At 35.0% G+C, this 57,671-nt stretch carries 47 protein-coding genes and 1 pseudogene (1 of these 48 running past the window's edge); 16 read left to right on the top strand and 32 right to left on the bottom strand.

The window, feature by feature from the left end:
• The 3 genes in view from Q0838_RS09720 to Q0838_RS09710 are tightly spaced (at most 49 nt apart) and all read right to left on the bottom strand, a layout consistent with a single transcriptional unit that may run on beyond the window.
• Window positions 1-1,258: the 5' portion of an AraC family transcriptional regulator gene (locus Q0838_RS09720; RefSeq protein ID WP_298954151.1), read on the bottom strand. It extends 461 nt beyond the left edge of the window; only the first 1,258 of its 1,719 coding nucleotides appear in the window; its start codon is at window positions 1,256-1,258; the stop codon falls past the left edge of the window.
• Window positions 1,245-2,084 (bottom strand): thiopeptide-type bacteriocin biosynthesis protein, encoded by an 840-nt coding sequence (locus tag Q0838_RS09715; RefSeq protein ID WP_298954149.1) that lies wholly within the window; start codon window positions 2,082-2,084, stop codon window positions 1,245-1,247. The genes Q0838_RS09720 and Q0838_RS09715 overlap by 14 nt, the downstream gene beginning before the upstream one ends.
• A 49-nt stretch (window positions 2,085-2,133) precedes the next feature.
• Window positions 2,134-4,362, bottom strand: a complete 2,229-nt coding sequence (locus tag Q0838_RS09710) for a lantibiotic dehydratase family protein (protein ID WP_298954147.1) — start codon at window positions 4,360-4,362, stop codon at window positions 2,134-2,136.
• Between the two features lie 512 nt (window positions 4,363-4,874).
• Between Q0838_RS09710 and Q0838_RS09705 the strand changes: the two genes are divergently transcribed.
• From Q0838_RS09705 to truB, 11 genes are all read left to right on the top strand, one after another.
• Window positions 4,875-6,311, top strand: a complete 1,437-nt coding sequence (locus Q0838_RS09705) for a hypothetical protein (RefSeq protein WP_298954145.1) — start codon at window positions 4,875-4,877, stop codon at window positions 6,309-6,311.
• Complete coding sequence (locus tag Q0838_RS09700) at window positions 6,311-6,997, top strand: hypothetical protein (RefSeq protein ID WP_298954143.1); 687 nt, start codon at window positions 6,311-6,313, stop codon at window positions 6,995-6,997. Before Q0838_RS09705 ends, Q0838_RS09700 begins: the two co-directional genes overlap by 1 nt.
• 102 nt (window positions 6,998-7,099) lie before the next feature.
• Window positions 7,100-9,292: a peptidase domain-containing ABC transporter gene (locus tag Q0838_RS09695; protein ID WP_298954141.1), complete on the top strand. Its 2,193-nt coding sequence runs from the start codon at window positions 7,100-7,102 to the stop codon at window positions 9,290-9,292.
• Window positions 9,293-9,422: 130 nt separating this feature from the next.
• Window positions 9,423-10,718 (top strand): HlyD family efflux transporter periplasmic adaptor subunit, encoded by a 1,296-nt coding sequence (locus Q0838_RS09690; protein WP_298954139.1) that lies wholly within the window; start codon window positions 9,423-9,425, stop codon window positions 10,716-10,718.
• A 64-nt stretch (window positions 10,719-10,782) separates the two neighbouring features.
• Complete coding sequence (locus Q0838_RS09685; RefSeq protein WP_298954137.1) at window positions 10,783-11,997, top strand: cysteine desulfurase; 1,215 nt, start codon at window positions 10,783-10,785, stop codon at window positions 11,995-11,997.
• Window positions 11,998-12,024: 27 nt separating this feature from the next.
• Entirely contained in the window at window positions 12,025-12,429 is a 405-nt protein-coding gene (locus Q0838_RS09680) for an META domain-containing protein (protein ID WP_298954135.1), read from the top strand.
• A complete protein-coding gene (locus tag Q0838_RS09675) occupies window positions 12,429-12,854 on the top strand; it encodes a SufE family protein (protein WP_298954133.1) in 426 nt (141 codons plus the stop codon). The genes Q0838_RS09680 and Q0838_RS09675 overlap by 1 nt, the downstream gene beginning before the upstream one ends.
• A gap of 1 nt (window position 12,855) precedes the next feature.
• Complete coding sequence (locus tag Q0838_RS09670) at window positions 12,856-13,176, top strand: iron-sulfur cluster assembly protein (RefSeq protein ID WP_104514142.1); 321 nt, start codon at window positions 12,856-12,858, stop codon at window positions 13,174-13,176.
• Between the two features lies 1 nt (window position 13,177).
• Window positions 13,178-13,687 (top strand): DUF2480 family protein, encoded by a 510-nt coding sequence (locus tag Q0838_RS09665; RefSeq protein WP_298954129.1) that lies wholly within the window; start codon window positions 13,178-13,180, stop codon window positions 13,685-13,687.
• 112 nt (window positions 13,688-13,799) lie between these two features.
• Window positions 13,800-14,516: a molecular chaperone DjiA gene (locus Q0838_RS09660; RefSeq protein ID WP_298954126.1), complete on the top strand. Its 717-nt coding sequence runs from the start codon at window positions 13,800-13,802 to the stop codon at window positions 14,514-14,516.
• A gap of 84 nt (window positions 14,517-14,600) precedes the next feature.
• Window positions 14,601-15,308: a tRNA pseudouridine(55) synthase TruB gene (truB, locus tag Q0838_RS09655; RefSeq protein WP_298954121.1), complete on the top strand. Its 708-nt coding sequence runs from the start codon at window positions 14,601-14,603 to the stop codon at window positions 15,306-15,308.
• On the opposite strand, the gene Q0838_RS09650 is transcribed toward truB, so the two are convergent.
• From Q0838_RS09650 to Q0838_RS09610, 9 genes are all read right to left on the bottom strand, one after another.
• A complete protein-coding gene (locus tag Q0838_RS09650; protein WP_298954118.1) occupies window positions 15,305-15,778 on the bottom strand; it encodes an LEA type 2 family protein in 474 nt (157 codons plus the stop codon). The genes truB and Q0838_RS09650 overlap by 4 nt on opposite strands.
• A 110-nt stretch (window positions 15,779-15,888) precedes the next feature.
• Entirely contained in the window at window positions 15,889-16,839 is a 951-nt protein-coding gene (locus Q0838_RS09645; RefSeq protein WP_298954116.1) for an ABC transporter ATP-binding protein, read from the bottom strand.
• A 134-nt stretch (window positions 16,840-16,973) separates the two neighbouring features.
• Window positions 16,974-18,512: a choice-of-anchor I family protein gene (locus Q0838_RS09640; RefSeq protein WP_298954114.1), complete on the bottom strand. Its 1,539-nt coding sequence runs from the start codon at window positions 18,510-18,512 to the stop codon at window positions 16,974-16,976.
• Between the two features lie 216 nt (window positions 18,513-18,728).
• Window positions 18,729-20,891 carry a prolyl oligopeptidase family serine peptidase gene (locus Q0838_RS09635; protein WP_298954111.1) on the bottom strand — a complete coding sequence of 721 codons (2,163 nt, stop codon included), beginning with the start codon at window positions 20,889-20,891 and terminating at the stop codon, window positions 18,729-18,731.
• A 2-nt stretch (window positions 20,892-20,893) separates the two neighbouring features.
• Entirely contained in the window at window positions 20,894-22,198 is a 1,305-nt protein-coding gene (locus Q0838_RS09630; protein ID WP_298954108.1) for a T9SS type A sorting domain-containing protein, read from the bottom strand.
• Window positions 22,199-22,266: 68 nt separating this feature from the next.
• On the bottom strand, window positions 22,267-23,256 hold the full coding sequence (locus Q0838_RS09625) for an aspartate-semialdehyde dehydrogenase (protein ID WP_298954105.1): 990 nt from the start codon (window positions 23,254-23,256) through the stop codon (window positions 22,267-22,269).
• A 185-nt stretch (window positions 23,257-23,441) separates the two neighbouring features.
• Window positions 23,442-23,852 (bottom strand): large conductance mechanosensitive channel protein MscL, encoded by a 411-nt coding sequence (mscL, locus tag Q0838_RS09620; protein WP_298954102.1) that lies wholly within the window; start codon window positions 23,850-23,852, stop codon window positions 23,442-23,444.
• Between the two features lie 126 nt (window positions 23,853-23,978).
• A complete protein-coding gene (gene alr, locus Q0838_RS09615; RefSeq protein ID WP_298954100.1) occupies window positions 23,979-25,088 on the bottom strand; it encodes an alanine racemase in 1,110 nt (369 codons plus the stop codon).
• Between the two features lie 14 nt (window positions 25,089-25,102).
• Window positions 25,103-25,729: a thymidine kinase gene (locus Q0838_RS09610; protein ID WP_298954098.1), complete on the bottom strand. Its 627-nt coding sequence runs from the start codon at window positions 25,727-25,729 to the stop codon at window positions 25,103-25,105.
• A gap of 88 nt (window positions 25,730-25,817) precedes the next feature.
• Between Q0838_RS09610 and Q0838_RS09605 the strand changes: the two genes are divergently transcribed.
• The 3 genes from Q0838_RS09605 (at window position 25,818) to Q0838_RS09595 (ending at window position 29,749) form a co-directional block, all read left to right on the top strand.
• Window positions 25,818-26,714 carry a hypothetical protein gene (locus Q0838_RS09605; protein WP_298954095.1) on the top strand — a complete coding sequence of 299 codons (897 nt, stop codon included), beginning with the start codon at window positions 25,818-25,820 and terminating at the stop codon, window positions 26,712-26,714.
• A 149-nt stretch (window positions 26,715-26,863) separates the two neighbouring features.
• The gene (locus Q0838_RS09600; protein WP_298954093.1) at window positions 26,864-28,018 is read left to right on the top strand and encodes an ATP-binding cassette domain-containing protein; all 1,155 of its coding nucleotides are present in this window, start codon (window positions 26,864-26,866) and stop codon (window positions 28,016-28,018) included.
• Window positions 28,019-28,030: 12 nt separating this feature from the next.
• Window positions 28,031-29,749: a hypothetical protein gene (locus Q0838_RS09595; RefSeq protein WP_298954092.1), complete on the top strand. Its 1,719-nt coding sequence runs from the start codon at window positions 28,031-28,033 to the stop codon at window positions 29,747-29,749.
• Between the two features lie 69 nt (window positions 29,750-29,818).
• Here Q0838_RS09595 and Q0838_RS09590 read toward each other — a convergent pair whose 3' ends face one another.
• The 16 genes and pseudogenes from Q0838_RS09590 to Q0838_RS09515 form a co-directional block, all read right to left on the bottom strand.
• Window positions 29,819-30,385 carry a hypothetical protein gene (locus Q0838_RS09590; protein ID WP_298954089.1) on the bottom strand — a complete coding sequence of 189 codons (567 nt, stop codon included), beginning with the start codon at window positions 30,383-30,385 and terminating at the stop codon, window positions 29,819-29,821.
• Entirely contained in the window at window positions 30,372-30,872 is a 501-nt protein-coding gene (locus Q0838_RS09585) for an RNA polymerase sigma factor (protein ID WP_298954087.1), read from the bottom strand. The genes Q0838_RS09590 and Q0838_RS09585 overlap by 14 nt, the downstream gene beginning before the upstream one ends.
• Window positions 30,872-31,714 (bottom strand): alpha/beta hydrolase, encoded by an 843-nt coding sequence (locus Q0838_RS09580; RefSeq protein ID WP_298954085.1) that lies wholly within the window; start codon window positions 31,712-31,714, stop codon window positions 30,872-30,874. Before Q0838_RS09580 ends, Q0838_RS09585 begins: the two co-directional genes overlap by 1 nt.
• A 177-nt stretch (window positions 31,715-31,891) precedes the next feature.
• Window positions 31,892-32,767 carry an ATP synthase F1 subunit gamma gene (gene atpG, locus Q0838_RS09575; protein ID WP_298954083.1) on the bottom strand — a complete coding sequence of 292 codons (876 nt, stop codon included), beginning with the start codon at window positions 32,765-32,767 and terminating at the stop codon, window positions 31,892-31,894.
• A gap of 43 nt (window positions 32,768-32,810) precedes the next feature.
• A pseudogene (locus Q0838_RS09570) lies at window positions 32,811-33,104 on the bottom strand (four helix bundle protein); the annotation flags it as partial.
• A 100-nt stretch (window positions 33,105-33,204) separates the two neighbouring features.
• A complete protein-coding gene (gene atpA / locus Q0838_RS09565; protein WP_298954080.1) occupies window positions 33,205-34,779 on the bottom strand; it encodes a F0F1 ATP synthase subunit alpha in 1,575 nt (524 codons plus the stop codon).
• 10 nt (window positions 34,780-34,789) lie between these two features.
• Entirely contained in the window at window positions 34,790-35,488 is a 699-nt protein-coding gene (locus Q0838_RS09560) for a hypothetical protein (RefSeq protein ID WP_298954077.1), read from the bottom strand.
• A gap of 4 nt (window positions 35,489-35,492) precedes the next feature.
• Complete coding sequence (atpH, locus tag Q0838_RS09555) at window positions 35,493-36,029, bottom strand: ATP synthase F1 subunit delta (RefSeq protein ID WP_298954074.1); 537 nt, start codon at window positions 36,027-36,029, stop codon at window positions 35,493-35,495.
• Between the two features lie 5 nt (window positions 36,030-36,034).
• Window positions 36,035-36,529: a F0F1 ATP synthase subunit B gene (locus Q0838_RS09550; protein ID WP_298954072.1), complete on the bottom strand. Its 495-nt coding sequence runs from the start codon at window positions 36,527-36,529 to the stop codon at window positions 36,035-36,037.
• Window positions 36,530-36,628: 99 nt separating this feature from the next.
• Entirely contained in the window at window positions 36,629-36,826 is a 198-nt protein-coding gene (gene atpE / locus Q0838_RS09545; RefSeq protein WP_298954070.1) for an ATP synthase F0 subunit C, read from the bottom strand.
• A 30-nt stretch (window positions 36,827-36,856) separates the two neighbouring features.
• Window positions 36,857-38,047, bottom strand: coding sequence for a F0F1 ATP synthase subunit A (gene atpB, locus Q0838_RS09540; RefSeq protein ID WP_298954068.1), 1,191 nt, complete (start codon window positions 38,045-38,047; stop codon window positions 36,857-36,859).
• A 124-nt stretch (window positions 38,048-38,171) separates the two neighbouring features.
• On the bottom strand, window positions 38,172-38,537 hold the full coding sequence (locus tag Q0838_RS09535) for a hypothetical protein (protein ID WP_298954065.1): 366 nt from the start codon (window positions 38,535-38,537) through the stop codon (window positions 38,172-38,174).
• Window positions 38,538-38,702: 165 nt separating this feature from the next.
• Window positions 38,703-39,104: a polymer-forming cytoskeletal protein gene (locus Q0838_RS09530; protein ID WP_298954063.1), complete on the bottom strand. Its 402-nt coding sequence runs from the start codon at window positions 39,102-39,104 to the stop codon at window positions 38,703-38,705.
• 12 nt (window positions 39,105-39,116) lie between these two features.
• Window positions 39,117-41,723, bottom strand: coding sequence for a hypothetical protein (locus tag Q0838_RS09525; RefSeq protein ID WP_298954060.1), 2,607 nt, complete (start codon window positions 41,721-41,723; stop codon window positions 39,117-39,119).
• Window positions 41,724-42,135: 412 nt separating this feature from the next.
• Window positions 42,136-42,870: an ABC transporter ATP-binding protein gene (locus Q0838_RS09520; protein WP_298954057.1), complete on the bottom strand. Its 735-nt coding sequence runs from the start codon at window positions 42,868-42,870 to the stop codon at window positions 42,136-42,138.
• A gap of 74 nt (window positions 42,871-42,944) precedes the next feature.
• Window positions 42,945-44,420, bottom strand: a complete 1,476-nt coding sequence (locus tag Q0838_RS09515; RefSeq protein WP_298954055.1) for a DUF5687 family protein — start codon at window positions 44,418-44,420, stop codon at window positions 42,945-42,947.
• Between the two features lie 92 nt (window positions 44,421-44,512).
• On the opposite strand from Q0838_RS09515, the gene Q0838_RS09510 reads away from it, so the two are divergent.
• Window positions 44,513-45,556, top strand: a complete 1,044-nt coding sequence (locus Q0838_RS09510; RefSeq protein WP_298954052.1) for a ferredoxin--NADP reductase — start codon at window positions 44,513-44,515, stop codon at window positions 45,554-45,556.
• A gap of 473 nt (window positions 45,557-46,029) precedes the next feature.
• On the opposite strand, the gene Q0838_RS09505 is transcribed toward Q0838_RS09510, so the two are convergent.
• The 4 genes from Q0838_RS09505 to Q0838_RS09490 all read right to left on the bottom strand — a co-directional run bounded on the left by Q0838_RS09505 (window position 46,030) and on the right by Q0838_RS09490 (window position 55,343).
• The gene (locus tag Q0838_RS09505) at window positions 46,030-46,398 is read right to left on the bottom strand and encodes a hypothetical protein (RefSeq protein ID WP_298954050.1); all 369 of its coding nucleotides are present in this window, start codon (window positions 46,396-46,398) and stop codon (window positions 46,030-46,032) included.
• Between the two features lie 54 nt (window positions 46,399-46,452).
• Window positions 46,453-51,978 (bottom strand): MG2 domain-containing protein, encoded by a 5,526-nt coding sequence (locus Q0838_RS09500; RefSeq protein ID WP_298954047.1) that lies wholly within the window; start codon window positions 51,976-51,978, stop codon window positions 46,453-46,455.
• A 397-nt stretch (window positions 51,979-52,375) separates the two neighbouring features.
• Entirely contained in the window at window positions 52,376-52,990 is a 615-nt protein-coding gene (locus Q0838_RS09495) for a hypothetical protein (RefSeq protein ID WP_298954045.1), read from the bottom strand.
• 208 nt (window positions 52,991-53,198) lie between these two features.
• Window positions 53,199-55,343 (bottom strand): TonB-dependent receptor, encoded by a 2,145-nt coding sequence (locus tag Q0838_RS09490; protein ID WP_298954042.1) that lies wholly within the window; start codon window positions 55,341-55,343, stop codon window positions 53,199-53,201.
• A gap of 278 nt (window positions 55,344-55,621) precedes the next feature.
• On the opposite strand from Q0838_RS09490, the gene Q0838_RS09485 reads away from it, so the two are divergent.
• Window positions 55,622-57,484 (top strand): M1 family metallopeptidase, encoded by a 1,863-nt coding sequence (locus Q0838_RS09485; protein WP_298954040.1) that lies wholly within the window; start codon window positions 55,622-55,624, stop codon window positions 57,482-57,484.
• Window positions 57,485-57,671: the final 187 nt, after the last annotated feature.

Raw genomic sequence — 57,671 nt, 5'->3', positions numbered from 1 at the left:
TTAGAACTTTAAGTATCTCATTAAACTTATTCCTGTATTGTTTTTTCCTTCTCAATTGTATTACCGAAAATATAATTAATACAATAAGGATGATAACAATTCCTATTATTATTAAACCATAGAAATTCTTGTTTCTATTAATTTGTTTTAAAATTGATTGTTTTTCTTCTTCTAATTTTGGTAAATCATACTTATTTGATAAATTTTTTCTAATATAAATCTCCTCATTTAATAGTTGGTTATTTAATTTGATTAATTGATCTACATATTTTAGTTCTAACTCAAGGTTATTTTTATCCCTATAATAAGTAATAAGCTCTTCATAAGGTTCACGCATTAAAGCAAAAGCTTTTTGATTTACAATAAATAAGCTGTCTACTTTCTGAAAGTACTTTATTGATTTTGCAATATTTCCTAGTTTCTTATAAGCCAAACCACAATAATGATAACTGTAAGTTAAATTATTGATATCATATTTAGATTCAAAATATGGAGAATATTTTTCTAAACTATCAATAGCTTCCTGATATCTCGATAAATGATACAAAGCAACTCCCTGACTCATAGCTGTATACTTAACTCCGAATTCATATTTATTTTCAACCGCAACCTTATGGGCGCGACGATTATAATATGAAGCCGAATCACCGTTTTTCAGATCTCCATGAATGTTAGCAATTGCGATTAAAGACCATATTAAATTACTTGAATCAGCTGCTTTTTCCAGTTTTTTCGAACTATCATATACTTGTCTGTAAAGTGGTAAGGCCTGTTGAGGTTCACCTATGATTCTCTTAATATCTGCAATATCATAAGTCGCTTTGATTAAATAATCTCGATTATTACTTTTTTTTGCATAATCTAAAACGTTAATATAACTATCTAAAGCTTTAGGATAATCGTATTTTTCAAAATAATAATTAGCTTTAATTAAAAACACTTCCATTGGATAATAGGGATGAGTTTTAAATTCTGTTAAAGCAATTACACTATCGCAATATTTTATCTTGACTAAATCATTATGAGATAAGGCTTGCATATGATAGCCATATATTAATAAATCTTCTCTTTTATTATCTTTTGATATTTTTATTAATTGTTTAGAATTTATATTTCTCGCAGAATCTGTTTTAGAATCCCTTGTTTTTATTACTATATTTAATAACTCGTCAGTAAGTTTTTTATTATCCTGCTGTCCTACAACAGTAAAACAAAACAAACAAAATAAAGCAATCAACACTCTCCTACAACTTTCCATACCGCGCCATTTTAGATTTATTCATTTTATTTAAGAAATCATAGAGCATCATCTCGTGCAATCGTTGTTGAGATTTGAAAGTGCGATTGATGGTCATGTGGATAAAACTAGCCAATAAATTTTCTTTAGAGACTTCCAGTTGCCGTTTTTCTTCTAAATGCAGTAGTTCCTGAATAATGGTGCACATTAGATCGTTTTTTGTTAACCCTCGCCTACTTTTTTTGAATAATAAAGATTCTAAACCTTTGTATTTTTGATTCAGTTGCTTGTTTGCTTCTTTCTTAATATCAAACTCTTCTTTAAACTGGATTTGCATGCGGTCTAGAAAAGCGAGCTGCTCTTCAGCGTGTAGCTCAAATTGAGAAATGAGAAAAGAAACCCAATGAAAACAATTAATAAATCGACTGGTATCGTCTACAGCATGCTGCATTATTTCTAGTACTTGCTGGCTATCGTAGAAAAATAGTTTTTCACACAATTTGATAGTATTAGGTCCATAACGTTCCAGTTCTCTATTGTATGTAGCGAGTTGCACATCCCATAATTGTCCGTTTTTTATCAACGAATTCATAGCGTCACGCGTAGAAGTCATGATGTGCTGGATGTGGTCTTCACTGGCGTATTTGAAACGCACTCTTAGATGTGGATCTGGATCTGCGTAGCGTATAAAAAACCACTGTTCTATGCAGTTCTCTCTCCATAAGTACATGGTTAATGGCTGGATTACTTGGAGCAATACATCGTCTGCAGTTTTTGTGCCGCAGTAGATTTTGTAGTACAACCAGGTGTCGCCTATGGAGAATGTTCTTTGTACTTCTTTAATCATTAATAGGTTTTAGGGTGTTTGTTTATTCCGCTTTCGCGAAAGCGGAACCTCAATTATCATTATTTATAACATCTAACTTCTCCTTATTATAAAAAGCAACTACTACCTGGTTGCAATAGGGATTACCGTCAACATCCTTTATCAAAGTCTTATCACTAAATAGAAATTCTTCTAGAATGAATTGTGACTTGTTCTTAATCGTGTGGAGCAACATATGAAGCGAGGTCGTATTAGTTAAACAAATCAATAGTTTATTATCGCCTTCTACAAGCTCCACTACATCTGGAATTTGTAAGGACGCTCGCCATTTTTGCACCTCATCAAATACATTTGAGGCTACTATAAGCTTCTTAAAATCGGCTGTTTTAATATTCCATCGTGCCTTTGAAAAAATAAGATTCCTAAAAATGACTCTCGGTAAAAAAGCCTGTCTTAAATGTAGGGTATTCCATTGAAAACCTATCCAAGAGCGTTCTCTTTGCGATTGCATTTCACATAAAAACTGATACATAGGCACTTTGCTTTGTGAATAATTATGAGCATTGCCTAATCGTGGAAGGACTTCTTTGTTGAGCTTTTTTGATCGCAGATGAATTTCTCCATGTCGCACTGAAATCATAATGTCGTCCACCGGAATCTGCTTTTCTTGATGGAGACTGGAGTATCCTATATAAGGGATTTCATATTCTCGTAAATGAGAACGTTGTAGTATGTTTCCCGTTCTTGCTTCTGGAAGATGTACGATCTCTGCCAGGATTTTATCTTTATTTATAGTGGCCTCAATGGATGCGATATTCTTGACGTGCTCTTCCAGTTGAGGATCACCATAACTGAATCTCCCTAATAAATTCATGGCACTGCTTCCTCCAGCACCTTTAATAAACAACCTATCTTGATCGTAGAGTTCTACCATGGCAGAGAGTGTATCGGGCAAATCCTTATAATCAAGTGGGAATTCTTTAAAATCTGCTTCTTGTAATTCTATGGTATAATCTTTATCAGCTATGGCACTAAGTAACTTTTCCTGTAGCACTTGATCTACATCTGTCCAGATAATGCGCTCATATCTCTTTTTACCACCGTTACTTAATGCTAGGTCTTCCAGAAGAGAGCTGGTATCTTGATTTTTTGCGCCATAACCTATTCCTGTTTCTGTATCTAAGGCAAAATGCAGTGGCACTTCAGCATCTTCAAAACGTTTTGTAAAGGCTTTTTTAAACTCCTCTTGTCGCCCATCACCAGTAGGTAAGGTCAATTTATTAAACAACACAAAAGCTTTTTGCAATTGCTGTTTTATCTCATGACTCAACGTATTTTCTGTAGCGGTAGAAAAACAGTCGGTTTGAAAAAGAAATTTGGCATCTAGCTCTGGGACAAATTCTCTTGCTCGTTCGATGATTTTTTTATAAACCTCTACATCATTTCCTATAGCATGATCTAGTTTTAATAATGCTTGTTGAAGTTGGATGAGATGATTATATAAGGCACCGCAATCTGGCCATTGTTCTAATTTATCTAATAGATTTGTAAAATAATCGTTGCCGGTAACGGTTATTTCTAATTCTGATAACAACAGCTGATTTTCAATCAATTCTTCTATAAATTCTGTCGCTTCCTCTAGGGTTATTTCATCGTCTAGGAGTAAAGTGGCTAGCTCTTTTATGCTAGCACCTTTTGCAGCACTTTTTAATATAAGATCTATAGCGTCAGACTGCATGATACCTTCTAGCGCATAACTTCTTCTTTTGTTTTCTATGCTGTATTCTATATAACGGTAGTGGTCGTTGATTTTATATAAGCTTGTATTAGTATAAAAAAGCAACTGCGTCCTGAGGTTTGCCTCTTTTACTATCACTTGCAGGAGTTGTGTTAAAAAGGTAGTATCAAATCTGGTATACCTCTTATAATCTTGCTGATGATGTAATTGAACAGCAGTTTCATCTGTAAAACTACCAGCACTACAGGTAGCAAATAATCCAAAAGGCGTACAACGTGTCGTTATTCTAGTGGCATATTTAAGAACGGCATATTGCAGTCGTTCTATTTTTTTAGGATCTTTTATAAATCCTTTTTCCCATTTTAAAATTTGAGCATATAACTCTGGAGAGGCGAGATAGATTCCTTCTCTTAATAATGAATTCTCTAGTACATTTTGAAAATCATTATTTGATAAGGCTTCTTTATTTAAAACTCTTTTATAAAAATCAAGAGATAATAATGGTGTTCTTAAAGCAAAATGATCTAGGATATCGTAAGAATTTTTATGCTTTTGAGTCAAGTTTTAGATGTTTAAGTCTACAAATGTAATAAATTCATCAAGAATCCCTTAACAAGATATAAGCATTTTATAATTAATTGTTTAAGATGTTTTAAGCTACTAGAAATTTATGAAAATAGACTCGTTTTTCATGAATCTAGACCAGTAGCGCTTGTTTTTAACTTGTAATACTTACTACTTTTACACTGTCCTTAATGGCCAACTTTTAATAGGAGTATTTAAAATGGAATTATTAAGGACTTTAATATAAATTATAGAATAAAAACCGTGACATAGATTTGAAAACATTTTAAAAAGAGAAAGCCTCTACAAGGTAAAGGCTCTCACAGGTCTCGCTAAAAACCAAAACAACCGAAGTTGTTATATCATGTAAATATAAATAAAATACTTGATATACTACTAGGCTGTTTTGAAGAGTGTGCAGCTTATACACTTTAAAAAGCCGTGGTTACCGAAAAACGTATAGAGTAGGTGTTTTATTTAAATGACTTATTATGAAAAAAATCTTATTTTTGGGGTTAAGTCTATTATTCTTGATTTCATGTGAAACCGAAGAAGTAGAAAACCCTGTTCCCGACACTTTAAATTTTAACCTCGATGCTTATTTGTTGTCTGGTAAACTTGAAAATGAACCTAAAGAACAAATGCGTAATGCTATTTTAGAGCTAACAAACCTGTCAAAGAAAGCGTTTCTAATACCAGATGTAGCCGCTGAAGTGGGATCCATCGTAAAAAGTGAATTTTATATAGATCACGTTGTGGATTTAAAAGATTTATTAAATCCAGAAACTAGTTTAGCTTATAAGTATACACCTGTAGACCCAAGCATCAAAGGATCATTTAAAGAATTTTATGATAATGAAGTTAAATCAAATAAATCTCTATATCTTAATTTGACGGCATTAGTAGAAAATGGCGAAAATTTATACCAGAAAAACTCTAGCACCGATTTTTATAGTCAAGCCTCTTTGACATACTATCTCCCTTATGATGAAAATGATAACGATATCGCATTTGATACCACTACAGTTCCAACCCTTGTGCCAGCAGTAATAGATGCTGATAATGGCCTAGGTCAATCTTATCGAGGGAATCAATGGAATGAAGTGGTATCAAACGATGAAAAAGCATCGTTGGAATACACACTTATTATCGGTCCGAATTTTGACGATTGTTCTGGTTTAGCATTCGCTCCAAATCCTAGGATAGCAGTTGTGGAGGAAATCGATTCAGGCTGTGACAATATAAATTCAGGTGGTTCTTCTGGTGGATCATCCGGCGGAAGTGGAAACACTACTCCTTCAAACATCTACACAGGAGACTGTAATTATTTGAAACCTGGAGGAACTTATATACGACAAGTATATGTAGGAAGAGCAAAAAACACAAATGGAACTCAGTTTGATAAATATGTGTCTTTCACAGGAAATGGTGGTGGATCAGAAATTAGATATTGTAGAGCAGACAGTCAGCAAGCTATTGATATTGACAGCTTAGGGAACTACACTACAACACAATGGGACACAAGAGTTTCTCAATACTGGTCTAGAAAGCAAATAAGAAAAGAAAACGTAAGGAAAGTAAGTGCATTATGGGATCAAAATTGGGAATGTGAAGGTACACATGAACAATTATTTGTAATTTACGAAGAAGATAATGAAGGAGATTTAGTAATTGATCAAGATTTATCCTTTGATTTGGCAGACGATACTTATAGTGCTGATATTGATGTAACTATCCAAAATAGGAGTAAAGACGATGCAATTATTATGAGAAAAAGAGAGCGTGTTGAGTTTTTTGCAACTAATTTATTAGATCAAGGTGGAGGATGCTTTGTAGGTAATGGATCTTTTAATGACCGCTGTTGGGGAATCTATGATGGCGGTGCAGATATGGCTTATACCATGTATCATAGATGGGTTTTTGTAGGTGATAATACTGGATTATAATGAAGAAACTGACTTTACTTTTAATGATTCTATCCTCTATTGCATTTGCGCAAAATAACAATGATAGTTTTCCTAGATATCAATTGTCTGTATCTTATGGTCCTCAATACAACAATTTTGTTGATTATGATCAAGAGCTTGTGACAGCTCAAGATTATATAATACCACTAGAAGGGTTTGCAGGTGAAGATGCCCTTTTACAGAAAAGAGAGGTTGGAACTTATTTCAATGTTTCATTCAGCATAAGGATAGGTGGTAAAAATTATTTAGAAGTAGGTCACTCAAGAACTCTAAACCAAGGTACTTATAACGGAATCGTTTTTTTTCCTAATGGTACCGAAGTAAGTATTAGAGATTTTCAATTGAGACATAGAAATCATTTTTATAAATTAGGCTTTAAACGTTATTTCAATGATAATTTTTCAGCTCATATTGGTATTGGTCAACTAAACGATCAAAGGTCTGTTATTAATATTTTTCCAGATGCTGGAACTGTTCAAATTGCAGAAAGAAATTACGAAAACAGTAATTCAGCTGAAGGTATTGCTTATTTGGGACTTGAGTACGATGTATATTCTAATGGTAATTTTACTTTTGGAGTTAAAAGTACAGCCTATGCTATTATAACGGCAGGAATAGAATTAGAAACATTTAGTTTTACGCCATCTTTAAGATTTAATTTTTAAAACAATGATTTTCTCAATAAAACTGAGGTTGCTTATTTAAGCAATCTCAGTTTATTATATTTTTGACTGTTAAGTATTTTACACTAGCAACAATATTAAATTTTGATCAACTTCCCACACTATAAACAAGCTGACTTTAAAGACTGCGGTCCAACTTGTTTAAAGATTATCGCACGGCATTACAAACAGTCCATAGATATACAGCGCTTAAGAACGCTGTCTGAAACTATAAGAACTGGCAGTAACTTACAAGGAGTAAGCAATGCGGCTGAGTCGATAGGTTTCCGTTCTTTAGGAGTGAAAATCGATGCTCAGAAACTGGAAGAAACACCATTGCCTTGCATCCTTCACTGGAACGGTAATCATTATGTAGTACTTTATAAAGTAAAAAAAAGCATTTACTATATTTCAGATCCTGCACACGGTCTTTTAAAATACAAGGAACGAGAATTTTTAGACCACTGGATAGGAAAAGAAGCCACCAAAACTACAGAAGAAGGAATTGCACTTCTTCTCGAGCCTACACCATCTTTATACGATCAAGAGAATCAAGATGAGGAGAAAAAGGAATTCGGTTTCTCGATACTGACTCGCTATATATTCAAATACAAAAAGTACTTGTGGCAACTGGTTTTAGGGCTTATAGCAGCTAGTCTTTTACAACTCATTTTTCCCTTTCTTACCCAAAGTATCGTAGATATAGGTATCAAGAATCAAGATGTGCAATTTATTTATTTGGTTCTTTTTGCGCAGCTAGGAGTCTTCTTAGGTCGTACTTCCATTCAAATCATAAGAAGTTGGATTTTATTACATCTCAGTACACGAATCAATATATCGCTAGTATCTGACTTTTTTATCAAATTGATGAAATTACCTATTGCCTTTTTTGATTCTAAAGTTACAGGAGACCTATTGCAGCGTATTAATGATCATAAAAGAATAGAACGTATTCTTACTACGTCATCATTAGATGTGTTCTTTTCAATGGTAAATCTCATCGTTTTTTCTGCGGTGTTGCTATATTATAACGTGAGTATATTTGGCGTTTTTGCTATAGGTAGTATCTTGTATTTTCTATGGATTGTTATTTTTCTAAAAAAACGAAAAGACCTCGATTATAAACGTTTTGCCCAAGTAAGCCAGGAACAAAGCAAAGTGATCGAAATTATTAATGGCATGCAGGATATTAAACTGCATAATGCTGAAAAACGCAAACGCTGGAACTGGGAATTTACACAAGCACGACTATATAAGGTAGCTGTAGAAGGTCTAGCTCTAGAACAATACCAGTCTGTAGGCTCTGGATTTATAAATGAGTTGAAGAATATTATTATTACCGTATTGTCTGCGACGCTGGTTATTTCTGGAGATATAACTTTGGGTATGATGCTAGCGATAAGCTACATCGTCGGCCAGCTTAATGCTCCAATAGGTCAGCTCATAGGTTTTATAAAAGAATGGCAAGATGCTAAAATCTCTCTAGAACGACTAGCAGAAATCCATAATAAAGAAAATGAGGAATCTGATCATACCCAAAAAATAAGCGACTATTCTATAGATGATGCCATACATATAGAGAATTTATCTTATAGATATGTGGGAAGTGAGCAATTAGTTTTAGAAGATTTGAATTTAATCATTCCAGCAAATAAAATTACAGCTGTAGTAGGTATAAGCGGTAGCGGTAAAACTACGTTGATGAAAATGCTGCTTAAATTCTACGATCCCATAGATGGAATAATTAAAGTCGGACAGCATAATTTGAAGAATATTTCACAAAGTGCCTGGCGAGGCAGTTGTGGTGTGGTCATGCAAGAAGGTTATATTTTTAATGACAGTATCGCACATAACATTGCCGTAGGCGATGACTATATAGATAAGAAAAAGCTAGCTCATGCCATTGATGTGGCAAACATCAAAGAATATATAGAATCCTTACCACTTTCCTACAATACCCAAATAGGAATGGAAGGCATAGGTTTGAGTACAGGACAGAAACAACGATTGTTAATCGCAAGAGCAGTTTATAAAAATCCAGACTTCCTATTTTTTGATGAAGCGACTAGTGCGTTAGATGCGAATAATGAAAAAGTTATTATGAATAAACTCAATACTTTTTTCAAAAACAAAACCGTCATGGTTATCGCACATCGATTAAGCACCGTAAAAAATGCAGATCAAATCGTAGTCCTTGATCAAGGTAAAATAATAGAACAAGGAAATCATGAGAGTTTGATTGACGCTCGAGGCAATTATTATAATTTGGTTAAAAATCAGTTGGAATTAGGAAACTAGTAGAATATTGAAATAATAGTTAGGACATCATAGGACTTCAGAGTTATGAAGTTGTGAGATGAATTAAAGCAAAGCCGTTATACAACGCCTTGACAAATTAAAAAAGATTTAAGTAGTTACGGAAAATATTATGTCAGATCAACTAAAAGAAATAAAATTGCGTAGTGAAGAAGTACAAGAGATTCTCACTAAAGTGCCTCATAGTATTATACGCTATGGGAATATGGCTTTTTTATTGATCATTCTCTTGCTATTATTCTTGTCATGGTTTGTAAAATATCCTGATATTATTGTGTCTCAAGGAATTATTACGACAGCGATACCACCACAAAAAGAATATTCTAAGATTACGGCTACTATTAAACATTTATTAGTGAAAAATGATCAAAAAGTACAAAAGGGAGATGTGCTAGCTGTTTTACAAAATGCTGCAAATTATGAAGATGTACTGTTATTAGAAAAAGTCCTTGATACCATCTCTTATAATAAAGAGAACTTTGTTTTTCCTGTAGATAGTTTACCCATTTTATTTTTGGGTGATTTAGAAATTCCGTTTTCTGTTTTTGAAAATGCTTACATTCAATACCAGCTCAATAAAGAATTACTTCCTTTTGATAATGAGTCTCTAGCAAACCGCTCTACACAAAAACAATTAAAAATTCAGTTGAGAAATATGCTTTTGCGAAAGCGGATACAACAAACAGAATTAGACTTTAAAAAGAAAGAATTAGACCGCAATAAAACCCTGTTTGAAAAAGGAGTGATCGCTGCACAAGAATATGAATTAAAACAGCTGGAATATGCACAAGACGAGCGTTCTTACCAAAGTATGGATGCCTCTATATCGCAACTGCGCAATCAATTAAGCAATACGTCCAGTTCTTTACAAGGAATAAAAATCAATAGATCAAAAGAAAATTTACAGCTCTATAAAACATTAATCCACTCTTTTACACAACTCAAAAAAGCAGTAAATGATTATGAGCAGCTTTATATTTTAAGAGCTACAACAAATGGTCGGTTAGGATTTACCCAATACTGGCAGGTAGAACAACAAGTGCAACAAGGAGATTTGTTATTCACTGTTTTTCCAGAAGATTATGGTTCTTATATTGCAAGCCTAAAAACACCTATATTAAATTCTGGGAAATTGAAATCTAAACAAAGAACTTTTCTAAAACTTCAGAATTTTCCAGAAGCAGAATTTGGCGTTCTTGAAGGAAAAGTGAATACTATTTCACAAGTACCAGATAAAGAAGGTTTTTATTATGTACAAATATCCTTACCAGATTCTTTAGTCACCTCCTACAAGAAAAAAATAAAATTGCAACAAGAAACTAGTGTGATCGCAGAAACTGTAACCGAAGATTTAAGACTTATCGATCGTTTCTTTTATCAGTTTAAGGAGGTGTTTTCTAGATCTTAATTCGATCTTCTAATAATTTCTTAAATCTATTAAGGTTCTAAGTCCGCATCGTACCTTTGCAAGTATGCTAGACATCAAGAAAATAAGAGCCGACTTTCCTATCCTAAACCGCAAGGTAAATGGGCATTCATTAATCTACTTTGATAATGCTGCGACTTCACAAAAACCACAACAGGTTATTGATAAAATCGTTGAGTATTATACATTATATAATGCAAATATACACCGTGGTGTACACGCATTAAGTCAGGAAGCAACAGATTTATTTGAAGAAAGCCGCGAGAAAGTAAGAGCCTTTTTTAATATCGCTCATACTAAGCAAGTCATCTTTACTTCAGGTAACACACATTCTATAAATGCTGTAGCAAACGGTGCTCATGCTTTTGTAAAGAAAGGAGATGAAGTCATCCTTAGTGCTGTAGAACATCATTCTAATATCGTCCCATGGCAAATGTTGTGTGAACGTGTAGGAGCAACTATAAAAATTATACCTGTACTAGATAATGGAGAGCTAGACATGGCAACTTACCATCAGTTACTTAATGCTAAAACAGCTTTTGTAGTTGTAAATCACATTTCTAATGCGCTAGGAGTTACTAATCCAGTTAAAGAAATTATAGATGCAGCACACCAGCATGGAGCAATGACACTTATCGATGGTGCACAATCTTGTGGCCACATGAAAATAGATGTACAAGCCCTCAATGCAGATTTCTACACCATGGCCGGTCACAAAATGTGTGGCCCTACAGGAATAGGTATTTTATACGGTAAAGAAGACGCTTTAAATGCATTGCCTCCATATCAAGGTGGTGGCGAGATGATAGACCAAGTAAGTTTTGAAAAAACTACCTATGCAGGTTTACCACATAAATTTGAAGCAGGAACACCTAACATAGCTGGTGGTATTGCTTTAGGCGCAGCTATAGATTACCTTAATGAAATAGGTATGGATGACATCGCTGCCTATGAAAATGAGTTGCTTATTTATGGAACAGAGCAAATTAAAACCATTCCTGGAGCAAAGATCTATGGAGATGTAACTGACAAAGCTGCTGTAATAAGTTTTAACGTTGCCAGCCTACATCCTTATGACATAGGTACCATAGTAGATAAACTAGGTGTTGCTGTAAGAACTGGACATCACTGTGCGCAACCAGTTATGGAACGTTATCAAGTACCTGGAACCATAAGAGCTAGTTTTGCATTTTACAATACCAAAGAAGAAATAGATGTTATGGTACAAGCTTTGCAGCGTGCTGTAAATATGTTATCTTAACTTTTAAGATACTTTAAAACAAAATATATGAAACTGACAACGGTAATACTCGTTTTAATGACATTTATGGTTACCAGCTGTAAAGATATAAATGCCATTAATGGCGATTATGATATAACAATGGTAGGTAGCAACGACTACACTGCGCACGATGTTAGCATGACTATAGAAATGGGACAAGAAAACAAGATTTCTGGTAAATCTGCTTGTAATCAATACTTCGGTACTTTTAAAAACCCTGAAGATAATCAAGTAGAAATGGGAATGATGGCAGGCACAAAAATGTACTGTAAAGAAACTGCAGCCGTAGAAAAAGATTATTTAAATCATCTATCTCTAGTAACAGCTGTAAATAAAACTAAAACTGGACTGGATCTACTTAACAAAGATGGAGAGGTAATCATAGTTGCAGTAAAAAAACAAACTAAGTAATGGCAAGTATTCAAGAAATACAAGAAGAAATCGTAGAAGACTTTTCTATGTTTGACGACTGGATGCAGCGTTATGAATATATGATCGATTTAGGAAAAAGTCTTCCATTAATAGATGAGAGTCTTAAGACTGAAGACCGTATCATTAAAGGCTGCCAGTCCAAAGTATGGGTAAACGCAGAGCTTGTAGACAGTAAAATCGCATTTACTGCAGACAGTGATGCTATTATCACAAAAGGTATTATCGCCATTCTTATAAGAGCATGGTCGGGACAGAAACCTGCAGATATTATTGATGCAAACACAGATTTCATAGATGAAATAGGACTTAAAGAACACCTTTCTCCTACACGTGCAAATGGTCTCGTGTCTATGATAAAACAATTAAAAATGTATGCGGTTGCATATCAAACTCAAGTAAATTAAGATGGAAGAAGTAAACGGACAAGAACTAGGAGAGAAAGTAGTAAAAGTACTTAAAACTATATATGATCCAGAAATACCTGTAGATATCTATGAACTAGGTTTGATCTATGACGTTATGGTAAGCAGCGATGCCGAAGTTAAAATACTCATGACTCTAACATCTCCTAACTGCCCAGTAGCCGAAACGTTACCAGTAGAAATAGAAGAAAAAGTAAAGTCACTTAAAGAGGTAACTGATGCTGAGGTAGAGATCACTTTTGATCCACCATGGAGCAAAGAATTGATGAGTGAAGAGGCAAAACTTGAATTAGGAATGCTTTAAAATGCAAGAAGAAATCATTAATCGCGTAGCAAACTCTAAGTTAAAGAACTTTGACTTAGAAGATTTCTACGCGCCAGGTTCTCGTACAGTTATTGATATTTCTCAATGGCTGTTAGAAGGTATGGTTTTAATAGAATCCCGCTTTCGCGAAAGCTTAAACACAACAGACTTTACCGTTTATAATGAACATTACGTAGCTATAAACTGTAGTACAGACGCTATTGTACCACAGTGGGCATGGATGTTAGTGCAAAGTCATTTACAGGGAATCGCAAAGAAAGTAGTTTATGGCTCACTAGAACAGTTAGAAACTGAAATTTACAGAGAGGTGATTCAAAACCTAGATGTGAGTGAATATAAGGACATACCGGTTATAGTAAAAGGTTGCTCTAATAAACCTGTTCCTGTTGCTGCCTATGGTATGATTACTGAAAAGTTACAGACCGTTGCTCGTTCTATTATGTATGGTGAGGCCTGCTCTTCTGTACCAGTTTATAAACGTAAAAAATAACTGCGATAGCCATTTTGTCACGCTATATTAGAGATTAGTTAATGGCACATTCCTTGAAAAACTTTTCCTAGAATCGTGAGTATTCTCGTAATTACAACCAGCAACCTACCCTATGCAATTTTTAAGCTATATCGCTATATTTTTTGTTCTCAGATGGCTTTACAACACCTTTTTAAGTGATGGAAACTCTTCTCAAAGAAGAACAACTTATTCCAGCAATCCATACCAAAGAAGCACTACGGTAAGTCCGCAAGATTTTGAATTGAACTTACTTTCTTTAACCTCGCTAGTCATTAAGGCAGATGGCAAGGTAACACAAACCGAGCTGGATTATGTGCGACAGTACTTTGTGAGTTCCTATGGTAAAGAAAGGGCAAATGCCATTTTTAGAGTATTTAACGATGTTGTTAAAAAACGAGAAGTAAGTGCTGCTAGAATATGTAACTACCTCAACGCAAGAACTAGATATGAGTCTAGATTACAAATTCTTCATTTCTTATTCGGTATTGCACAGGCAGACGGTCATGTAAGCGCAGACGAGATACGCGTCATACAACAAATAGCTGGTCATTTAAGACTTACAGAACGGGATTTTATTTCTATAAAAGCGATGTTTGTTCAGGATCAAGATAACGCGTACAAGATTCTAGAAATAGACAAATCTGTACCAGATCATGAGGTAAAAAAAGCCTACAGGACTATGGCAAAAAAATACCATCCAGATAAGTTAATGGACATGGATGAGGCTTACCGCAAAGGTGCTGGAGAAAAATTTAGCAAGGTACAAGACGCTTATGAAACCATACGTAAAGAGCGTGGCATGAGTTAAGTTTTAGTTTAAAATTTACTTAAATCATAAATCAAATGCCTAGTCTAATCCTTTTTCATTACAAATTTCTTTCCTTTGCAACCTATGCAAGATCTAGATAATCCATATTTAAAAGGCCAAGTATTATTAATCGATAAACCACTAGAATGGTCTTCTTTTCAGGTGGTCAACAAGTTGCGCTGGTTGATAAGAAAAGAATATAAGATTAAGAAAATAAAAGTAGGTCATGCAGGTACATTAGACCCACTAGCAAGTGGGCTTCTTATTATCTGTACAGGTAAAGAAACTAAGAACATAAACACTTACCAGGCACAAGAAAAAGAATATACCGGTACGATAACACTAGGTAGTACCAGACCTAGTTATGATATGGAAACTGAGATAGATCAAACCTTTCCAATAGATCAACTTACTGACGAGTTAATTAAAGAAACTACCGCACAATTTACTGGAGAGATTCAGCAAAAACCGCCTATTTTCTCTGCTATTAAAAAGGATGGAAAACGTCTTTATGAACTAGCACGCGCTGGAGAAACCACAGAGATAGCCTCTAGAGCTGTTACCATTCACGAATTTGAAATCACAAGAATTGATTTGCCCGAAGTAGATTTTAGAATCTCCTGTAGTAAAGGAACTTATATCAGGTCTATAGCACATGACTTTGGTGCTGCGTTAAATAATGGTGGTCATTTATCTGCCCTTAGAAGAACAGCCATAGGTAATTATCGAGTAGAAAATGCGATGACTATAGAAGGTTTTGAAGAGCTAGTTAAAACAGATGCTGCAGTCTAGAAATTAAATTTTACGGGAACACTTAAACTGTCCACCACTGGTACAGTAAAATTAACCGCTCCTTTCCCTACTTTTATACTACCATGATACTTTACGTCTACCTTTTGACTTGCAAGTATTTGTAATGCTGCTCCTAGAAATCCTTTTCCTTTCTCTCCATAAACTTCTTTAGGATTAATAGAAGTGCGTATAGGGAATTCAAATTGGGCATTTGCTGGCATGACTACATCTTCTTGCTGGTTTACAGTCGCTGTTTTCTTACCGTTTATATAAACGTCAAAGTCTGCCTCTTTAAGATTAAGACCGACACTGTTAGGATTAAAAAGCACACAAGTAGCAACTATATCTAACTGACTAGCCGTTGCTTTTTCTAACTGAGCATCTTTAATCTCTACAAAGACTATGTCTTCATAAGGATTACCACAAGAACTTAGAAATATAAAAACTAGAAGAATAAAAAGCTTTTTCATGGAGAGATATTTGTGCAAAGATAGAAAGATGTAAAGATTTTGAATTAATAATCAATCGAGATAGAACGAGCCAATCTCTGATAAATTTAGAACAAGCTAATAGTTTAAATTCAATTTCTGAGAGCCAAATTTTCTGGGAAGACATTTAAAAACAACTCCTTTTCATTTGAAATAGCTTTTTTTGATTTAAAAAACACTTGTTTTCCTTCTTTTTGAGCAAGTATAAGAAAATCTGCACCTTGAAAAAAGGACTGTTGCACCTCAACCTTGAAACCTGTTTCAGATATTTTTAATTGATGCGGATATAAAATTAAATCCTTTTCAGAATTCAACCATTCTTTAGGTAACAGGTTTACCTCGTCAAACAAAGATGCCGTATAAACACTTAATGGTTTTTCATACACTTGTGCGGTAGTCCTATAATCAATTATGGCACCTTCTTGCATGATAACCGTTTTATCACAAAATGAAAGTACATCGTCACTATCGTGAGTAGCAACGAGACAACTGATATTATTAACCGTTAAGTAATCAAACAATTTCCTACGTAGAGCGTTTTTTCTAAAATTATCAATATGTGAAAAAGGTTCATCTAATAATAATAGTTGAGGCTCTTGAGCAAGTGCTTTTGCTATCGCTACACGTTGTTTCTGTCCACCAGAGAGAGTTTTTACCTTACGATCTTTAAGGTCGCTCATATCTACTACATCGAGTAATTCTAGAATGCGACTTACTCGATCATCTTTTTGTAAAGAAAGGTGTTCTCCCACGTTCTCAAATACAGTAGTAAAAGGCATGAGGTCAAATTCTTGCGGCACGTACTTCATCATGGGATGTCCTGGGACAAGATGATGGTCTGCCCCTAATAATTCATCATCACTCCATTTTACTACACCGCTTTTTGCCTGCAATAAACCATAGGTTATGTCTAGCAAAGTACTTTTTCCACAACCGCTCTCTCCTATTACTGCAACGTGTGTTCCTTGCTCTATTTCTAGAGATATGTTTTTTAATGTTTCCGCTTTCGCGAAAGCGAAACTAATATCAATCAATTGCAACATAAAACAAAGATAACTACCGATAATAGAGATCTTGCTAATATTCTATAAAAAGAACTAGACGATTTTATGAAAACGGAAAGCATAAAAAAACCCATGTCGTGTGACATGGGTTATATTAACATTATATGGAGTAATTAATCGGTAACCATATTCTGGTATATATTAACCGTACCACTGTCTTCATTACTTACTATTAAAAGTGCTTTATCGTTACCGCTATCTTCTCGTGGTATCATTACCAGACTTTCTGGAGCCTCATCTCCCATAGCTTGTAACCATGTTAAAAACACAGGGTTGCTAGGGTTAGTTACATCATATAATAAGACACCGTCTGTGCGTTCCATAGCTACTGCCAGTATAAAACGATTAGATACAGGAGTGGTTTTTTCTACACTACTTTTAATCTCTAAGATGGCAACCGCTTCTGGCTCTGCACCCTTATCATCACTACGTCCATCTTCATCATTAAATCTAGCTGGGTTAATGGCTAGTGTATTTTCTGCAATACTATTACCGCTATCATAAACTAGATCTCCATTAGTATTCCAGAAACTGAAACTACGACCTCCATAACCATAAATTACGTCATAATCACCGTCATTATCTACATCACCATTTGCAGTAGTGATTTTTAGGCGACCTATGTTTTCATCTTCTTGTAACATTACTGCATTAGGAAAAGCAGTTGGGTCTAGAGTGATATCTTTAAGACGTTCTTCTTCAGAATAACCATCATAATCACGAGCGTCACCTTCATTTGCAGTAACGATTAATTCTAATCCATTAATATTTGCAATATCCATACCGTCTGGATGATAATAAGATAGTACCGGCCAGTTTTTTAATTCAGTAACATTATCTCTATCGCTAGCATCTAGGGAATTTAAAGGCTGGCTATAATCTTTAGTCCCATATGCTTTAATAAAATTAATTGTAGCGGTTTCTAGGTTAACACTCATAAGAGCATTGTTTTCCTGACAGGTTACAAAAGCTGTTGTGCCATCTTGAGATACTACTATATATTCTGGTTCTAGATCTTGTGCTACACTTGCTCCTGGGCCAAAAATCCTAACACCTTCTGCTTTTAAACTGGTCTCCTGACTGTTTAAAACTGAAAAATCTACTAGTTGTACGTTACCACTTACAACGTTAATAATCCCTACGGTACCTTCTGGATCCATAGTATAATCGTCATTAGGTTCTCCCTCACAAGCAACCACTATTTTAGAATTATCTGGTGTAAAAGTAACCATGTCTGGCAACGCACCTACGGGATAGGTATTTAGTAAATTTTGCGTAGCAATATCATAGGTAGCTACTGTACCATTAAGCTGTTTATTATCATTTTCTAAAGCGATTGCAATAATGCCATCTCCTACAGCTACACTGTTAGGCGTGCCAGATGTTAATGATATAGCTGGTTGTTCTAGAGGTATACTGGGATCTGTAAGGTCATAAATGCTTACTTGATTAACGTCTGCATTAATGACAAAAAGTTTTTTACTTACTTTATCATAAGCACTTATTTCTGCACTTCCTTCACCTCCTACTTGTATGGTTGCAGCTCTTTGAAAATTCACTTCGGTAGACTGACTGATTAACGTCACACTGTCGTCATCTTCTTTACAACTTAATAATGCTAACGCGCAAAACGCATAAATAACTTTTTTCATTTCTTGGTTTATTAGGTAACTACAAAGAACAACTACATTTGTAATAAAGGAGTTAACGCAGTTTTACGAGATCATTTTTGTTATGTTAATTAATTGTAACTTGGGTATGGATGGTTGTTATTCCGCTTTAGCGAAAGCGGTATGTTTACAAATATTGAGACAAAAGAAAACCCATGTCTTTCAACATGGGTTTTCTAAATTCTATACTACGTACACTTACATTTTTACTTGAGATTTTACCTCTGGTAATGTTTCATATCCCATGTTGTATAATCCAAATCCGTAAATATCGGTCCATTCCTGGATCTGTTGCTCTGTAGATTTTCCTGCGCCGTGACCAGCGTCGGTTTCTATTCTAATTAAAGTAGGAGCGTCACCAGCTTGTTTTTCTTGTAACTCTGCAGCAAACTTGAAAGAGTGTGCTGGAACAACTCTGTCATCATGGTCTCCTGTGGTAACCATAGTTGCCGGATAAGAAACACCTTCTTTAATATTATGAAGTGGAGAATATCCTTTAAGGTATTCAAACATTTCTGGATTATCCTGAGCAGTTCCATAATCGTATGCCCAACCAGCACCTGCTGTGAATTTATTATAACGCAACATATCTAGAACTCCTACTGCAGGAAAAGCAACTCCTGCTAGGTCTGGACGTTGTGTCATAGTAGCTCCTACTAACAAACCACCATTAGAACCACCTTGAATAGCAAGGTGTTTTGTGTCTGTATATTTATTTTCTTTGAGCCATTCTCCTGCGGCTATAAAATCGTCAAATACGTTTTGTTTTTGCATTTTAGTCCCTTGGTCGTGCCATTTCTTACCGTACTCTCCACCACCACGTAGGTTTGCAACGGCATAAACGCCACCCATTTCCATCCATGCGGCTCTAGTAACTGAAAAACCAGGATTAAGAGAAACATTAAAGCCGCCATAACCATATAGAATGGTTGGGTTTTTACCGTCTAAAACCATTCCTTTTTTATAAGATATGATCATAGGTATTTTTGTACCATCTTTAGATGCATAGAAAACTTGTTTACTCTCAAAGTGGTCGCTATTGAACTTAATTTCTGGCTTGCGATATAACTCTGATGTCCCTTTTTCTATGTTGTATAAATAAGTACTACCTGGAGTGGTATAGTTAGTAAAGCTATAATATAAAGTTGCGTCTTTTTCTTTTGCTCCAAAACCACCTACGTTACCTATTCCTGGTAGTTTTACTTCTCTTACTAGCGTACCATCATAACGGTATTGCTTTACTTGAGAAACTGCATCTACCATATATTCTGTAAAAATATACCCACCAGCAGTAGATGGAGATAGTACATGCTCTGTTTCTGCTATGACATCTTTCCAAGTGTCCTGAGTAGGATTTGAAAAATCTGTCATTACTATTCTTTTATTAGGTGCGTTGTAGTCGGTAACTAGCCAGAGTTTTGTCCCTTCATTATGAAGTAAGTACGTGTTAGTATCAAAGTTATCTACCACAGCAACTAGAGGAGCATTAGGTTTATTTAATTCTTGCATCCACATTTTACCACCATTTGTAGAGGTGCTACCAGAAATGACTAAGAATTTTTGATCTATTGTAACGCCACCGCCTACGTATCTGTATTTCTGGTCTGGTGTACCACCGAATATGACTATGTCTTCACTTTGTGGAGTTCCTAATTTATGATAGTATAACTTATGCTGGTCTGTCATAGCACTTAACTCACTACCATCTGGTTTATCATAACTAGAATAGAAGAAACCGTCATTTCCTTTCCATGACATACCTGAGAATTTTACATCTATGATGGTATCTCCTACTTGCTTCATGGACTTTACATCCATAACAATTACTTTTCTCCAGTCGCTACCGCCTTCACTTATAGAATAGGCAAATAAAGAACCGTCTTTTGTAAAACTCGTACCACCTAAAGAAGTGGTCCCTTTTTCACTAAATGTATTAGGATCTAGAAATACTTCAGCAGTTTCTGGATCGCTATCTTTCTTATACCTGTAAATGACATACTGATTTTGTAAACCATCATTCTTATAGAAATAAGCATAATCTCCTTCTATAAATGGAGCGCCTACTTTTTCATAATTCCACAGCTCAGTAAGTCTTTCTTTAATCTCGTCCCTATATTTAATTTGAGATAAGAATCCTTGAGTAGTTTTATTTTGATCTTTTACCCAGTTACCAGTTTCTTCACTACGGTCATCTTCTAACCATCTATAAGGGTCTGCTACTTCTGTACCGTGATATACGTCTACGGTATCCACCTTTTTAGTTTGCGGATAAGTCATTGCCATACTTTTTTGTTCTTTCTTTTCTTCTTCACAAGAGATTAACGTTGCTAGAGCCATTGCTCCATAAAGCCATTTTTTCATAACTATTGTTTTATAAATTTAGAAGTTCTTTTACCTAAATCTGTAGTGATTTGAGCTAAATAGATTCCAGACTTCAATTGATTAGTGTTTATGATAGCACTTGTAGAGGTAGTTATCAGACGACCATGTAAATCATATATATCAGTACTTAATATATTTTGATCTGTGGTGATTTCTAGCTGTTCTTGAACAGTATTATGAACTAAAATCAAGTCAAATCTATCTTCTATAGAATTTTCACTCAAGACATTTTCTGTGTAAATAAATACACCTTGACTAGTAGTTGCGTTACTAAAACTACCGCTATAACCTACTGTGGTATTAAAAAAGACATTATCCACATGTTGATCTGTATCGATATTAATCCATGTAACACCATCATCACGAGAGTAAGAACTACCAGCAAAACTCACTTCTCCTCCTGTACTTACCATACTAGTAGTATTAGGGATGTATGTAATAGCACCGCCATAAGGTGCACCGGTACCTGATAAAACTATAGTACTCCAGTTTGCTCCTGCATCTGTAGATCGATATAAATTTCCTGAATTATCTTGGATAACACCTCTAGTTGCAGTGGCAAAAGAAATATCTCCAAAAATAGTTGTCCCACCAAAATTGCTCAATGGAGATTGATACACACTCCAGCTCACACCTCTATCTGCAGAATGAACGATACGTCCTGCACTGGTGGTAAACCATATACTATTTCCTGAATAGGCAAATTGTGCTAAAAATCCTGTCTCATTACTTAATGGACTAGGTAAACTTGAAGAAGGTATCCTGGTATATGTGGCACCTCCATCATTAGAGCGATAAATCTCCCAATATCCATTTGCTGGATCTCCTATAGCAAGACCGTTATTTGCGTCAAAATAATGAACTACATTAGGAAAACTCGTAGCAGAATTAAAAGCTGCGCCAGTCTGTTGGGTCCATGTGATACCTGCGTCTATAGTTTTCCAAATACCACCTTGTTGTCTTGCCTGCCTAGGGTGAGCAGCTACAAAAGCTGTAGTACCATCTACACCACTCACATCAGAAATACCTAAACCAGTATCTCCTAGGTCAAAGGAACCTGCAGTCCAGGTACTACCAGAGTCCTCTGTTTTAGAAAACTGTTGTACATTATTTATAGTATTCACACCATCATAAGCAATAGCCCATGCTACATTTTCATCTACTACATGGAATCTATTTAAGCCAATAAGGTTATTTGTGAATCCAGAAGACTTTTCTGTCCAGAATTGTGCATGGACTACAAAACAAGAGGATACTAAAAAACCAGTGAGCATTTTTTTAAACATAACTTATAATGATTTAGACACGTAAAGTTAGATAAAAATAATCACTGGCTTGTTTAAAGAATGTCTTTTTAAACTAAATCGTTTGCTATAAGATACTCTGCGATTTGAACAGCGTTAGTCGCAGCACCTTTTCTAAGATTATCTGACACGATCCACATATTAATAGTATTTTCTTGAGAATAGTCCCTTCTTATACGGCCTACAAAGACGTCATCTTTACCATGTGCCATTAAAGGCATGGGATATACGTTTACATCTACATTATCTTGTACTGTAATCCCAGAGGTTTCAGATAATAATCTTCTTACAGCCGACTCATCAAATGCATTTCTAAATTCTACATTCACACTCTCTGAATGCCCACCTACTACAGGAATACGTACCGCAGTTGCAGTTACTGCGATGGTTCTATCATCTAGGATTTTTTGAGTTTCATTAACTAGTTTCATTTCTTCTTTTGTGTATCCGTTTTCTTCAAACACGTCACAGTGAGGAATTGCATTTTTATGAATCTGGTAAGGATAAGCCATAGGACCTTTTTTACCTTGAAATTCATTTTCTAGTTGTTCCACTGCTTTTACACCAGTACCAGTGATGGACTGGTATGTAGAGATAACTAATCTTTTTATACCGTATTGCTTATGAAGAGGAGACATAGCAGCCACCATCTGTATAGTTGAACAATTAGGATTTGCGATAATTTTATCTTCCTTAGTAAGAGAAGTAGCATTTATTTCTGGAACGATAAGTTTCCTATCTGCATCCATTCTAAAAGCACTAGAATTATCTATAACGGTTGTTCCTACTGCAGCAAACTGTGGAGCAAATTCTAAACTCACAGAACCACCGGCAGAAAACAGAGCTATGTCTGGTTTCATCTCAATAGCCTGTTGCATACTTACTACCTTATACTGTTTATTCTTAAAGGTAACCTCAGTACCAACAGATTTTTGTGAGGCAACTGGTATAAGAGTTGAAACATTTAGGTTGCGTTCTTCAAGGATACGCAGCATGACCTGGCCTACCATACCGGTAACGCCTACTACAGCTATTTTCATTATTTTAAATTTAGGGAGTAAAAGTATGTAGTCAGACCTTCTTAACCATACAATTATTCAATATTTTCAATTTTGCACAAAATGTTTAATATTTAACAAATAGGACTCAATAACCTATATATTAAGCACAAAAAAACCGCCTTATCGTACAATAAGGCGGTTTAATAGTAGGTTAAAAACCTATATTATTTTTGCGTTTTGATAGCATCACGTATCTCTGCAAGTAATTTTTCTTCAGCTGAAGGTCCTGCTGGTGCTGGAGCTTCTTTAGGTTTTCTTGCTTTATTATATGCTTTAACGATTAAGAAAAGTACAAATCCTACGATTACTAAAGAGATAATAGTGTTTATCCATGCACCATATAAAATAGCGTTTTCTGGTTTAGTGACTACACCATCTGCTCCTACTATCGCCTCAGCTAGCACTATCTTCATATCTTTGAAGTCTACTCCACCAGAGAAATGACCTATAATAGGCATCATGATTAAGTTTACAAATCCTTTTACTACCGCACTAACTGCACCTGCAAGTATAACTGCTATGGCAAGGTCCACAACATTACCTGTCATGATAAAATCTTTAAATTCTTTAAGCATCTTTTTGATTATTTAGTTAAAATTATAAGGCTAATGTAATTTATTTAATTGTCTTAACAAAAACTTAGGATAAAAAAAATAGATAGATCTAGGAAGAGAAGTCAGATATTATACACCTATCATCGATTAATTGCTTAGATAAATACGTTTTACGCGTTTCTGGATTCCGGTAAGTAATTCATATGATATGGTACCAGCATCTTCGGCCATTTGCCTAGAGGTATGCACTTCTGGATCAAAAATGATAACCTCGTCACCTACGGTTGCTTCTATACCAGTAATATCTATCATTAACATATCCATACATATAATACCTAATGTAGGTGCTGCACGTCCATTCACTTGAATTTTTAATTTTCCATAACCATAAATACGGTTAATACCGTCGCCATGACCTATCGCTACTACTGCATAAGTAGTGCGATCCTTTGCCACAAACATGCGGTTGTAACTCACCGTTTCTCCAGCTTCTATGGTTCTAATTTGTGAGATGTTAGAGATTAAAGTACCTATGGGTTTTAAATGCTTATCAAATTTTTTATCATTACCAAAACCATAAAGACCTATTCCAGAACGTACCATAGTAAAATGCGCCCTCTTAAAATTGAGTATGCCACTAGTATTTGATTCATGTTTAAGAATCTCATAACCTAGTTCATCTTGCATTCTATCTGCTAGTTTTTCAAAGAGTAAAATTTGTTTATTAGTAAACGCCTCTTCATTTAAATCTTCACTAGCTGCGAGGTGCGATTGTAGTCCTCTTATTTTTATTTCGGGAGATGACTTTATTTTATCTAGTACTTTATCTAGATCTACTGCATCTATTCCTATACGGTTCAATCCTGTATTGAATTCTATATGTATGGGATAAGCTTGTTGTTTTTTTGCTTTCGCGAAAGCGGTAAAAGTATCCAGCATCTCTACACTATAAATAACTGGTTCTAGACAGCGATCTATACATATCTCTAAATTATGTTGCTGTGCATGCAAAACTAAAATAGGTGTAACTATATTATTATTTCTTAACTCTACTGCTTCTTCTACATAAGCAGTGGCAAAATAATCTGTACCTAATTCTTGTAATTTTTGTGCCACTTCTACCATACCATGACCGTAGGCGTTTGCCTTAACGACCGATATAAATTTTGTGCCGTGGTCTAATTTGCTGCGTAAAAAGTGGAAATTATGCTCTAAGGCATTAAGATTCACTTCTAGCCTCGTGCCTTTTGGTTGCATGTTATAATAAATTTTTATTTTTTACGTGATTGATCTTCATCTTCATCATTTTGCTTCACCTTACTTTCTATCATCGCTTTATAATATGCTGCGCGACTTAAGGGTTCATACTCTTGTTTTTCACCTATCATGACCACGTCTTCGTCTGCAGTTTTGCGGTGAGAATATTGAGCAAGGTTACCGGTTTTAGTGCATACTGCGTGCACTTTAGTAACATACTCTGCTGTTGCCATAAGAGCTGGCATAGGGCCGAATGGATTCCCTTTAAAGTCCATATCTAGTCCAGCAACGATAACTCTTATACCACGATTAGCCAGTGCGTTACACACTGCTACTATCTCATCATCAAAGAATTGAGCCTCATCTATTCCTACTACCTGACAGTCGTTTGCTAGTAATGGAATATTTGCAGCTGCAGGAACTGGTGTACTTTGAATCTCGTTAGAATCGTGAGATACCACCATCTCCTCATCATAACGCACATCTATGGCAGGTTTAAAAATCTCTACTTTTTGCTGTGCAAACTGCGCTCTTTTTAAACGTCTTATAAGCTCTTCTGTCTTACCAGAGAACATGGATCCACAAATTACCTCGATCCAGCCGAATTGCTCTTCATGATTAACGGTATTTTCTAGAAACATTTTGTAATTTACATGCGTTAATAAATGAGGGCTTTTTCCTCATTCTAGAATTCAAAAATACAAATAAACGAGCGGCAATAATCCCATTATGAAAAAGAAAATAGCAGCAGATCTTACCAGCCTAGCACACCGCATCCTACAACTTAAAAATAAAGAAGATGTTAACGAATTACAGGTCATCGCAAAAGAACTGTATGAGAAGCTAACGGTTCTTTCCTTTATTGAAAAACACTTTGCTGGTATTGAACCTACCGCTGGAGATGCCGAAATAGAGCGTAGGCTTTCTCAAGCTTATGCTGAAACTAAGGGAAATGTTAACAGTATTACTAGTGAGGTAGATCATGTAATGGAACAAACCCAAGAGGATGTTGCTGAGGCTTTTAAAAATAATGACCTGAGTGATCTTTTTATGCCCGCCGTTGAGGATACAAGAGAAGAAATGGAACTACCAGGAATTTCTACCATAAGTAAAATGGTAGAAGAAATGCCAGATGAAGTTCCAGAAACTAGCGCAAAGATAGATCTAACGGGCGAGAAGACTCCTTATGCGGTTCCTACAGAGATCAAAATACCTGAGTTTGAAAAAAAGGAAACTGTAGAAGAAAAATTGCCTCCTATAGAAATTAACGATCCTAGAAAATATACCAAAAATGATCTAGAAGAAATCACTGCAGATTTTCAAACTATACCTGTTTTTGAACGTAAAATTAACGATGCCAAAGCAGACGAGAAACCACTTTCATTAAATGATAGGCTTCATAAAGGATTAAAATTTGGTATGAATGATCGTCTAGGTTTTATTAAACACCTATTTAATGGCAGCGATCAAGATTTTAATCGCGTGATATCGCAGCTCAATACCATGACTACTTTTAACGATGCCTACAGTTTTATCAATACTATGGTAAAACCAGATTACAATAATTGGGAAGGAAAAGATGCTTATGCAGACCGTTTTATGGAACTTGTGGAGAGGAATTATTAGAACTTAAATTTTATTTTAAATTTATAAAAGCAGGATTGAAGTTCTGTTTTTTTTTTGGATTCCGCTTTCGCGAAAGCGGAACAAATCTTAAAAACATTATATCATAACTTACTTAAATTGCGTTAGATATAATTAAACCTACCAGAAATATGTCATTATACCACCAAAGACTTCAAGAAGTAAAGAGCTTCTTTGATAATAAGGATACTGTTCTAGGCTATCGCAAGCTTATGGATTGTGCCATGGACACTCAAGATATGGACATCTATAAAAAGATGATTGCTCTTACCGACTGGAAGGAACATTATATAAATGATGAGACCGGATTAATCTCTAGATCTATGGAGGTTTTGAGTCTTTTACAAACTAAAAAGGTAGAACCTGCATCTACACATGGTCCTGTAATTACAGCTAGTGACATTACTAAAACCTATGGCACAAACAGTTTTCACTTAGGACCGGTTTCCATAGATATTAAAAAAGGACATATTTATGGTCTGGTAGGAGAAAATGGTAATGGTAAAACTACTTTATTGCGCATTCTAGCTAGAGAGCTTAATAATACGAGTGGTTCATTGAACTATGGGTTTAAGGAAAATATTACCTCTGACTATGACCTGCGTGCAAAATTAGTTTACATACCGCAACGCACAGCAACCTGGTACGGTAGTCTTAAGGATAATCTCAAATTTGTTCTTTCTAATTACGGTGTTGCTCCAGAGGAAAATGAGACGCGTGTTCTCATGATGATTGCTAGACTAGGTCTATGGAATTACAAACAGCTTAAATGGAGTGAACTCTCTTCTGGTTATAAAATGCGATTTGAACTGGCTAGAACGTTACTGCGCAAACCAGAGGTCATGCTATTAGATGAGCCGCTAGCAAATCTAGATGTACTAGCGCAGCAGGTAGTTCTAGAAGATTTAAAATCTATATGCAACTCGGTAGTGAATCCTATTGCTTTAATTTTAAGTTCACAGCAGTTGTATGAGGTAGAAAAAGTATCTGATAAAGTCATCTATCTTAAAAATGGTCAGTATACAGATAACGACGCAACTAGTAATGGTGCAGCTATCGATCAATTAATTATAGAAATAGATAGCACCAGCGATAGAGAAGCGATTAAAAAAGCGTTTGAAAATTTACCTATTGAAAAGCTAGTCTATAACGGTGGTGTTTACCTGGCTTATTTTACTGGAGAAACACAATTCTATCGTGTGCTCTACGCTCTAGGTGCTGCCCAAATTAATGTTACTTACCTACGTAACATCTCGAGTTCTACGAGAAGATTCTTTGTTTCTTAATACAATCAATTCATGAAAAAATTTATAACCGCAAAAAACCAAGCGCTTTTAGAAAATCATCCCTCGCTATGGAATACTAAGATAGTATGGATGCTAGCCGTTTCTCTTATTTTACACTTCTTATTCTATTTAATGGGTTGTGTGGCGCTCATGAATCCAGAGTCTCTACAAAGGTATAGCGCGATAGAAAACTTTTTTAATAATGGGGTTATTCTTATCTCTGTAATGGTAAGTATATTGCTACTCGTATTATGGCTCATTTCATTATTTAGAAATAATGCTGTTAAGAATTTCTATCCCAATAGCAGGATTAAACTATTTAAACAGTATGCCAGCTATTTTATTATTTTTATAGCTGCAACTACTTTTTACTATTCTTATACTCTAGGTATGCAAACCTATGTCACATTAACGTATAATGATGTACGCATGGAAAAGGATATAGCACTGGCTAATGCTACAGCACCTTTTTTTACTCACGATCTATCTAATTATGAATTAGACCAATTAAGAAATCCTAGTCCTTTTGATAAGTTATACTGTGTTACCGCACAAAGTAGAGTAGAAATGGACCAACCTTATTTTAACTTTAAAGATAATTATTATCAGTTCTATAGTATAAGAAAACAGACTTATCCATTTGATAAATCTGTTGACCCTAATGACGTTACTGGCAATATACTAAATGAAACTATAGAGGATAAAAAAATCTTTTATTTTAAGGATGAAGTCATAGATGTAAATCTGTATTTAAAAACTAGCGCTCCTAGTTATTATAATTACAATAAGCTTTTTTATAATAATGAAGAAGGTGAGTACAGTTCTTATGATTATAAATATAGGAATGATTATAATCCATTTACTAAGATTACAAAGAAGCAAAAAGACTTCATAGAAAACCACCAGGCTTTTATAAGTCTACAAAATAAGGAAAGCTATAATAAATTACTGGGTGATTTTATAGAACTGGCAGGTGATTATAGCCTATCGCATAATTTAACGACCGAGTCCTGGCTAGAAATCGCTTATACAGAAAGCCCTTATGAGGTTAAGAAAATAATTAATCAAAATTCCTATCCTTACACTCCTAGAATTTCTTATACAGAAGATAATGAATTTGTTCTTCATGAAAAATCTTTGAAGTCTCACACGTATTACTTGGATAGTAATTCTTTAAAGCAGTCTTTCAAAAACATAGATGAGATTAAAACGACTAACATATTTGAAGGTACCATACATATCTTTTTATGGATGGCATTTTTCTTTTCGTGTATTGTCTTTATTTTCAGAACTACTAGTTTAAAATCTTTATTAATTTCTATAGTAGCTAGTGTATTACTCATGATCTTAATAGGTCTGATAGCAGCATTTTTAGGTTTTGTAATTGATTACAGCTCGATGACACAGTATTTTGTTATGTACTTCACCCTAATATTAGGCACATTAATACTTGCAGTAGCTCTTCTAGGACTCTCTAAAGTAAATAAACTAGTAGGTTCTATTTTTATAAACATTAGCATAGTAGGGTTCGTTCCTTATGTTTTATTGATATTAGCTATCATCGATACACATCAAAACGACTGGTGTAACTATCATACTTATGATCAATGTATTACTATCATGGACTATTTAGACATTTACTGGAGTTATGCTTTATTTGCGGCTGGAGTATTATTCATATTCTTCTACTGTAAGAATATCTTAAAATGGCGTGCACAGCCAGAAGGGTAGGGAAATATTAGTTGATGGTTCCGCTTTCGCGAAAGCGGAACTATTATCAACTATACACTACATTCACACCTATGAAATGGAAGTCTCTTCATATAATTTATTAAGAATAAGATGTTCTTTTTTGATATGATATCTAATAAAGAACAGCATCCCTATCGCAATGGGAACACTAGATATGCAAGTGTAATTGAACCAAAAATGAGTTAAATTCTCTTTAAAAGTAGGTATAAGGATGACAAACCCTGTCCAATAAATAACAAGAATGATAGGAGTCCATACTTTGTGTAATACTAACCTAGAGCAGTAGTATTTCTCTATTGCGCTCTTATAATTGTAATAAGAATTATCTAGTGCTATTTTAGATAATTTTTGAGTAAAGATAATCTCGACGATCACTCGATAACCTACTGATCCTATCATTAAAAATAAACCCACATAAAAGCTCACAGGCGCTGTATAATCTACTCTAATAAGGCAAGTGACAAGAAGAGCAGCTGTAGCTATCAAAACGGCAGTAGTGATTCTATTTTTGTTTTTTAAGCGATTTACACGATTAGATATAGCTAATAAAAGAGCCTCATCTATGGGTTCTTTATTCTGTGACCACGAGTTTTGTATTTCTTCAAATGTTTTCATTGTTTACACATTTAGTTAATGTTGATTTTATACGATTTAACCGTGTCCTAAGAGCATTATGTTCTATTCCTATGATTAGGGCAATTTCTTTCTGTGGGATTCCTTCTAACTCTAGTAAAATAATCGATTGATTTTCTTTTGATAATTGATAAATACAAGAATAAAGGCTTTTAAACTGTTGTTCTTTATCTATGGACTCAGAAACAGAAGTATCTTTATCTAATATTTCTATAGAGGTTTTAATATATTTCTGGTCCGTACGTAATTGTTGTAAACAGGTATTTACTGTTATGCGATATAGCCAGGTAGATCTTTGTGAACCACCTTTAAAATTATCCCAATGCTGCCATACTTTGATAAAAACCTCTTGCAGCAAATCCTTTGCTAGATGCTCGTCGCCTTGCACATATCCCATGCATAGCCGTAGTACTTTATTATACTGCTCTCTGTAGAGTTTTTCAAAATCTATTTTAGAATATTTATTCATTAGACTAATATAAGTTGGAGTTGCTTTTGAAACCAGATAGGAGCATCTAACATTATGAAGTGCATCGCATCCTTATTAACAATTAAATTATAACTGCTTAGATTTTTATATTGATTTTTATAAGTTTGAGTAGCTCCTTCTACCCCATATAGTTTACCAGCTCCAAGAATAGTGACTGGTACAGTAATCTTGTTTAATAGAGGTCTGACATCTAGTTTTAAATAATCTGTAAAACCATATACATAAGTTTTGCGATCACAGTTGAGTATACTCTCCTTAATTTGAAGCTGGTGTAAAGAGGAGGCAACCATTCCTTGTGCCATTCCTATAGCCATTTGCTCAAAGGCAGTATCGTACATAGTCAGCATGTTTTGATTATGAGGACTGTCATAGATCATGCTCTCTGGTGCGAAATTAGGAAACATTAAAGCTCCAGTACATGACAACCCATCTACTATGATAATTTCTTTGATTTTTACATCTGACTGCGAGGCGAGCCATGTAGCTATTGTGCCGCCCATGCTGTGACCTACAATAACAAGATTAGGATTATCTAAGGTTTTTATATACGTTTTGAGGTCTTCTAAAATAGTCGTTAACCAAGGGAATTCTATAGGATCTACTTTTCCAAATCCGGCATAATCAATGACATGACATTGATTTGTTTTAGAAAATTGATTTACTGTTACGTCCCATACACTTGCATTACTTGCAAAACCTGGAAGAAACAGTACTGGATTACCACTACCAGTAACGGTAGGGCTTATACTCACTAATTGAGCACTAACTTGTTGAACAAGTAATAAAAGAGTGACTAATGATAGTTTAATTAATAATTTCATGATTAAAATTTTAATGATTATCCTTTAGATACAAAATCATCAAAATGTTACATGAAAATTTTATGAAATTTAGAACTCGAGTTATTAAGCATCAAAAAACCCTTTCAGAAATACTGAAAGGGTTTTATATAATCTTGATGAATTTATAAAGATTTCTGCCTTCGCGGAAATAGTTGATTAATTATTCAAAGCTTCTGCACCACCTACGATCTCAAGAATCTCGTTAGTAATGGCAGCCTGGCGCGCTTTGTTATAAGTAAGTTTTAATTGATCTCTCAATTCTGTTGCATTATCAGTTGCTTTGTGCATAGCAGTCATACGTGCACCGTGCTCACTAGCCCAAGAATCACGCACTCCTTTGTACAATTGCATTTTTAACGACTTAGGTATTAACTCTTCAATGATTTCTTCCTTAGAAGGCTCAAAAATATAGTCTAATTCTTTTTGCTCTTGAATAGCTTCTTCATCTTTAGCTACTGGCTTAAGAGGTAAGAAATCTTCAGTTCTGACTATTTGAGTAGCAGCATTTTTAAAACTATTATAAACTATAACGATTTTATCAAACTCACCAGTAACAAATAGGTCCATCAACTCTTCAGCGATTACGGCAACATTATCATAAGATATGTTATCAAATAAATCACTTTTATTAGATTGAACAGGAGATGCTTTACTTACAAAATCATTTGCTTTTTTTCCTATAGCCATATAAGAAACTGCAACACCATTTAATTCTTCCTGATTTAAACGAGTCAGTTCTTTTATGATGTTAGAGTTAAAAGCACCTGCAAGACCACGGTTAGAAGTAATAGCAACTACTAGCGCCTTTTTCACCTCACGTTGTTCTGCAAATTTGCTACCTGCATCACCTTCCAAAGTCGCACTAAGACTTTGAAGAATTTCAGTAAGCTTATCAGAATAAGGACGCATAGCAGTAATAGCATCTTGTGCTTTTTTGAGCTTTGCCGCACTCACCATTTTCATTGCAGAGGTAATCTGCATAGTAGATGATACTGACGATATTCTGTTTCTTATTTCCTTTAAATTGGCCATGATTTACTTATGACTTATGACTTATGAGTTCTGAGAAGTTGACTTATGAAATTTTGATAATTGTTACCAGTAATCTCATTATTTCATCTACTCTTTTTAAAAGTTCTTTAAGAACTTTCTTTATCTCTACATCTATTAATTGTAACCAGTACTCAGTTTCATCAGCCTCTTTGAGCGAGATCCCGAGTTTATTTTTAAAATCTTTAGTACTTACTCCACGTTGTGCTTATTTTATGTTAGCACCTATGGATGTACCGCTTCTTAATACTTGTCTAGTGATATTATAATGTACTTCTTCCTTTAAAACAGTTGTAAACCTTACGGTAGCACAAGCAAAGTTAAAAGACCTATTTCATATAACATTATTTCTAGACCCATCATACCATACCATAAGTCTGAAGTCATAAGTCTTAACTCACAACTTCAGACCATGTGTATTAATATCTACTAGAAAGATCTTTTGCTACTGCTGTAAGTGTATCAATCACTTCGTCAGTAAGCTTTCCAGCTTTAAGAATATCTAGAATAGTTCTGTGCTTAGCATTAAGAAGTTCTAAGTAATCTCTTTCAAATTCTTTTACTTTCTCAATAGGCACATTTCTTAACAAGTTCTTCGAACCTGCATAGATAATTGCGATTTGATTTTCAACAGGGTAAGGATTGTTTTGACCTTGTTTAAGAATCTCTACGTTTCTCTTACCTTTTTCGATAATACTTAAAGTAGCTGCATCTAGATCAGAACCAAATTTTGCAAATGCTTCTAATTCACGATAAGCTGCTTGATCAAGTTTTAAAGTACCAGATACTTTTTTCATCGATTTGATTTGCGCATTACCACCTACACGAGATACCGAGATACCTACGTTAATTGCTGGACGTACACCAGAGTTAAACAAATCACCATCTAAGAAAATCTGTCCATCTGTAATAGAAATAACGTTAGTTGGGATATATGCAGATACATCACCAGCTTGCGTTTCAATGATAGGAAGTGCCGTAAGAGATCCACCACCTTTTACGATAGGCTTTAAACTTTCTGGTAAATCATTCATGCTTGCAGCAATTTCATCATTATTGATAACCTTTGCAGCACGCTCTAATAATCTAGAGTGTAAGAAGAATACATCTCCAGGATACGCCTCACGTCCTGGTGGACGACGTAGTAAAAGAGATACCTCACGGTAAGCAACTGCTTGCTTTGATAAATCATCATAAATAATAAGTGCAGGACGACCAGTATCACGGAAATACTCACCTATCGCTGCTCCAGCAAACGGTGCATATACTTGCATAGGTGCAGGATCAGATGCATTTGCAGCAACGATAGTTGTATAAGCAAGTGCTCCAGCCTCTTCAAGTACTTTAGAAATAAGTGCAACGTTAGACGCTTTTTGTCCTATCGCAACATATATACAATATACCGGTTCCCCAGCATCATAAAATTCTTTTTGGTTTATAATCGTGTCTATACAAACGGTAGATTTACCAGTCTGACGGTCACCGATTACAAGCTCACGCTGTCCACGACCTACAGGAATCATCGCATCAATAGATTTGATACCAGTTTGCATAGGTTCTGTAACAGGCTCACGATATACTACTCCAGGTGCTTTACGCTCTAGAGGCATCTCATAAAGATCACCTTCTATAGGACCTTTACCATCTATAGGCTCTCCTAGTGTATTTACTACACGACCTACGATTCCTTCACCTACTTTAAGGGAAGCAATACGCTCGGTACGTTTTACAGTATCACCTTCTTTAATACTTGTAGATTTACCTAGAAGTACAACACCTACGTTATCTTCTTCAAGGTTAAGAACGATTCCTTCTAGTCCACTTTCAAAAGAAACAAGTTCTCCATATTGTGCGTTAGAAAGACCGTAAACACGTGCGATACCATCACCTACGGTAAGTACGGTTCCCACTTCATCAAGAGATGCAGTTGCATCAAATCCTGATAATTGTTGCTTAAGTATTGCAGATACTTCTGCTGGATTTACTTCTGCCATTATTTCTAAATTATTGCTTTTTATACAATTCAATTAATTTCTGAACATCTTCAAGACTGGTAAAATCCAAATCCTCAAGATCAGATGAAGCTACTTTACCATCTAAATAATCAACCAGCTTTTCAATATTCTTTTGTTTGTCGTTCGTGTCAAACATGTAACCTTTTTTATCTGAACTGATCTTAATGATAAACTGATTACTTTCAGAAGCATATTCTTTATAAAGAGAAACTTCGTCTGATTCTGATACAATTTGATAGTATCTTGAGGTATCAAAGTTCAAACTGCTCAAAGCTCCAGCTGCAAGCTCTAAACCTTTACCTTTTACCTTAAGACCTCTGAAACAAGTTTCTTCATCATTTAAAAAGACACAAAATTTTAAACCTTTTTTTGAACCGTAGTCCGAGTACTTGGTTTTCCCTCTTTTGTTCTCATAGGCCAAAGTTACCTTTTTACCTAAATCTGCCAGATCAAGATCTACCATTCCACTATTTGGGTTTCTCAACTTCACATCTTCGATCAAAAACTGAATTTTTCCTTCTAAGTTGCCTTTTTTACTATCTACCACGTATCCCTTAGCCCAATAAATATTCGAAGAAGCTAATTCTGCTTCAGAAAGGTTACCCTCGTTATATACCTCTTGAGCATTTACGTTAGAAAACGTCACCAATGCTATAACTACGACTACTAATGCTTTAATTTTATTCATATTTTTAGTTTGAGGCGAACGTTCTTTTAAGTTCTCCAAATTTATTTTGCACGCTTGCATTGATCTCTCTATCTCCTACTCTAAGGACAAAACCTCCTAATATAGATGGATCGATAACTTTTTCAAGTGTTACTTCTTTTCCTGCAAGTTCCCTAGCCTTTGCCAGTACTTTCTTCTCTAGATCTGCAGTGATCTCTACAGCGGTAGTAACCGTGGCAATCTCACGTTTATTCATTTCTTCAAAACGTAATATATAACTTGTCGCTACATCCAGGAGAATATCAGTACGTTTGTTTCTTACTAAAAGGTCAAAAGTACTCATGGTTATAGCACCAGTATCCTTAAATACCTGACGTAAGCCATCTCGTTTTTGAACATCTTTAACAATAGGACTTACTAAAAAGTTACGTAATTCCTTGTTTTTAGAAACAGTTACAAGGATGCTTTTCATATCTTCATTAACAGCAGCAGCCTCATTCTTATCGACAGCTAGTGATAAAATGGCTTTTGAGTAACGTGATGCAGCTCTTGATAATTTCATAGTTTCTAAATATTTGCTTCGGCAAGCATTTTATCGATAAGTGCTAATTGTGCGTCTTTCTCAGAAAGCTCTTTACGAGTTACTTTCTCAGCAATATCTAGAGAAAGGTCAGCTACTTGAGATTTAATATCTGCAAGTGCAGCTTTTTTCTCAGATTCTATAGCTTCTTGAGCACTAGCAATAATATTATCTGCTTTTTCTTGAGCCTGACCAGCAGCATCTGCTATCATTTGCTCTTTAATTTCACGTGCATCTTTAAGCATCTCATCTCTTTGAGCACGAGCATCCTGAGCAGCAGCTTCATTAGAAGCTTCTAATCTTGCCATTTCTAGCTTTGCATTTTCGGCAGCTTTGAGAGCGCTTTCTATACCTTCTTCACGCTCACTTAAAGCACTAAGAATAGGTTTCCAGGCAAATTTACCTAGCAATACAATAAGAATGATCAAAATGATCGCTTGCATAAAAAACAAGCCAGGTGAAAAATCTTCTAATAAATTCATTACTCTACTTTAAAATACTAATTTTTAATTTTTAAAAACACTACCTGTAACCAACCGTTACAGGCAAGTGTTCTTTTTGTAAAATGTTATCGTTAGATATTAACTACCTAAGATAAGTGCTCCAAATGCAAGCCCTTCAAGAAGTGCTCCAATGATGATCATTGCTGTTTGGATTTTTCCTGCTGCTTCTGGTTGACGAGCAATAGCTTCCATTGCTTTTCCACCAATTTGACCAAGACCAAGACCTCCACCGATTACGATAAGACCTGCACCAATTAAATTAAGAGTTCCCTCCATGATTATTGAAATTAAAAATTAAACAAAAAATTAAATAAAACGTTCTCTTACTTCATCTACATCATCTTCTTCTGTACCTGCATGCTCATGATGATCATGCTCTGCAACTGCCATACCTATAAATAGTGATGACAACATGGTGAAAATAAATGCTTGTAGAAAAGCAACTAATACTTCTATAACTGATATAAATAAAGTAAGTACAACAGATAATCCTGTAGAAACTACCGCTCCAAACTGAGCTTTAAGTGTAATCATTAATGCGATAAGACTCATCACAACAAAGTGACCTGCAGTTATGTTTGCAAAAAGACGTATCAACAGAGAGAAAGGTTTTGTGAAAATTCCTAATAACTCGATAGGAATCAAGACTATCTTCATTAAAACTGGTACATCTGGCATCCAGAAAATGTGTTTCCAGTAATCTTTATTTGCACTAAATTGTACAATAAAGAAAGTAAATAAAGCTAAACAAGAAGTAATAGCGATCTGACCTGTGATGTTAAAACCGAATGGTGTAAGACCTAAAAGGTTAGAAATCCAGATTAAGAAAAATACCGTTAATAAATAAGGCATGAATTTTCTGTACTTGTTCTCTCCTATGTTAGGACGTGCAATCTCATCTCTTACATAAAGAACTAAAGGTTCTAACACACGACCTACGCCTGTAGGAATACTTCTAATCTTATACTGTCTGGCTAGAGAACGGAATAACAAGAAAATAATTAAACCTACTGCTAGTAAACCAAAAACAGATTTAGTAATAGAAAAATCAAACACCTTATGAGCATTTGAAGGATGGTGATCACCATCATAACTTACTGCCGCAGCACCAGATTCTAATTCATAAATCTTACTATGTAGTTTAAAGAATGTAGCGTCACCTTCTTTTACAAGAACCTGAGCATTATCATCATGATGAAATTTTGATGATAAGAAAAATTTAGGACCAGCACTAGACCATACCATAACCGGTAAAGGGAAACCTATGTGCTTGCGCTCATTTGCATCATTTGTGTAAGAAAATAAATGAAAATCGTGAGAGTCTTGTAAGTGGTGTTCTATATAAGACTTGATCTCTTCTTTTGTATTCACTTTTCCACCATCGGTAACCACCTGTTCATGATGATCAACATCACCATGGTTATCCTGTGCTTGTGCTGTTGCAAAAGCTGTTAGGATTAAAGCAAAAAAAGCTGTTTTTAAGTACGCTGTAAACATGTAAATCACCTTAAAAAGTTAGGTCTTTTAATTCGGCTGCAAATGTATGACAAAAAAAGGTGTAAAAACATAGCTTTTAAAAGTTAATTTTTTTGTGTTTTTTAAGAAGGTTTTTAACCGCCAATTAATTCTTATTAAGCCACTTAATAACAATTATAGCTTCCATAAATAAAAAGATAAAGTATGGTACTAGAAAGCCTAGTAATTCTATCTTAGATAATTTAGGATCATCACTCAATAATTCTGGGAATAAAAGAAACACTACACCGAACTTTACAAATACTAAAGCTAAGAATGAAAAACCCAATTTATCAGGTACTAATCCATATACATATTTCAATGAGCTTACTGTTATAAATGTAGCTGCCCCTAGAAACGAATAGGTTTTAATTAAAGATATTGATGGGTTATGTACTATTAATGAATGCGTCCCGTAAAAAACAGCTGTTAATAATAAAAGTGCAAAAAATGTTTTAAGGTAAAAATTCACTGGTTGATTTTATGGTAAATAATAGTAAGAATTTAATATAACACAAAGAAAACGGTAAACAGGTGATAACTGCCACCTCGAGAACTGGCTTTTAAAATCTATCTTATGAGATAATGATTAACTACAGACAGTAATTCAAATCAAATAAATATTAAAAAAGATGGTCTAAGCTGTTTTCCCTTTTTTACCAGCAGCACCAGGTTGCAATGGTGCGTCCATTTTACAACTAGCATTAAAAGTAGCACCAGGCTCTACGGCCAGTTTTTGAGTAGAAACATCTCCTTGAATATTTGCTGTTGATTTTAAACTAAGAAGACCGTTTACCACTAACGTTCCAGAGAACACTCCTTCTACATCTGCATTATTACACTCTAGAGTACCGTCTATCTTACCATCCTTACCTATAACTACTTTACCAGGCGTTTTAAGTGTCCCATTTATGACACCATCGATTCTAAAACCTCCATCACTTACTACATCGCCATTAATTGTTGTTCCATGACCTATTCTATTTTGTGATTTACCTGCTTCCATAGAAGAATTGTTGTTTTTTTTATTGTTAAACATATGATTATTAGATTAAAGCATTTCTTTCTGGTACTTATCTAGATTCTTATAGACTTGAATAATCTTATAATTTTCTGATGCTATAGTAAAGAATGGTTTTCTAATGTTATAATTATTCTCAGGTTTTGCCATAAGGTCACCTAGACCTCTGGCTCCTAATTTAGAGTTTAATCCATGAACTACTACCAGTTTCTCATCCTTATTATATACATCTACAGAGACTCTAAAATTATAATTTTCGTTTTTAATCACCTCTAACAACTTACTCTTTAAATTTTCTATTGCTACGGCGTCTGTAGTATTAAATCTATAAGCTAGCTTAAAGTCGTTTAAATTATTTTCTGGCTGGAAAGCCTCTGCGATTTTAATAGTCTCTGCGGTTGAGGCTAGCTTTTGAGCACTTTTACCTACTTCTGTATTGGGAAAATTTAAGGCCACATAATCCAGACCTTTTTTATATTCTTCAAAACCATACAGTCTCCCAGCTGCAAATGCTTTTAATAGTTCTAAACGTGGTACTATATCATCTCCATTAAAAAGATTTGAATACCTCTCTGCACTAGAAATAACTACTTCATAATTCTCCTTTTCATACTCTTTGTAAAGTCTATTATAAACAGCTAGTGGACTAGCACTGTCATCTAGTTTTGCCTTTGGATTTCTTAAAATCTGGGCATATCGTGTATCTGGATAGTTGGATATGATTTTGCTTTTTAACTGTTCCGCTTTCGCGAAAGCGTCACTACCACTATCTTCTTTATAAATTAAATATAAGTTATAAAGTGCCGGCAATAATAATTTCTCATCAGGATCATGAGTTAATAAGGTGTCAAAACGGTTAATAGCAAGATCATTGCGCTTAAACTTCTCCTTATATATCACTCCTAACTGATAGTAAGCAAAATTTCTAGATTGCGCGATGCTATCTAGCATGATTTTACCTTCTGGCAGTGTGCTTGTGTAAAATTCTGTTTTAAATTCTGGTCTCACTTCTTCTACCTCTGTGATTTGCTCATCTATCACCTCGGTCTCAAGTTCTTCCTTTTTGTTTTTACGTCTCCAGTTATCTTTAAGATCACGTTTACCCCATTTTCTTCTAAAGTCTACCTTACCGCGGGCAACAGTTTGCTGGTTATAAAAATAAAAAGAACTACCGGTGTTTTTTAAACTACCTATCGACGCTCCTGGTGTACCTATGGACGGGCCTATATTACTACGTTTTGTCACTCCTTTACCAGTCTGAAATGCATTCTGATTTTGCGCTTCTTTTGCAGCCTCTACTTCAGCGGCTTGTGCTATGCGCTCTTCTTCGGCCTTCAGGGCGTCTATGTGTTCTTGATAATACTGCGCTTGTTCCTGTGGTGACATGGCTAGCACCTTAAAAATACTATCGGCACTGCGGCGTCTACCTTCATAGAAAATTACATCTTCTAGGTTATTTCTTTTTTTAGTAACTAGTCTGTGTTCTTTTGTACGCTCTACATAATTTACGATAGCACTATCGTAATATTTACCTGCGTTTACAAATTTAGACTCATCAAAACTGATTTTACCCAAAGCAGAGTAATTATTACCTCTTAAATATCTGTCCTGACCATTTTTTGCACGCAAAGATTTGTTATAGTATTTCTTTGCACTTTCTATGCTGCCTTCATTCTCATAATAAATGGCCTTACGTGAATAAATAGCGTCTAGCCATGGTCTATTTTCTCTATTCTCTTCTAGATCTGTTATGGTCTCTAACAGTTCTACTTTAGAATCTTGAGAGTTGTCAAAGTTTTTTATTTTCTCAATGTAAGCGTTTACATAATAACGACGTGGTATCTTGCGATGCATATCGATAATCTCGTCATAATGCACAAATGCACTATCGCGCTGTCCTTGTTTTGCAAAAAGCTGCGCTGTTATGAATTTATATCTAGCCTGTGTTTCTCTATTTTTAGTCTGTCGCTCTGCACGATTCATATAAAGTAACGCACTGTCTACTTGCTCTGTATTTAAGAAAGCTTGAGATAGAGTTGCGTTTGCAATAGCAAGGTCTTCTTCTTCTATATCTTCTTCTTCTCTGAGTAATTTACTCAAATTTTTAATTGCTACTTCATTATTATCTAGCCTCATATGAGTTCTCTCACGCCATACCATGGCCTGAATAAATTGATCACTCTCTGGCATAAATTGTAATATGTAATTAAATGCCTCTAGAGCTGGTATAAAACGCTGGTCATAATACCTAGCCTTACCTAGCAGCATGTAAGCCTCATCCACTTGTGGGTTATATTCTGTTTGATTAATAAGCATGGAGTGCTTTTGCACAGCTTTTACCGCTTTTTCTTCAGCACGTTCAAAGTTAGCATCTGCTGGTTTTTCACCTGGTAAGAATAACTGGTCCTTTAAACTCATACGTTCTACAGGAAGGATATCCCAGTAATTATCTTTATAAGATTGTTCTAGTCCATCGATGCCTGACTGTAAAGCCAGATTACCATTATAAAGAACATTATACTCTGTACCGACAGCATGAAGATTACGACTTATAAAGGAATTCTTTTTTCTACTGCAGCCAGTAATAATAGCTGTGAGTAGAAAGGCGATACAAATATTGTAGAAAAGCTGTTTCAAAAAATAGGTTTTAAACTAACGTCCATAACTCCAAATACCGCGTTGATATTGTGAAAGATGGTAAAAATAAGGATTTTTTGCTTTCTGTCTTGTTCAGATCTTGTATCTAATTAACTTTATAGATAAGTAAATATTAAAACAGGTGGTTAAACGTTTGATTTCAAAATGCGTTTATTCTTCTTTTAAACCGCAATGCTAGGTATCATTTTAGACATCTTAATTACTTTACCATCTTTTGTGAAATACTGTTTTTATAAATCTTAGCTATTTTATTTACTTGTTTATATCCTAAAAGTAGCGAGTAGCTCTATTAAAAAGTATATTAATAAACTGTTGTTAGTGCGTCTATAAGGAGAAAAAATAATCAAAATTAACGACGTATATTTCTAAAATCTTGAATGTAAATTTATAATTATTCTTCTTCTAATAAAAGTGGCGCATGACTCTCAGATATCCCTTTAAAATAACTCTCTAACTCTGCAAACGTTCCTGATGTTTTTACTTTATCCATAACTACTTTTCCTTTTTCTAACAACACAACTCTTTGTGCTACCTCGGTAACATGTTGTAAATCGTGACTAGAGATTAAAACAGTAGTGTTAGCATCTTCAGCAAGTCCTTTAATGATTTTCTTTAATCTTATTTGAGTAGAAGGGTCCAGATTTGCAAACGGTTCATCGAGAATAACCACTTCTGGGTTTCCTATTAAAGCAGCAACTATACCTACTTTCTTTTGGTTTCCTTTAGAAAGATCACGCAAGTATTTTTTCTGCCCCACGGCTTCACCATTAAAAAAATCAGAATAAGAGGCGATTAATGCATCGATATCTGCTTTGTTCTGTCCTCTTAATTCACCTATAAAGTAAAAGTATTCTTCTGGCGTTAAATAACCTATCAAGAAACTTTCATCTACAAATGCACTTGTAAACGGTTTCCAGTCCTCGCTCTCGCTTACTTTAATATCATTACTCAAAATGTAACCAGTGGTAGGTTGAATCAAATCGAGTAGCAAAGAAAATAAGGTCGTTTTTCCCGCACCGTTATTTCCTACTAGTCCTATAGCTTGGCCTTTTTCAATTTTTAGATCTTCTATATGTAGAACAGAAACGCCATTGTATACTTTTGAAAGGTTTGTTATTGAAATCATAATCTAGTTGTATTAAAAGTTGGTTATTATTCCGCTTTCGCGAAAGCGGAATCTAAACAGTCCTCACAGACCAATTAATCCTTTTGAGCATAAGCCGCGATCGTGTCATACTTCTCTGTTTTATAGATGTTTTCTATCCATTTAAAAATTAAATTTCTAAATAGTAATCCTAAAACACCAGTAAGAGCAAGAGCTATAAAACCAGCTGTATCACTAATAGTTAATGCAAATGCATAATAAATAACAACTGGCAATACCATTTTAGGTATGATGAGTAGAAGTGTCTTTGCATTAAATGCTTTACTATCGCCAAAGGCTTTTTTATTACTCATTAAGTCTATAGGTGTTTTTACAAATGCCCCACCTAATAAAACAACAGAAGAGTTAAAACCTATGTTGTAAACTGCTCCTGCAAGAATTGCATACAACCATTCTATACCAAAGTACACATACCACAAACTCAACACCGTACTTACTGCAGTCACTATAACCATGAGCCACCATTTACTGAGCAAGAATTCACGGTAAGGGATGTTTTGTGCCATCATAAGCTTGTAATAACTACTGTCCCATGAAGGTACTAGGCCACCAAAACTAAATAGAAATCCACCGGTGCAAAAAAGAGCTGCAAAAATCATCATTCCTTCCTGACCTATCATTACAAAGTACAACCCATAAAAAATAAATAAAAAGCCCATAATAAAAGTAGTTCTAGCTCTTTTATTACGTTTGATCAATTTGATATCGTTTTTTAGGTACGTAGATATTTTACCAAATCGATCTAAGAAACTTAAATCTTCTACTTTTGCATCTTCAACCTTTTTACTAAATCCTAGATCAAGATACAGTTGCTTTATAAAGTATTTATAGGCGATTTGATATAAACATACCGCCGCGCCGATAGGAATTATAAAACTCCAAATGTTATTATAAAAGAACGCAAAAACTGGCTCTGTATAAATGGTTAAATCAAAGTAACCGTGATACTGTGCAAATCCACAAACTGCAACAAGACCGACCACTGGATAAAATACTTTGTTTGAGTTATTTAAAAATACATTTAAGAAATTTAAAGAAAAAGTTATTCCTAACATGGCCAGATGCCAGCTCATTACAGCTAAAACGTTATAACCTTTAATTAATAAGATTATACTAAAAGGGACAAAGAAAAAAGCTGGTAAAATATTAAAGAAGGAAGTGATGGTTTTACTTATAGAGTATTTTACGATCTCGCCTTTTTTAAAGGGCAAATAAAGCAAGGGCTTAATATTTGCTACAGGCATTTTTTGAATCATGTATCTAAAGAATAAATCTACCACAAACCAGTAAATTAAAAACTTATTTACTACCTGAAAAGGGTTTGTACCGCTAACTAAACCTTTTTCTAACGCTTTTTCTATTAATTCAAAACTAAGAACACCTAAAAATATAAATATGGCTAAAAAATAAATAGCTCCTAGAGCCATTAGGATTTTAATAGCTATGTTCTGTTTAAAAGCAGCACTTCTAAAAAAGCTTTTCCACTCTAGACTGATAAATTGTTTAATCATTTTTGGGTGTGATTTGATTTATAAGTAATCATTTTGTTAAAAATGTTACAGCTCGATTTCCTTTATTACTTTTGCAGCTTTAAATATACCACATGATTTTTCATCATCTTACTATAAAACAAGTTACCAAAGTTACTTCTCAGGCAGTAGAGATTATATTTGATATACCTCAAGGCCTCACAGCAGATTTTAACTACATCTCTGGTCAGTACTTAACGCTCAAAGCTATCATAAATGGAGAAGAAGTACGTCGTGCTTATTCTCTATCCAGCGCACCGCATGAAAACGATTTAAAAGTAGTTATTAAAGCTGTAGAAAAAGGTGTTTTTTCTAACTATGCGATGACATTGCGTGCAGGTGACCAGCTAGAAGTTGCTACACCAGATGGTCTTTTTATTCATGAAAAAAGTGAAACCGCTCAAAATTATTTGATGATAGCAGCAGGTAGTGGTATTACTCCTATTACTTCTATTATTAAAGAAGTACTTACTAACGAGCCAGAAAGTAAAGTAGCCCTTATTTATGGAAATCAGTCGGTAGCACAAACCATTTATTACGAGCAATTTAATGATCTTAAGGATCAATATGGAGATCGTTTTTTCCTTAAATACTGTTTTTCTCGTGAGGAGCGTGATGAGGCTTTATTCGGTCGTGTGAGTAAATCTAACCTCAACTTTTTCTTAAAACAAGAGGTTACCGATCTCACTTTTTCAAAAGCATATCTATGTGGACCAGAAGAAATGATTTCTATGGCGACAGATAATTTGATAGAAAAAGAAGTTCTTACTAAAGAAAACATCAAGTTCGAACTTTTTACTACCCAGGAGAATAAAATAGAAATATCAGAGGACAGTCATCTAACTGAGCTTACCGTAATTCTGGATGATGAGAAACACACACTTACTGTAAAAAGAGACGAGGTTTTACTCGATGCCATGCTTAAAAATGACATCGATGCACCTTACAGCTGTCAGGGCGGTATTTGTAGCTCTTGTATATGCCAGATAGAAGAAGGTAGTGCGCAAATGGCAAAGAATGCGATCTTAACTGATAAGGAAGTTGCAGCTGGACTCTCACTAGCGTGTCAGGCTTATGCAACTAGTGCAAAGGTTGTGGTGAATTTTGATGAAGTGTAATTATAAAAAAATCATACACCAAAACGATATCAAAAAGGGTGAAATTAATTTCACCCTTTTTGATATAATAAAATGGTTCAAATAATAATTCTTGAGTTAGTAGTTTAATTTCTATGCAGTAACTCCTTGAAAAGATAGGAAATGCGGCAAATAGAAAGTCATTATACATTCTAATAACGATTCTTGTAAGTCTTATTTTACATAAATAAACTGACATGATAGCCTACTGGCATTAAATCAGCACGCATAGAGTGCTGTGAAAAATTAGGTTTTACTTATCACTGCTACGCCTGTATTCCTGTAGATAGTACAAGAGCAAACGCAATGTTTCAAAAAATCAGAAAAATGAAGGATAAAACTCTTACGACATATAGACTGTGCTAGGAGAAATACTAGGCATGTCAAATGTGATTAAATTATTTATTCCTGTTTCTTAATTAATTGCCCTGAGCTATGCTCTGGCAGGCTTATTATTATTCAATAATCAACGCTATCTGAAGTTGTCCATCGATCATTAATTCACGATTAAAAACTTTTTTTCCAAATATTTCGGTCATGTTTAGTAGATCTTCGACTTCTCCTCCTAATTCTACATAATATGTTTTAGAATTTGAATCATTCTCATCTACTAGAAAATCATTTACAAACAAATCATATTTGTTCAAAATATCTTCTAAAGGGTATTGATTAGAAGTTTCATCAAATTCTAAATCATAAGAAATAGTTGTTCTATAAGGCGAGCCGTGTTCTTCAGAAAGCTCTTGATAAATATTATGCTCAATCCATTTAATGTGGTCGCTGGTTGCAAACTTCTCACTATGATATAATGATATATTTTTCATTACATTGAATTGCTGCCGCAACTTTTTTCCAAATATTTTTCTGAACATCCACATCTACCTTACCACTTCTATCCAGTGTCCTTTGTTCCTAACTATATAATCTGCATCATACATCGCCTCGCATTGTAAGCCTGGTAGGTAATATTTACCTAAGTAACTGGCATTAATTGTGGTTTTAAACGTGAGTATTTCTTTACCTTTTAAATCAAAGTAATAGCTGACACGATCATCCCTTATGTCTGTGTATTCTATACTGTTGTTAGTTTCTTGTGCTCCATAATCTGTAAATCTAGTATTCACAATTTCCCAACCAGATGGTAAGATTTGAGTAAGTGCTACATCTTCTATTCTAGAACCAGTCGTGTTAGTAATAGTAGTTACGACAGTGATTTCAGTTCCTTGAGCCACCTTACTTACATCTACCGTATCTCCATCTTTATCCATATATGTAACTGTTGCTTTTAAATTACTTTGTGCTGTTTTTTCTGTCCCAACTGGTAATTTACCTGTCATAGCATTGGTAATAAAAATCGTGTTATTACCGGTGTTTTTTACGGTAACGGTTGTTTGATTTTCATCTATATCTAGATTGCGATTTGCGATGCTTTTTATACTAGAAACTGAATTGGTTTTTCCCTTAAAAGTATATTCTATATTAACGCCTTTACCACCTACATGGTTTGCATATTTACTGATCGCAATAAAACTATAAGCTAGTGCTTGCGTGTTATAATAACGGTCAGAATCTAAGTTTCTAGCCATTTCTTCCATAAGTTTTCTGGCACGCTCATCCTTTTTCATTATCGTATAGGTTTCTAGAGCCATTGCACGATTACGTTGTGGAGATCCATAGGTTCTGTAATCGTATTTCTTAGGCTGGAAATCTATGTTACTCTTTGAGAGAAGCTCGTCGGCGGCCTTATTCTGACCTACTAACGCATATGCTGCAGCTAGTCTCAACTTGCTATCGTTAGAAAGGTTTGCGTTTTCGCGTAAGCGGTTCATAGAAGATAAGTCTGGTGCTCCTGCAACTGCTAGTGTATATAGTCTATAGGCCTGGTACAAGTCATTATGATTGTTATAACGCCATTGTTTTGCTACTCTTTTTTGATAAGCAATCCAGTTAGATTTAAACGAAATAGGAACTGTATAACCAGCTTTTTCTGCCTCGATAATAAAGTGCCCTGCATAGGTCGTACCCCAGTCATTTACACTACCACTGCCTGGCCAGTAAGAAAAACCACCGTTTGCTTTCTGGTAATAACCTAATTTATTTATAGCCGCCTTTATATTAGAGCTAATTTCTTTTTGCTGATTATTATTTAAATCAATCACGCTAGAAAGGTGTAGTTGTGGAAATGCTGCGCTAGTAGTTTGCTCTACACAACCATGTGGATAACGTATTAAGTAATTTAATCGTTTACCTATATTCATAGCTGGTAAACTAGAGAACGAGATAGTAGAGGCGTTGCTTCCTTTAGTTCCAAAGGGTTTTACTGCAATAGTAGCTGTTTCTCCTACCTTAAGGATTGCTTTTTCTGAAATCGTGCTGTATGGATTTGGGTTAACCACATCTATTTCTGTCTCATAAGCAGCGGTCTCTCCATTTCCTCTAGCAGAGAGTTTTAACTTTGCAATTCCAGATGCATTTTTAACCTTTACATCAAAATAAGCGATTTGATCTCCAGTTTCTGTAAATTTTAATTGTTTTGTATTTCCGTTTAATAACTCAAAATATGGTGAGTTCTCTAAGGTTACTTTTACGTCTTTTACCTTATCATCCATTGCAAAAATGGTAACCGGTAATTTTACTGTTTCTCCAGGTGACAGCTTTCGCGGAAGCGATGCCAGCATCATTAATGGTTTCTTTACTGGGGTCGCAACCTGGGCACTACCGTAGGCTACACTGCGGTCATTACCAGCCACTACCATCGTGCGTACAGAACCTACATATTGAGGTATGTTAATAGTGTGCGTTTTTTTCTCGCCTGGTTGCAGTGTAAATGGACCTAAGTGAATGACCATAGGTTTAAATCTATTTGCTTTCTTAGCCTTAGAAGCTGCTGCACTACCGTCACCACCTATGGCAAATGCGGCATCTATACGACCACCATAAGCACCGATAACATCGTCAAAGATGTCCCAAGTCTTTACTCCTAGCGCCTCACGTGCAAAGAACGTGTCCCATGCGTTAGGTGTTTTAAAGTTAGTTAGATCTAGTAATCCTTCATCTACAACGGCCAGTGTATAGGTCATTGCTTTGTTATTTTTTTCACTTACAGTAATCTTAGCACTAGTTTTAGGTGCTAGTTCTTTAGGCATCTTAATTTGTGGTTCTAGATGTGTCGCAGCATTTTCTACTAGTAATGGTATGACACCATACATTCTCAATGGAAGATCGTTTGCTGTTTGTGCATGCGGTTGTAGGTAAGTAATGTGAACGTACACGTTAGGAACATATAGATTATTGAGCGGTATACTCACCTCTGTCTGTCTGTCGTTAGTTTCTGCCCATTGTGCGTCTAGAACTTCAGTTCCATTCTCTACGGTGATTAATGCACGACCACCAGAGGTAGATGGGAATGTAATTTTTGCGTTCTCTCCTACTTTATAGGTTTTCTTATCTGAATTAAAAATAAGCATAGATGCCATTTCTGGATCTACTTTACGGCTTTTTCCTGCCCAACCTGGCCAGTCTACATAAATGATTTTACCAGTAGAATGTCCTGATTCTGGATCATAAACACGCACTAAATATCTTCCCCATTCTGGATATTTAAGTGAAAAATTAAAACTTCCTTTACCGCTAGAGTTGGTACTTATCGTGTTGTTATACACTTCTTCTCGGTATTCCTGAGCTTCATATCTGGAAAGACTACCTGACTGAGACTGCCACCACCAGCGCCAGTTAATTTTATACACTTTTACCTCAAGATTTTGAGTCGCCTTAGGGTTACCACTTTGATCTACAGTTACTACATCAAATTTATGATCAGTATCTGTAAGCAACATTCCTCTTTGCTTGTCTCCTGGTGGCACATCGATACCTACATAAGTATCATATGGGGAATAGGTTTTAGTAGTCACATTTGTACTGAAGTCTCCACCGTTTTCATACACCTTAGTAAGGAAACTGGCCTTTAACATTCCTGGAGGTTGAGAATCCATATAAGGTTCAAAAACAAAGCTAGCATTTCCACTTTGATCTAACTGACCAGTAAAAATCTCTGATTCTTGAAGATCAAAATATCTTGATGGATCATCAAAAACATAGCTCTCGTATTTTTTAAAACTTGTGGTAGTTGCATAATACTTTGCGGTGATATTTGCTTGAAGACCTTTGGCAATAGCACCGTGCAACCACATACCGTTTAAAGAACCGTATACATTATCTCCGGACTTAATTATTTCTTGGTCAAAATATAATTTCACCTTTAAACGGTTGGGTTTAATGGTTTCTATTTTAAGGGTTTTATTAAAGGTAACACCACCTACCTCAACTTTTGCATTCCAGTTTCCTGTCGGCGCATTATCATCTGTTTTTAAGTCAAACTGGTAGAAATTATGGAGTCCGTTTTTTTGTACATCACTATGGGTAATTTTACCATTAGGATCTCTTAATTCTAATTTTATAGGATGACCTTTAGGTAATTTATTATGGGCATCGTTAAGTATAAAGTTGAGATAAATGTTATCTCCAGGACGCCACACGCCTCTTTCTGCATAGATGTAACCTTTTATTCCTTTACTTAGTTTTTTACCAGAAGTATCAAATTTGCTTACCGACAGTGCCTGACCGTCGTCTAGTTTTACATACCCATATTGATTGTTATAAGTAACCTGTGCAAAGTATGCTGGTTTATCTAGTCTTATGTCTAGCAGTCCTTCATTATTTGTGCGTGAACTAGCTATCTCCTGTTGTTGAAAGTTATATAATTTTACCTGAGCACCACCTAAAGGTCTGGTAGTAATAATATCATTTACTGCTATTAAATAACTGTTATCACCTCCTTTTTTAACGGTGATACCTAAATCACTTGCAAGGACATTTGTACTAACTGATTTATTTCTATAGAAAGAATGGGTACATGGATCTTCACGATCTCTCCAGTTGTAATCATAATAACCGTACTCGTCATCATAATAGTAATTTTGAGCACTATCCCAACTACTGGCCTCAAAAGAATCGTCGTAATCTATTTTTTCTACTTCTGGCTGATTCTCTGCCGTGTATTCACATTTATAAGCACTGTATGCTAGCTTATATTTAAACTCTACTCTGTAAATAGCTCCAGGATCTGGAGCGATCACCTCACTAAGATCTACAGAATAGGTATTCCATTTATTTATATCATTACCGGTTGCTTTAATATCTATTACTTTACGAGCAACTGGTCTGCCTACATTACGTAGATTACCTGTAGAACCTATATTATTATTTTGTAAAAACTGAAGTACGTTATTATTGAATACTTTATAAACCCACACATCTACTGCATTAAGATTAACAGCTTTAAAATTAATTTTTGAATTTTGGGAAGATGGTAAAATTGTTCCCGATCTTACTAGTTTTACTTCTGGGTTTACTTGTTCAAAAGCAATGAAGCTAGAAAATCCATTTTTAAGTTTATAACCAGCCACGCTAGAAATACCTGTAAAAACCTCAACCTTTTTAGAACCTGTAACCGTTTTTGAAGGATATACCTTCAATTCATTACCACTACTTTCAAATTTCATTTTATCAACACCTTCTATCTGGATCATTCCATCTAGATTTTGTCCCTTTTTTATAGGGTCAGAAAAGTTGATTAAAATGTACTGTACATCTCCATTAACCAGTTCAATATCGGTCACAGAAAAACTGTTTTTACCAGGTAGTGTAATCGTGTTATTACCTTTATCGGCGACGCCTATACTATTTCCATTCCATGAAATTTCTACTTCACCATCTTCTACAGGTCGTTGTATACTATCTATTTTAAATTCAAAATATTTACCGAGTGCCGTTGAGTTAGGAAATTTTACCGCTAGATTTTTACCATTTAATGTTGCAGTAACTAACTTCTTTGCATTTTCTAATTCCATGATATCACTAGAGCGTATAGTCCCATTGATATATTGATAATCGCTTTGATAACTTCCTACAGGGTCTGTACCTATAATAAAGTCTTGAGCAATGGTTTTAAAATTAAAAGTAAACTCCTTTAAATCAGCGGTTACCTCTCTTACTTTATCCAGTTTAAACTTTACCTCGTACTGCGTGTCTTCTTTTAAAGGTTTTTCTGGTAGAAAAGATACCGTCTGTGCATCTAGAACTGTTAATTTACCAGATACGTTAGGGTCCAACTTTAACCAACTATCATCTAGCTCTTTACCAGCAGTCCAACCTTCTACAGGTTCGGTTAATTTGATAACGATAGGTTCTCTAGTAGAAATTACATGATCAGAAACCTGACTGACGTATTCTCTAAATTTGAACAATTCATTTTGTTGTTCTTGGAGTTTTTCTTCGTCAGTTTTTGTGTTACAAGAAGCTAGAATAAGCAACGAAAACAGGAATAGAAGTGCTTTTTTGATCAAAATAGGTTGGTAATTAGTGGTTAGTTGATAATTTCTATAAAATTATAGAAACTAATTGAGGTGCAACTAGATAAAGCACAATAATTTTTAAATATTTAATTTTCTATGTTAATGGATTAATATAAGTAGGATTCGCTTTCGCGAAAGCGGGAATTAATTAACAATTAGAGATTAACGATATCAGATTTTTGATTTTTTTTACTCAACCGCAAACACCCTTTGTCCTGCGGACATTTCCCTCGAGTAAAAGCCTGAATATAGAGCTAAGGCGATAAGATCAAAAAGTACCGTCTCTGAATAACGCTGAGACTAACACTGCCTCTGAAAACTATTTCAAAAGAAAAATGCCAAGAGGAACACTTGGCATTTTAAATAGATTCAATAAATTTTTAGGTACTTACTCACATTCCTTTTTTGCATCTAGTGCACCGCTTTTACCCCAGCTAGGGTTAAAACCAGTTGGCTTTTCATTTTCAAATAATGTGATGGCTTTATCAATCTCACCGCAATATGGTGTGATGTCTTTACCGAAGAATTTTGCACTACCCATTAACCATCGCGCTCTATTACTTATTACTCTAGGGTTTTCTGGAGCTATTTGAATCGCTTTTTCATAAATCGCATTAGTCTCACCAGACAGTTTCATGCCATAAACACGGCTGTCGTATTGAATCCAACAGGTGTTTAACATACCTTGTAAGACCATTATTTCTGGGTTGTTTTCAGATAACAACTCTGCATCATTTATAAATTCTTGCGCCTTGTTCATGGTTAATAAAGTTTGCTCTTTAGGATTATTACCCCAAGAACCATTGATATTACATAGCGCTGCATAGTATGATGGCAACCAGTTTTCTTTTTCGGCTTTTGCGACACGTTCAAATTGTTGTGATGCTGCCTGTAAATCTGTTTGCATTAATTCCAGTCCTTTTTTCATGGCTTTTTCATATCCAGATTGTGCGGTAAGAGTTAATGTGAAAAACAAAATTAAAGTAGTAGCTATAGTTCTCATAATAAATAATTTACTTGATTTATGATACAATGATAATGGTGATCTCGCTTTCGCGAAAGCGAAACAAACCCAACTGTAAAAACTAGTATCTGAATTGTTGTTTTGACAATTTTATTCCACCGCAAACACCCTTTACCTATCGGCATTTCCCTCGAGGGAAAATAAGAATTGGGTGTTTGTGATTTGTAAATACTGATTTCGTTAATTCTTACAGATTATCCAACTGATTATCGCTGCCGCCTATGGTCCAAAAGAAACCTACAAAGAAGAAACGGTCTGCTGCCTGGCCTATCGTACGACGGTTAAACTGTCCTTGAACATCTGGTGTGTCGCTGTATTGATAACCAAAAACGTTATCTCTACCCAACACATTTGAAACTGAGAAGTATAAAATCTTTTGTTGATCAATAAGGTAGGCCCAATTAAAATTTAGGCTTTGGAACGAGCTGGTTTTATCGTTTAAGAAACCTGTCTTATTTGCATTAGTAAATGGACGGCCGCTGGAATAATTAAAGGTGGCTCCTATTTGAGATTGTAGGTCTTCTATCCAGTATTTAGTCACCAGGCTGAAGTTATGGTCTGTAGCAAAACTAGGTGTCGCCTCTACAGGGTAATTACGGAACTGTCGTTGCGTATCTAAATAAGAGTAACTTACCCAATAATCTAGATTTTTAATAGATTTCTCATCTCTCCAGAATAGATCTAATCCAGCGGCATAACCGTCACCATCGTTACTTAAATAGCTATCAAATTGTACACGAGTCGTGTCGTATGTTAATAGCTGATCGTATTTTTTATAATAAGCTTCTGCTCTAAACATGCGATCGTTCTTTTTATAAAGGAAGTTTGCGATATAATGTTGGGCGTTTTCTGGTTGGAGTTCTTTGTCATATTGCTGCACATTATTTTGAGCAGATTGATAAAAATTACCATATGCTAGTGAGAATTGTGAAGATGGATTGATACTTACCGCAGCGCTTAATCTTGGTGACACTTTAAATTGATCGCTGGCTCCATAATAATCGCCACGCAAACCTGCTTTAAAGGCGAGATCTTTAGAAACAAAAACCTCAGCCTCTGTAAAAGCACCGGTTATTCCATGATTAATACCGGTTTCAAAAGTGTCGTTTTCCATTAACACATCTTCCTTATAATTAATAAGAAACTGTTCTACACCCATGTTGATTTTAAAGTAATTATTGTATCGTTTTTGCAATTTAAATTTAGCATGCAGTGCATTTTCTACAGCATCTATTTTTGTGGTTTCTATGGTCATGTTATTATTATCATGTGCTAGACTTAAACTTGTTTCTATATTCCAACTATCTGATAAATAACCGTTATAATTTAAATTACCATAATAATTTCTATTTCTTAATCCAAAATAGAAGCCTTCTTCTACATCTACATCTTCTTGAATCAATGCTAGATCACTATAGGAATATGCACTGTATGCTTTAAAAAGTCCTTTATCAAATTGATGTCTAAAAACAGCTTCGGCATTGAGAGACTGATAGGGTTTTTCAAATTGATTATTCTGGGGAACCAACTCATTATACGGAGCTAGGTTAATGTATTGCGCATTTAAACTAATGCTGTTTTTACCCCAAATTTTTGTGTTGCCCAAATTAGCTCCTAAGCTCATGATTCCTATTTCGGTTTTTTCTTCTTTGGGCACATCGTTTGTATTTAAGAGTAATACACTAGAAAGCGCGTCCCCATACTCTGCGCTATAACCACCGGTAGAAAATGAAATACCGTCAAATAAGAACGGTGAGAAACGACCACGTGTAGGAATGTTACCAGTAGTAGGTGTAAAGGGTCTGAAAACACGAGCTCCATCGATAAAAATTTGAGTTTCTTCTGCACTACCACCACGTACAAAAAGGCGGCCGTCGTCTGCATTATTAGATGTTCCTGGTAGGGTCTGTAATGCACCTACAAAATCGCCCACCGCACCAGCCGTAGTAACTATATCTAACGGTTTTAAAACACTGGCCTTAGAACTATCTCCTGCACTGAAACTTCCTGCGCTTAGGACTACGGTGTTTAATGCGTTTAAGCTTTCGCGAAAGCGTAATTTTAAACCCACCATATCTACTATAAGAGATTCTAACCTATAATCTTCATAACCTATATAGCTGGCAATTAATATTCCTGTTGAAGTTTCTTCTGTAGAAAATGAGAATTTTCCATCCATGTCTGTAGTAGTACCGTCATAAGTTCCTTCTAGGTAAACATTTACACCCATAACAGGTTGTTTTTCTTCATCTAATACAATACCTGAAATGGTGGTTTGCGCAAAAGTAAAAGAGGTAATCAAAAGAAAAATAATCGAGAAAAGCGTTTTCATATCTTGTGGTTTGATAAAACAAACTTGCGACCGATCAAGGCTTTTTAAAATTAAGGATGACTGAATTGTAGAATTTTGAGAATGGGTTGTAAAAAGGAAGTTGAAGTAAACACGTCATTGTTCTAGATAGCAGCACTGCTTCAATCTATCATGAAAATGAAACTATGTATTTTACAACAGAGCAATCAAATCAAAAATATGCTGTCGTTAATCATTTCTAAACTTCAAATTCGTGTTGAATTAGGTTATCCTTATCTTAGCAGCAATAAAATTATCTCATGAAAAAAATAGCTTTGATTCTTACAGCTGCTATCGCACTAGCAGGTTGTAGTTCTTCTAAAAATGTAGCCTCTAGTCAGGACCGTGGTTCTGGTACCTACTGGCAGCAACATGTTAATTATGACATGGATGTAAATATGGATGTAGATCGTTATCAGTATACTGGTAAGCAAAAACTGGTTTATACCAACAATTCTCCAGAGACACTAGATCGTGTGTATTATCATTTATTTTTTAACGCTTTCCAGCCAGGTAGTGAGATGGACGTACGTTCTCGCACTATTGCAGACCCTGATAGAAGAGTAGGTTCTCGTATAGCAGCATTAGAACCTAATGAAATAGGTTATCTACATGTAAGCAATATGACACAAGATGGTAAGGCTGTAATTGCAGACGAAGAAGGAACTGTACTAGTTGTAAAACTAGCAAAGTCTCTTGCTCCAGGTGAATCTACTACACTAGAATTAGATTTTAATGGCCAGGTTCCTGTACAAGTAAGAAGAAGTGGACGAAATAATAAAGAAGGTGTTGCACTTTCTATGACGCAATGGTATCCTAAAATGGCCGAATTTGATAAATACGGCTGGAATACCAGTCCTTATATAGGTCGTGAATTTCATGGTGTTTGGGGAGATTTTGATGTAGAACTTACTATCGATAAAGATTATACCGTAGGTGGCACAGGTTACTTACAAAACCCTAAAGAAATAGGTCATGGTTATGACAAGGCAAATTCTGGTCCTGGTAGAAGTAAGGATGGAAAATTAACATGGCATTTTAAAGCACCACAAGTACATGACTTTGCATGGGGAGCAGATAAAGATTTTATCCACGATATTTATAAAGGAGCAAATGGTGTAGATCTTCACTTTTTCTATAAGGATAATGAGGCAATCAAAGAAAATTGGAAAAAATTACAACCAAAGACCAATGAGTTTTTAAAGTATTTTAATGAACATATAGGTGATTATCCTTATAAGCAATACTCTGTTATTCAAGGTGGTGATGGTGGTATGGAGTATGCGATGTGTACTTTGATCACTGGTGAGCGCTCTTTTGGCAGTCTTGCTGGTGTTACAGCGCATGAATTTGCTCACTCATGGTTCAACCATATTCTTGCAACTAACGAGTCTAAAGACGAGTGGATGGACGAAGGTTTTACTACTTACATTTCTAACTATGCAATGAATGCTGTTTTTAATGAAGGTAAAGAAAATCCTAACTCTGGTTCTTATAGAGGTTATATAGGTCTTGCAAATTCTGGTAAAGAGCAACCTCAAACCACACATGCAGATCGCTACGAGTACAACGGTGCTTATGGAACCAGTGCTTATTCTAAAGGCGCTGTTTTTATGGCACAATTAGGTTACATAGTAGGTGATGATGTTAGAGATCAAATCATCAAAGAATATTACAATACATGGAAATTTAAGCACCCAGATCCCAACGATTTTAAAAGAGTTGCAGAGCGTGTAAGCGGTTTTGACCTAGAATGGTACTTAAGAGACTGGACTATGACTACAAATACTATCGATTACTCTGTAGAAAATAGGAAGACACTAGATGGTGTAGATGTCATTACTCTTAAAAGAAATGGGTTAATGCCTATGCCACTAGATGTAGAGGTAACTATGAATGACGGTAGTACAAAAATGTATTACATACCATTATCTGAGATGCGTGGTGAGAAAAAAGTAACTAGAAATGTAACTACTGTTGCAGACTGGGCTTGGGCTTATCCTACATATGAGTTAGTACTTAATGGTATCAATATGAGTAACGTAAAAAGCGTTACTATAGATCCTAAAGGCATGATGGCCGATGTGAATAAAGAAAATAACACTTGGCAATTAGAAGAATAGATTTCAGTTAACAGTCGCAGTTTTCAATAGGCAGTCTTTTTAAAGGCTGCCTATTTTGTTTTCTATTATTCTAAACACTCGCGGTATGCGCATCTTTTAAGGTAGGGTAGTTATACCAATTTAGTTCTTAAATGCCGCATAAAAAGCTTTTAGATAATGATGATTTCCTGTGATTGATTTTATAGTT

This window comes from uncultured Nonlabens sp. (assembly GCF_947495285.1).
In the GTDB taxonomy this organism is placed as follows: domain Bacteria; phylum Bacteroidota; class Bacteroidia; order Flavobacteriales; family Flavobacteriaceae; genus Nonlabens.
The sequence above is the reverse complement of the archived record's forward strand: the minus strand, read 5'-3'. Positions and strand labels throughout refer to the sequence as shown.

Coding starts and splice junctions, on each gene's coding strand:
- Q0838_RS09715 (WP_298954149.1), bottom strand. CDS start 2,084: ATGATTAAAGAAGTACAAAGAACATTCTCCATAGGCGACACCTGGTTG.
- Q0838_RS09700 (WP_298954143.1), top strand. CDS start 6,311: ATGAAGAAACTGACTTTACTTTTAATGATTCTATCCTCTATTGCATTT.
- Q0838_RS09690 (WP_298954139.1), top strand. CDS start 9,423: ATGTCAGATCAACTAAAAGAAATAAAATTGCGTAGTGAAGAAGTACAA.
- Q0838_RS09685 (WP_298954137.1), top strand. CDS start 10,783: ATGCTAGACATCAAGAAAATAAGAGCCGACTTTCCTATCCTAAACCGC.
- Q0838_RS09680 (WP_298954135.1), top strand. CDS start 12,025: ATGAAACTGACAACGGTAATACTCGTTTTAATGACATTTATGGTTACC.
- Q0838_RS09675 (WP_298954133.1), top strand. CDS start 12,429: ATGGCAAGTATTCAAGAAATACAAGAAGAAATCGTAGAAGACTTTTCT.
- Q0838_RS09670 (WP_104514142.1), top strand. CDS start 12,856: ATGGAAGAAGTAAACGGACAAGAACTAGGAGAGAAAGTAGTAAAAGTA.
- Q0838_RS09665 (WP_298954129.1), top strand. CDS start 13,178: ATGCAAGAAGAAATCATTAATCGCGTAGCAAACTCTAAGTTAAAGAAC.
- Q0838_RS09660 (WP_298954126.1), top strand. CDS start 13,800: ATGCAATTTTTAAGCTATATCGCTATATTTTTTGTTCTCAGATGGCTT.
- truB (WP_298954121.1), top strand. CDS start 14,601: ATGCAAGATCTAGATAATCCATATTTAAAAGGCCAAGTATTATTAATC.
- Q0838_RS09650 (WP_298954118.1), bottom strand. CDS start 15,778: ATGAAAAAGCTTTTTATTCTTCTAGTTTTTATATTTCTAAGTTCTTGT.
- Q0838_RS09645 (WP_298954116.1), bottom strand. CDS start 16,839: ATGTTGCAATTGATTGATATTAGTTTCGCTTTCGCGAAAGCGGAAACA.
- Q0838_RS09640 (WP_298954114.1), bottom strand. CDS start 18,512: ATGAAAAAAGTTATTTATGCGTTTTGCGCGTTAGCATTATTAAGTTGT.
- Q0838_RS09635 (WP_298954111.1), bottom strand. CDS start 20,891: ATGAAAAAATGGCTTTATGGAGCAATGGCTCTAGCAACGTTAATCTCT.
- Q0838_RS09630 (WP_298954108.1), bottom strand. CDS start 22,198: ATGTTTAAAAAAATGCTCACTGGTTTTTTAGTATCCTCTTGTTTTGTA.
- Q0838_RS09625 (WP_298954105.1), bottom strand. CDS start 23,256: ATGAAAATAGCTGTAGTAGGCGTTACCGGTATGGTAGGCCAGGTCATG.
- mscL (WP_298954102.1), bottom strand. CDS start 23,852: ATGCTTAAAGAATTTAAAGATTTTATCATGACAGGTAATGTTGTGGAC.
- alr (WP_298954100.1), bottom strand. CDS start 25,088: ATGCAACCAAAAGGCACGAGGCTAGAAGTGAATCTTAATGCCTTAGAG.
- Q0838_RS09610 (WP_298954098.1), bottom strand. CDS start 25,729: ATGTTTCTAGAAAATACCGTTAATCATGAAGAGCAATTCGGCTGGATC.
- Q0838_RS09605 (WP_298954095.1), top strand. CDS start 25,818: ATGAAAAAGAAAATAGCAGCAGATCTTACCAGCCTAGCACACCGCATC.
- Q0838_RS09600 (WP_298954093.1), top strand. CDS start 26,864: ATGTCATTATACCACCAAAGACTTCAAGAAGTAAAGAGCTTCTTTGAT.
- Q0838_RS09595 (WP_298954092.1), top strand. CDS start 28,031: ATGAAAAAATTTATAACCGCAAAAAACCAAGCGCTTTTAGAAAATCAT.
- Q0838_RS09590 (WP_298954089.1), bottom strand. CDS start 30,385: ATGAAAACATTTGAAGAAATACAAAACTCGTGGTCACAGAATAAAGAA.
- Q0838_RS09585 (WP_298954087.1), bottom strand. CDS start 30,872: ATGAATAAATATTCTAAAATAGATTTTGAAAAACTCTACAGAGAGCAG.
- Q0838_RS09580 (WP_298954085.1), bottom strand. CDS start 31,714: ATGAAATTATTAATTAAACTATCATTAGTCACTCTTTTATTACTTGTT.
- atpG (WP_298954083.1), bottom strand. CDS start 32,767: ATGGCCAATTTAAAGGAAATAAGAAACAGAATATCGTCAGTATCATCT.
- atpA (WP_298954080.1), bottom strand. CDS start 34,779: ATGGCAGAAGTAAATCCAGCAGAAGTATCTGCAATACTTAAGCAACAA.
- Q0838_RS09560 (WP_298954077.1), bottom strand. CDS start 35,488: ATGAATAAAATTAAAGCATTAGTAGTCGTAGTTATAGCATTGGTGACG.
- atpH (WP_298954074.1), bottom strand. CDS start 36,029: ATGAAATTATCAAGAGCTGCATCACGTTACTCAAAAGCCATTTTATCA.
- Q0838_RS09550 (WP_298954072.1), bottom strand. CDS start 36,529: ATGAATTTATTAGAAGATTTTTCACCTGGCTTGTTTTTTATGCAAGCG.
- atpE (WP_298954070.1), bottom strand. CDS start 36,826: ATGGAGGGAACTCTTAATTTAATTGGTGCAGGTCTTATCGTAATCGGT.
- atpB (WP_298954068.1), bottom strand. CDS start 38,047: ATGTTTACAGCGTACTTAAAAACAGCTTTTTTTGCTTTAATCCTAACA.
- Q0838_RS09530 (WP_298954063.1), bottom strand. CDS start 39,104: ATGTTTAACAATAAAAAAAACAACAATTCTTCTATGGAAGCAGGTAAA.
- Q0838_RS09520 (WP_298954057.1), bottom strand. CDS start 42,870: ATGATTTCAATAACAAACCTTTCAAAAGTATACAATGGCGTTTCTGTT.
- Q0838_RS09515 (WP_298954055.1), bottom strand. CDS start 44,420: ATGATTAAACAATTTATCAGTCTAGAGTGGAAAAGCTTTTTTAGAAGT.
- Q0838_RS09510 (WP_298954052.1), top strand. CDS start 44,513: ATGATTTTTCATCATCTTACTATAAAACAAGTTACCAAAGTTACTTCT.
- Q0838_RS09505 (WP_298954050.1), bottom strand. CDS start 46,398: ATGAAAAATATATCATTATATCATAGTGAGAAGTTTGCAACCAGCGAC.
- Q0838_RS09495 (WP_298954045.1), bottom strand. CDS start 52,990: ATGAGAACTATAGCTACTACTTTAATTTTGTTTTTCACATTAACTCTT.
- Q0838_RS09490 (WP_298954042.1), bottom strand. CDS start 55,343: ATGAAAACGCTTTTCTCGATTATTTTTCTTTTGATTACCTCTTTTACT.
- Q0838_RS09485 (WP_298954040.1), top strand. CDS start 55,622: ATGAAAAAAATAGCTTTGATTCTTACAGCTGCTATCGCACTAGCAGGT.